This is a genomic window from Undibacterium sp. SXout20W (assembly GCF_049340285.1).
GTDB lineage: Bacteria > Pseudomonadota > Gammaproteobacteria > Burkholderiales > Burkholderiaceae_D > Undibacterium.
Genome location: NZ_JBMPPH010000025.1, coordinates 1 through 56,427, shown reverse-complemented (window position 1 = coordinate 56,427; position 56,427 = coordinate 1). Strand labels below are relative to the sequence as shown.

Annotated in this window: 60 protein-coding genes; 23 read left to right on the top strand and 37 right to left on the bottom strand. The window is 47.1% G+C overall.

Going from position 1 to position 56,427, the window contains the following annotated elements; genetic code table 11:
• Positions 1–12: 12 nt before the first annotated feature.
• Both coaD and rsmD read right to left on the bottom strand, forming a co-directional pair.
• Positions 13–507: a pantetheine-phosphate adenylyltransferase gene (gene coaD / locus ACO0K1_RS13410; protein ID WP_186913515.1), complete on the bottom strand. Its 495-nt coding sequence runs from the start codon at positions 505–507 to the stop codon at positions 13–15.
• Positions 508–592: 85 nt separating this feature from the next.
• Positions 593–1,222: a 16S rRNA (guanine(966)-N(2))-methyltransferase RsmD gene (gene rsmD / locus ACO0K1_RS13405; RefSeq protein WP_423026510.1), complete on the bottom strand. Its 630-nt coding sequence runs from the start codon at positions 1,220–1,222 to the stop codon at positions 593–595.
• 116 nt (positions 1,223–1,338) lie between these two features.
• Here rsmD and ftsY point away from each other — a divergent pair, with 116 nt between their 5' ends.
• The 5 genes from ftsY (at position 1,339) to ACO0K1_RS13380 (ending at position 6,300) form a co-directional block, all read left to right on the top strand.
• Positions 1,339–2,430 carry a signal recognition particle-docking protein FtsY gene (gene ftsY, locus ACO0K1_RS13400; protein WP_423026529.1) on the top strand — a complete coding sequence of 364 codons (1,092 nt, stop codon included), beginning with the start codon at positions 1,339–1,341 and terminating at the stop codon, positions 2,428–2,430.
• 29 nt (positions 2,431–2,459) lie between these two features.
• A complete protein-coding gene (locus ACO0K1_RS13395) occupies positions 2,460–3,137 on the top strand; it encodes a cell division ATP-binding protein FtsE (protein ID WP_423026508.1) in 678 nt (225 codons plus the stop codon).
• A gap of 23 nt (positions 3,138–3,160) precedes the next feature.
• Positions 3,161–4,075 (top strand): cell division protein FtsX, encoded by a 915-nt coding sequence (locus ACO0K1_RS13390; RefSeq protein ID WP_423026505.1) that lies wholly within the window; start codon positions 3,161–3,163, stop codon positions 4,073–4,075.
• Between the two features lie 329 nt (positions 4,076–4,404).
• Positions 4,405–5,295 (top strand): RNA polymerase sigma factor RpoH, encoded by an 891-nt coding sequence (rpoH, locus tag ACO0K1_RS13385; protein WP_423026503.1) that lies wholly within the window; start codon positions 4,405–4,407, stop codon positions 5,293–5,295.
• Between the two features lie 231 nt (positions 5,296–5,526).
• Complete coding sequence (locus tag ACO0K1_RS13380) at positions 5,527–6,300, top strand: substrate-binding periplasmic protein (protein WP_423026501.1); 774 nt, start codon at positions 5,527–5,529, stop codon at positions 6,298–6,300.
• Positions 6,301–6,338: 38 nt separating this feature from the next.
• Here ACO0K1_RS13380 and ACO0K1_RS13375 read toward each other — a convergent pair whose 3' ends face one another.
• The 5 genes from ACO0K1_RS13375 to ACO0K1_RS13355 are packed head-to-tail and all read right to left on the bottom strand — an operon-like array spanning position 6,339 to position 10,286.
• On the bottom strand, positions 6,339–6,926 hold the full coding sequence (locus ACO0K1_RS13375) for an SCO family protein (RefSeq protein ID WP_423026499.1): 588 nt from the start codon (positions 6,924–6,926) through the stop codon (positions 6,339–6,341).
• Between the two features lie 2 nt (positions 6,927–6,928).
• Positions 6,929–7,813 (bottom strand): heme o synthase, encoded by an 885-nt coding sequence (gene cyoE, locus ACO0K1_RS13370; RefSeq protein ID WP_423026497.1) that lies wholly within the window; start codon positions 7,811–7,813, stop codon positions 6,929–6,931.
• Between the two features lies 1 nt (position 7,814).
• A complete protein-coding gene (locus tag ACO0K1_RS13365) occupies positions 7,815–8,897 on the bottom strand; it encodes a COX15/CtaA family protein (protein WP_423026495.1) in 1,083 nt (360 codons plus the stop codon).
• Positions 8,898–8,899: 2 nt separating this feature from the next.
• The gene (locus tag ACO0K1_RS13360; protein WP_423026493.1) at positions 8,900–9,538 is read right to left on the bottom strand and encodes an SCO family protein; all 639 of its coding nucleotides are present in this window, start codon (positions 9,536–9,538) and stop codon (positions 8,900–8,902) included.
• Positions 9,522–10,286: an SURF1 family protein gene (locus ACO0K1_RS13355; protein ID WP_423026491.1), complete on the bottom strand. Its 765-nt coding sequence runs from the start codon at positions 10,284–10,286 to the stop codon at positions 9,522–9,524. The genes ACO0K1_RS13360 and ACO0K1_RS13355 overlap by 17 nt, the downstream gene beginning before the upstream one ends.
• A 69-nt stretch (positions 10,287–10,355) precedes the next feature.
• On the opposite strand from ACO0K1_RS13355, the gene ACO0K1_RS13350 reads away from it, so the two are divergent.
• Positions 10,356–10,556: a twin transmembrane helix small protein gene (locus ACO0K1_RS13350; protein ID WP_423026489.1), complete on the top strand. Its 201-nt coding sequence runs from the start codon at positions 10,356–10,358 to the stop codon at positions 10,554–10,556.
• Between the two features lie 108 nt (positions 10,557–10,664).
• Here ACO0K1_RS13350 and ACO0K1_RS13345 read toward each other — a convergent pair whose 3' ends face one another.
• Genes ACO0K1_RS13345 through coxB form a run of 6 tightly spaced genes read right to left on the bottom strand, consistent with a single transcriptional unit; the run spans position 10,665 to position 15,361 of the window.
• A complete protein-coding gene (locus ACO0K1_RS13345; protein WP_423026487.1) occupies positions 10,665–11,525 on the bottom strand; it encodes a cytochrome c oxidase subunit 3 in 861 nt (286 codons plus the stop codon).
• 40 nt (positions 11,526–11,565) lie between these two features.
• A complete protein-coding gene (locus ACO0K1_RS13340; protein ID WP_423026485.1) occupies positions 11,566–11,781 on the bottom strand; it encodes a DUF2970 domain-containing protein in 216 nt (71 codons plus the stop codon).
• A complete protein-coding gene (locus tag ACO0K1_RS13335) occupies positions 11,778–12,368 on the bottom strand; it encodes a cytochrome c oxidase assembly protein (RefSeq protein WP_423026483.1) in 591 nt (196 codons plus the stop codon). Before ACO0K1_RS13335 ends, ACO0K1_RS13340 begins: the two co-directional genes overlap by 4 nt.
• A gap of 12 nt (positions 12,369–12,380) precedes the next feature.
• Positions 12,381–12,491, bottom strand: a complete 111-nt coding sequence (locus tag ACO0K1_RS13330) for a cytochrome oxidase small assembly protein (RefSeq protein ID WP_423026481.1) — start codon at positions 12,489–12,491, stop codon at positions 12,381–12,383.
• Between the two features lie 57 nt (positions 12,492–12,548).
• Entirely contained in the window at positions 12,549–14,162 is a 1,614-nt protein-coding gene (gene ctaD, locus ACO0K1_RS13325; RefSeq protein ID WP_423026479.1) for a cytochrome c oxidase subunit I, read from the bottom strand.
• A 26-nt stretch (positions 14,163–14,188) separates the two neighbouring features.
• A complete protein-coding gene (gene coxB / locus ACO0K1_RS13320; RefSeq protein WP_423026477.1) occupies positions 14,189–15,361 on the bottom strand; it encodes a cytochrome c oxidase subunit II in 1,173 nt (390 codons plus the stop codon).
• A gap of 871 nt (positions 15,362–16,232) precedes the next feature.
• On the opposite strand from coxB, the gene ACO0K1_RS13315 reads away from it, so the two are divergent.
• Both ACO0K1_RS13315 and ACO0K1_RS13310 read left to right on the top strand, forming a co-directional pair.
• Positions 16,233–18,245, top strand: a complete 2,013-nt coding sequence (locus ACO0K1_RS13315; RefSeq protein ID WP_423026475.1) for an alpha/beta fold hydrolase — start codon at positions 16,233–16,235, stop codon at positions 18,243–18,245.
• A 554-nt stretch (positions 18,246–18,799) separates the two neighbouring features.
• Positions 18,800–19,135, top strand: coding sequence for a hypothetical protein (locus ACO0K1_RS13310; protein ID WP_423026473.1), 336 nt, complete (start codon positions 18,800–18,802; stop codon positions 19,133–19,135).
• Positions 19,136–19,310: 175 nt separating this feature from the next.
• Here ACO0K1_RS13310 and ACO0K1_RS13305 read toward each other — a convergent pair whose 3' ends face one another.
• Positions 19,311–20,225 (bottom strand): methyltransferase domain-containing protein, encoded by a 915-nt coding sequence (locus tag ACO0K1_RS13305; RefSeq protein ID WP_423026471.1) that lies wholly within the window; start codon positions 20,223–20,225, stop codon positions 19,311–19,313.
• Positions 20,226–20,339: 114 nt separating this feature from the next.
• Here ACO0K1_RS13305 and ACO0K1_RS13300 point away from each other — a divergent pair, with 114 nt between their 5' ends.
• Both ACO0K1_RS13300 and trmL read left to right on the top strand, forming a co-directional pair.
• Positions 20,340–21,086, top strand: a complete 747-nt coding sequence (locus tag ACO0K1_RS13300; protein WP_423026469.1) for a phosphoribosyltransferase family protein — start codon at positions 20,340–20,342, stop codon at positions 21,084–21,086.
• 9 nt (positions 21,087–21,095) lie between these two features.
• On the top strand, positions 21,096–21,566 hold the full coding sequence (trmL, locus tag ACO0K1_RS13295; RefSeq protein ID WP_423026467.1) for a tRNA (uridine(34)/cytosine(34)/5-carboxymethylaminomethyluridine(34)-2'-O)-methyltransferase TrmL: 471 nt from the start codon (positions 21,096–21,098) through the stop codon (positions 21,564–21,566).
• Positions 21,567–21,896: 330 nt separating this feature from the next.
• Here trmL and ACO0K1_RS13290 read toward each other — a convergent pair whose 3' ends face one another.
• The 15 genes from ACO0K1_RS13290 to ACO0K1_RS13220 form a co-directional block, all read right to left on the bottom strand.
• Positions 21,897–22,640, bottom strand: coding sequence for an LssY C-terminal domain-containing protein (locus ACO0K1_RS13290; RefSeq protein ID WP_423026465.1), 744 nt, complete (start codon positions 22,638–22,640; stop codon positions 21,897–21,899).
• 20 nt (positions 22,641–22,660) lie between these two features.
• Positions 22,661–23,143 (bottom strand): D-glycero-beta-D-manno-heptose 1-phosphate adenylyltransferase, encoded by a 483-nt coding sequence (gene rfaE2, locus ACO0K1_RS13285; protein ID WP_423026463.1) that lies wholly within the window; start codon positions 23,141–23,143, stop codon positions 22,661–22,663.
• 70 nt (positions 23,144–23,213) lie between these two features.
• The gene (locus tag ACO0K1_RS13280) at positions 23,214–24,059 is read right to left on the bottom strand and encodes a ferritin-like domain-containing protein (RefSeq protein WP_423026461.1); all 846 of its coding nucleotides are present in this window, start codon (positions 24,057–24,059) and stop codon (positions 23,214–23,216) included.
• Positions 24,060–24,207: 148 nt separating this feature from the next.
• Positions 24,208–25,140: a CysB family HTH-type transcriptional regulator gene (locus tag ACO0K1_RS13275; protein ID WP_423026459.1), complete on the bottom strand. Its 933-nt coding sequence runs from the start codon at positions 25,138–25,140 to the stop codon at positions 24,208–24,210.
• A gap of 48 nt (positions 25,141–25,188) precedes the next feature.
• Positions 25,189–26,253: a sulfate/molybdate ABC transporter ATP-binding protein gene (locus ACO0K1_RS13270; protein WP_423026457.1), complete on the bottom strand. Its 1,065-nt coding sequence runs from the start codon at positions 26,251–26,253 to the stop codon at positions 25,189–25,191.
• 18 nt (positions 26,254–26,271) lie between these two features.
• On the bottom strand, positions 26,272–27,174 hold the full coding sequence (gene cysW, locus ACO0K1_RS13265) for a sulfate ABC transporter permease subunit CysW (protein WP_423026455.1): 903 nt from the start codon (positions 27,172–27,174) through the stop codon (positions 26,272–26,274).
• On the bottom strand, positions 27,171–28,037 hold the full coding sequence (gene cysT, locus ACO0K1_RS13260) for a sulfate ABC transporter permease subunit CysT (RefSeq protein ID WP_423026453.1): 867 nt from the start codon (positions 28,035–28,037) through the stop codon (positions 27,171–27,173). The genes cysW and cysT overlap by 4 nt, the downstream gene beginning before the upstream one ends.
• A 242-nt stretch (positions 28,038–28,279) precedes the next feature.
• Positions 28,280–29,143, bottom strand: coding sequence for an EAL domain-containing protein (locus ACO0K1_RS13255; RefSeq protein ID WP_423026451.1), 864 nt, complete (start codon positions 29,141–29,143; stop codon positions 28,280–28,282).
• A gap of 108 nt (positions 29,144–29,251) precedes the next feature.
• On the bottom strand, positions 29,252–29,467 hold the full coding sequence (locus ACO0K1_RS13250) for a TOBE domain-containing protein (RefSeq protein ID WP_423026449.1): 216 nt from the start codon (positions 29,465–29,467) through the stop codon (positions 29,252–29,254).
• 128 nt (positions 29,468–29,595) lie between these two features.
• Positions 29,596–30,552 carry an ATP-binding cassette domain-containing protein gene (locus ACO0K1_RS13245; RefSeq protein ID WP_423026447.1) on the bottom strand — a complete coding sequence of 319 codons (957 nt, stop codon included), beginning with the start codon at positions 30,550–30,552 and terminating at the stop codon, positions 29,596–29,598.
• Positions 30,545–31,465, bottom strand: coding sequence for an aliphatic sulfonate ABC transporter permease SsuC (gene ssuC, locus ACO0K1_RS13240; protein ID WP_423026445.1), 921 nt, complete (start codon positions 31,463–31,465; stop codon positions 30,545–30,547). The genes ACO0K1_RS13245 and ssuC overlap by 8 nt, the downstream gene beginning before the upstream one ends.
• A gap of 97 nt (positions 31,466–31,562) precedes the next feature.
• Entirely contained in the window at positions 31,563–32,714 is a 1,152-nt protein-coding gene (ssuD, locus tag ACO0K1_RS13235; protein WP_423026443.1) for an FMNH2-dependent alkanesulfonate monooxygenase, read from the bottom strand.
• A 25-nt stretch (positions 32,715–32,739) separates the two neighbouring features.
• Entirely contained in the window at positions 32,740–33,723 is a 984-nt protein-coding gene (locus tag ACO0K1_RS13230; RefSeq protein ID WP_423026441.1) for a sulfonate ABC transporter substrate-binding protein, read from the bottom strand.
• A 134-nt stretch (positions 33,724–33,857) separates the two neighbouring features.
• Positions 33,858–34,451: an NADPH-dependent FMN reductase gene (gene ssuE / locus ACO0K1_RS13225; RefSeq protein ID WP_423026439.1), complete on the bottom strand. Its 594-nt coding sequence runs from the start codon at positions 34,449–34,451 to the stop codon at positions 33,858–33,860.
• Between the two features lie 71 nt (positions 34,452–34,522).
• The gene (locus tag ACO0K1_RS13220) at positions 34,523–35,560 is read right to left on the bottom strand and encodes a sulfate ABC transporter substrate-binding protein (RefSeq protein WP_423026437.1); all 1,038 of its coding nucleotides are present in this window, start codon (positions 35,558–35,560) and stop codon (positions 34,523–34,525) included.
• A gap of 191 nt (positions 35,561–35,751) precedes the next feature.
• Between ACO0K1_RS13220 and ACO0K1_RS13215 the strand changes: the two genes are divergently transcribed.
• Positions 35,752–36,288: a glutathione peroxidase gene (locus tag ACO0K1_RS13215; RefSeq protein ID WP_423026526.1), complete on the top strand. Its 537-nt coding sequence runs from the start codon at positions 35,752–35,754 to the stop codon at positions 36,286–36,288.
• Between the two features lie 83 nt (positions 36,289–36,371).
• Here ACO0K1_RS13215 and ACO0K1_RS13210 read toward each other — a convergent pair whose 3' ends face one another.
• Positions 36,372–36,998, bottom strand: coding sequence for a TetR/AcrR family transcriptional regulator (locus ACO0K1_RS13210; protein WP_423026435.1), 627 nt, complete (start codon positions 36,996–36,998; stop codon positions 36,372–36,374).
• A 208-nt stretch (positions 36,999–37,206) separates the two neighbouring features.
• Between ACO0K1_RS13210 and ACO0K1_RS13205 the strand changes: the two genes are divergently transcribed.
• From ACO0K1_RS13205 to ACO0K1_RS13175, 7 genes are read left to right on the top strand one after another with little or no spacing between them, the layout of a single operon-like run.
• Positions 37,207–38,499: an NAD(P)/FAD-dependent oxidoreductase gene (locus tag ACO0K1_RS13205; protein WP_423026524.1), complete on the top strand. Its 1,293-nt coding sequence runs from the start codon at positions 37,207–37,209 to the stop codon at positions 38,497–38,499.
• Position 38,500: 1 nt separating this feature from the next.
• Positions 38,501–39,316: a DUF1365 domain-containing protein gene (locus ACO0K1_RS13200; protein ID WP_423026433.1), complete on the top strand. Its 816-nt coding sequence runs from the start codon at positions 38,501–38,503 to the stop codon at positions 39,314–39,316.
• Positions 39,313–40,557 carry a class I SAM-dependent methyltransferase gene (locus ACO0K1_RS13195; RefSeq protein ID WP_423026431.1) on the top strand — a complete coding sequence of 415 codons (1,245 nt, stop codon included), beginning with the start codon at positions 39,313–39,315 and terminating at the stop codon, positions 40,555–40,557. Before ACO0K1_RS13200 ends, ACO0K1_RS13195 begins: the two co-directional genes overlap by 4 nt.
• On the top strand, positions 40,554–41,129 hold the full coding sequence (locus ACO0K1_RS13190; RefSeq protein ID WP_423026429.1) for a chalcone isomerase family protein: 576 nt from the start codon (positions 40,554–40,556) through the stop codon (positions 41,127–41,129). The genes ACO0K1_RS13195 and ACO0K1_RS13190 overlap by 4 nt, the downstream gene beginning before the upstream one ends.
• Positions 41,130–41,155: 26 nt before the next feature.
• Positions 41,156–41,713, top strand: coding sequence for a DUF3833 domain-containing protein (locus ACO0K1_RS13185; RefSeq protein ID WP_423026427.1), 558 nt, complete (start codon positions 41,156–41,158; stop codon positions 41,711–41,713).
• Positions 41,710–42,477, top strand: a complete 768-nt coding sequence (locus ACO0K1_RS13180) for an SDR family NAD(P)-dependent oxidoreductase (RefSeq protein ID WP_423026425.1) — start codon at positions 41,710–41,712, stop codon at positions 42,475–42,477. Before ACO0K1_RS13185 ends, ACO0K1_RS13180 begins: the two co-directional genes overlap by 4 nt.
• 13 nt (positions 42,478–42,490) lie before the next feature.
• Positions 42,491–42,922 carry a nuclear transport factor 2 family protein gene (locus tag ACO0K1_RS13175; protein WP_423026423.1) on the top strand — a complete coding sequence of 144 codons (432 nt, stop codon included), beginning with the start codon at positions 42,491–42,493 and terminating at the stop codon, positions 42,920–42,922.
• A gap of 143 nt (positions 42,923–43,065) precedes the next feature.
• Here ACO0K1_RS13175 and ACO0K1_RS13170 read toward each other — a convergent pair whose 3' ends face one another.
• The gene (locus ACO0K1_RS13170) at positions 43,066–43,491 is read right to left on the bottom strand and encodes a nuclear transport factor 2 family protein (RefSeq protein ID WP_423026421.1); all 426 of its coding nucleotides are present in this window, start codon (positions 43,489–43,491) and stop codon (positions 43,066–43,068) included.
• Positions 43,492–43,670: 179 nt separating this feature from the next.
• Entirely contained in the window at positions 43,671–45,686 is a 2,016-nt protein-coding gene (locus tag ACO0K1_RS13165; protein ID WP_423026419.1) for an FAD-dependent oxidoreductase, read from the bottom strand.
• Between the two features lie 162 nt (positions 45,687–45,848).
• On the opposite strand from ACO0K1_RS13165, the gene ACO0K1_RS13160 reads away from it, so the two are divergent.
• The gene (locus tag ACO0K1_RS13160) at positions 45,849–46,406 is read left to right on the top strand and encodes a PadR family transcriptional regulator (RefSeq protein ID WP_423026417.1); all 558 of its coding nucleotides are present in this window, start codon (positions 45,849–45,851) and stop codon (positions 46,404–46,406) included.
• 5 nt (positions 46,407–46,411) lie between these two features.
• Here the strand turns inward: ACO0K1_RS13160 and ACO0K1_RS13155 are convergent, their stop codons facing one another.
• The 3 genes from ACO0K1_RS13155 to ACO0K1_RS13145 all read right to left on the bottom strand — a co-directional run bounded on the left by ACO0K1_RS13155 (position 46,412) and on the right by ACO0K1_RS13145 (position 48,754).
• Positions 46,412–47,131 (bottom strand): hypothetical protein, encoded by a 720-nt coding sequence (locus tag ACO0K1_RS13155; protein ID WP_423026415.1) that lies wholly within the window; start codon positions 47,129–47,131, stop codon positions 46,412–46,414.
• 153 nt (positions 47,132–47,284) lie between these two features.
• Positions 47,285–47,533 carry a DUF3297 family protein gene (locus tag ACO0K1_RS13150; protein WP_423026413.1) on the bottom strand — a complete coding sequence of 83 codons (249 nt, stop codon included), beginning with the start codon at positions 47,531–47,533 and terminating at the stop codon, positions 47,285–47,287.
• A gap of 174 nt (positions 47,534–47,707) precedes the next feature.
• A complete protein-coding gene (locus ACO0K1_RS13145) occupies positions 47,708–48,754 on the bottom strand; it encodes a YeiH family protein (RefSeq protein WP_423026411.1) in 1,047 nt (348 codons plus the stop codon).
• Between the two features lie 150 nt (positions 48,755–48,904).
• Here ACO0K1_RS13145 and ACO0K1_RS13140 point away from each other — a divergent pair, with 150 nt between their 5' ends.
• Positions 48,905–49,804, top strand: coding sequence for a LysR family transcriptional regulator (locus ACO0K1_RS13140; protein WP_423026409.1), 900 nt, complete (start codon positions 48,905–48,907; stop codon positions 49,802–49,804).
• Between the two features lie 175 nt (positions 49,805–49,979).
• Here ACO0K1_RS13140 and ACO0K1_RS13135 read toward each other — a convergent pair whose 3' ends face one another.
• Positions 49,980–50,918 (bottom strand): PhaM family polyhydroxyalkanoate granule multifunctional regulatory protein, encoded by a 939-nt coding sequence (locus tag ACO0K1_RS13135; RefSeq protein ID WP_423026407.1) that lies wholly within the window; start codon positions 50,916–50,918, stop codon positions 49,980–49,982.
• A gap of 49 nt (positions 50,919–50,967) precedes the next feature.
• Complete coding sequence (locus tag ACO0K1_RS13130; RefSeq protein WP_423026522.1) at positions 50,968–52,269, bottom strand: branched-chain amino acid ABC transporter substrate-binding protein; 1,302 nt, start codon at positions 52,267–52,269, stop codon at positions 50,968–50,970.
• Positions 52,270–52,521: 252 nt separating this feature from the next.
• Here ACO0K1_RS13130 and ACO0K1_RS13125 point away from each other — a divergent pair, with 252 nt between their 5' ends.
• From ACO0K1_RS13125 to ACO0K1_RS13115, 3 genes are all read left to right on the top strand, one after another.
• Positions 52,522–53,727, top strand: a complete 1,206-nt coding sequence (locus ACO0K1_RS13125) for a DUF3108 domain-containing protein (protein WP_423026405.1) — start codon at positions 52,522–52,524, stop codon at positions 53,725–53,727.
• A gap of 1 nt (position 53,728) precedes the next feature.
• Positions 53,729–54,484, top strand: coding sequence for a DUF3108 domain-containing protein (locus ACO0K1_RS13120; RefSeq protein WP_423026403.1), 756 nt, complete (start codon positions 53,729–53,731; stop codon positions 54,482–54,484).
• A gap of 274 nt (positions 54,485–54,758) precedes the next feature.
• A complete protein-coding gene (locus ACO0K1_RS13115; protein ID WP_423026401.1) occupies positions 54,759–56,162 on the top strand; it encodes a hypothetical protein in 1,404 nt (467 codons plus the stop codon).
• Positions 56,163–56,427 lie beyond the last annotated feature (265 nt).

The following is a 56,427-nucleotide window of genomic DNA, read 5'->3' as shown; positions in this document are numbered from 1 at the left end:
CTTACGCAGTACTTATTTGTTTTCGTTGGCTGCAGCTACTTTTTGCTTTAACCAGCGATCAACTGACGGAAACACAAATTTGGACACGTCACCACCAAACATCGCAATTTCACGCACAATGGTGCCTGAAATAAATTGGTATTGGTCTGACGGCGTCAAAAATAAGGTTTCTACGTCGGGCAACAAATAACGATTCATGCCCGCCATTTGAAACTCATATTCAAAATCAGATACCGCACGCAAACCACGCACGATCACGCGCGCGTCGTTTTTACGAACAAAATCCTTCAGCAATCCCGAGAAACTTTCTACCCGTACATTTGGGTAATGGCCGAGCACTTCGTTGGCTATACTCAACCGTTCTTCTAGCGAAAAAAATGGCTTTTTGCTTTTGCTGTCTGCAACGCCTACCACCAAGGTATCAAACAAACCTGAAGCACGACGTACCAGATCTTCGTGACCACGTGTCAACGGATCAAATGTTCCCGGATATACGGCTGTGACCATCTTCACTCCCTATTTTCACTAATCGCATAATGATATGCACCAATTTGATCTGCCATTATGCCTGATTTTCGTGCACTTCATATTGTCAAATGCTGCGTTGCAAAATATGAAAATACACACTTCCTGCTTTATCAGCACGTATCAACTGCCAACCGCTGAGCAAAGATTGCATATTTTCATCGCCGTTTTCGGCGTCCAAAGCAAATTCTGACTCGACATACACGTAACTTTTGGAATGAATAATTTCAGTGCATAACGGCAATATTTTTTCTAACCAACTTTGCTCAAACGGGGGATCTAAAAAGATGACATCAAATTTTTGCCCCTGAGAAGCTGCATGAGTTACCACTTTGACCGCATCGCCACGCACTAGTTGACATTGGTTTGCCTGCAATTTGGCTTTGACCTGCTCTAACTGCTTGAAAGCCGGCGTGTGAGATTCAACCATCACTACCTGAGACGCACCACGGCTGGCAGCTTCAAAGCCCAACGCGCCGCTACCCGCAAACAAATCTAAACAAGTAATAGGTGCCCAATGCGCATCAACTAAGTGATTGAGCCAATTGAATGTGGTTTCTCTGACACGGTCGGGGGTTGGTCGTAAACCGTCGGCTTCGATCACGCTGAGCAAGCTGCGCTTCCACTGGCCGCCAATAATTCTGACCTGATGGGCGGCGCGTTGAGGAGATACAGGCTTTTTAGTCTTAGGTTTCATTGTTTGCTTGACACTGGTAAATCGAATTACTGTGCGTGGTCTGTTAGAATGGTGGCATTCTATAATACTTGGATGGGCAGTTGACAGCCATCCTTCTTCCGGCAAAATCATCCCAGATGTTTAGTTTTTTCAAAAGAAAACCCAAAGAAGAGCCAGTGCCAGCGGCGCAAAGCGTTGCCACACCTGCCTCTGAGAGCATTTCTCCCAATGCAGAAGCGACTCCGACAACGCCTGCGATCATTGACGTTGCCAACGCAACTGTTGCAGATCCGGTGCAGCGCAATGATCTTGCGCCAGCACCTGCAGAACAAAAACGCTCCTGGCTCACTCGATTAAAAGCGGGGCTGGCAAAAACCTCGTCCAATCTGACGACCTTATTTGTCGGTGCACGGATTGACGATCAGCTTTACGATGAATTAGAAGCTGCCTTGCTCACTTCGGACGCCGGTGTCGAGGCAACTTTATTCTTGCTGGATGCTTTGAAGAAGAAGGTCAAGGACGAAAAACTCACTGAAGCGGAACAAGTTAAATCTGCTCTCAAGTTTTTATTACTGGAATTGCTATCTCCCCTCCAAAAACCGCTTGAATTGGGTCGTCATCAACCATTGGTAATGATGATTGCAGGCGTTAATGGCGCAGGAAAAACCACAACGATTGGCAAACTTGCCAAGCATATGCAAGTGCATGGCCAGTCTGTGTTGCTGGCCGCTGGCGATACCTTCCGCGCTGCAGCCCGCGAGCAATTGACCGTGTGGGGCGCCCGTAATGACATAACCGTGATTTCTCAGGAATCCGGTGACCCGGCAGCAGTCGCCTTTGACGCAGTCGCATCTGCACGGGCGAAAGGTACCGATATTGTGATGGTTGATACGGCGGGCAGGCTGCCGACGCAATTACATCTGATGGAAGAACTGAAAAAAGTGAAGCGCGTGATTGCTAAGGGTATGGATGGCGCACCGCAAGAGGTATTGCTGATTATTGATGGCAATACCGGTCAAAATGCGCTGGCACAAGTCCGGGCATTTGACGACGCATTACAATTAACCGGTTTAGTCATTACCAAACTCGATGGTACTGCCAAGGGTGGTGTGTTGGCCGCAATTGCAAAAAATCGCCCAATACCCGTATATTTCATTGGTATTGGGGAACAAATTGACGATTTACAACCGTTTAACGCGCAAGAATTTGTCGACGCCTTATTTAACTAAAATAACTAAAGCACGTACATTAAACCGCTATGATCGAATTCGATAACGTCTCCAAACTATATGCTGGCGAGGCCTGCGCCTTGCGCAATATTTCTCTGACGATACCCGATGGTGAACTGATTTTTTTAGCGGGACCTTCTGGTGCCGGTAAATCTACGTTACTGAAAATGATTGCGGGCATCGAAAAACCGACCACTGGCCGTGTCATGGTCAACGGGCAAGATGTGAGCAAATTGAAGACGGGCAGCCTGCCTTATCTGCGGCGTAAATTGGGCTTGATTTTGCAAGATCAGAAATTATTAAATGACCGTAGTATCCTGGCAAATGTCATGCTGCCATTGATTGTCACCGGTGCGGCCGCCCAGGAAGCCGAATCGCGTGCACGGGTCGCGCTAGAAAAAGTAAATTTATTAGATAAAGCCAATGCACTGCCTCTGACTTTGTCTGGTGGCGAACAACAGCGGGTCGCCATTGCAAGAGCCATTGTCAATCGACCTAAGATCATTTTGGCCGACGAGCCTACCGCATTTCTGGATCGTGATAATGCGAATAAAGTGTTAAACGCCTTGAAAGCCTTTCAAAGTGCCGGCGTGACGTGTTTGATTTCGAGTCACGATGAACAATTTTTGGAGCAGGCGAGCCGTGTTATTTACCTGAGCCACGGGCAGATTACTGATGCCTGGAATTCCGCCAGTATCGCCGCCTGATCACGTACTTTCGAGGATATCTTATGACCATCTGGTTTCGTGAGCATCTATTTGCATTAAAAAGTGCCTACACGCATTTGCGTGCTGGTACGGGCAATTTCTTATTCAATGTCTTAGTCGTCGCCATCGCGCTGGCTTTACCGATCGCAGGTCTTACCCTAATTGAAAATATACGGCCGATTTCTTCGCAACTATCGATAGAACCAGAAATCAGTATTTTCGTCAGTCCAGATACGACACGCGAGAGTGCGACGGCTCTTTCCATACCAATCAAGCGCCTGCTCAAACAAGATTCGATTAGCGGCAAATTGGCATTTATTCCAAAAGAAAAAGCGCTGGCAACGATGCAAGATTCATCCAGTCTTGCTGAAGTGCTGTCCACCTTGGGTGGCAATCCATTACCGGACGCTTATGTGTTGTCGCTTTCTAACAACGATTCTGAAAAACTGGATAGCTTGGTTGAACAATTAAAGTCTTTGCAAGATGTTGATGTGGTGCAAGTCGATTCCGCCTGGGTAAAACGATTGGCCGCTTTAGTTCAAATATTGCAAATGGGTTTATTATTTTTGGCGATCACGTTGGGTGTGGTCGTAATTGTGGTTGTGTTTAATGCAACTCGCTTGCAAGTCATTTCCCATCAAGCAGAAATCTCTGTCACTCGTTTGCTAGGTGCTACAAATAGTTTCATTCACCGCCCTTACTACTATACGGGTGCCTTACTGGGTTTGTTAGCGGGTATTTTGGCTCTGGGCGGTATTGCAGCATCGCTACGACCACTTAATCAGGCGATTGCTGAGTTTGCCAAGCTGTATGCATCAGAGTTCCGTCTGACACCGTTGGGTATTGTTCCTAGCCTGGGTTTATTGGCCGTCAGCATGTTGCTGGGATTATGCGGGGCCTATTTATCTGTCCGCCGCCAACTCTCTCGTGCCAGCTAAGCGCGAATCTTCGAGAATTAATGCAACTTTTTATGGCTAAGTGACTCAAACAGTCATTATTTGGACATTTTTGTTACATTTTCACATCTTTATCTTGCGTGACTGTGGCCTTGTAGAGCGCAATTGATTTCTCGAAAATCAAGTTTCATGCACGATAAAATTGCTGTTAAAACATCTTTCCACGCGGCAAATTTTTCTTGCTGCAGAAAAATTTGAACATCAATTCCAACTATTAGCACTCTTCTTCAGAGAGTGCTAATATAAGGGCTTATATCGCTTGGTTTTAATATTTTTATTGAAGCTGGCAGCAATGAGGAGGAACCATCGCAATGACTTCGACACAACTTATCCCGGCAACAGACAGCACTGCGCTGGCATTGGGCTTTAGTGGCACGCTCGGAAATATTGACGCCTACATCTCAGCCGTTAATCGCCTACCGATGCTCAGCCATGAAGAAGAAATCAATCTGTCCACACGCTTAAGGGCGGAAAATGATCTCGGTGCCGCGCAACAGCTGGTTATGTCACATCTGCGTTTAGTCGTTTCTATCGCCCGCGGCTATCTGGGTTACGGTCTGCCGCATGCAGATCTGATTCAGGAAGGCAATATCGGTTTGATGAAAGCCGTCAAACGCTTCGATCCTGACCAAGGCGTACGCCTGGTGTCCTATGCGATGCATTGGATCAAAGCCGAAATGCACGAATACATCCTGAAAAACTGGCGTTTAGTCAAAGTGGCTACCACCAAGGCACAACGCAAACTGTTCTTCAATTTGCGCAGTCACAAAGAAGGTTTGGAGACCATGTCTCCGAAACAAATTGATGCACTGGCAAAAACACTTGATGTCAAACGCGAAGAAGTCATCGAGATGGAAATGCGTTTATCCGGTCACGATATTGCACTCGATGCGCCGACAGATGACGATGATGAAAAATTCGCGCCTATCGCCTATTTGAAAACGGAGTCCGATGAGCCAACCCGTGTTTTGGAAACTCGTCAATACGACCGTTTGCAAAGTGAAGGATTGGAAAGCGCGTTATCCAAACTTGACGCCCGTTCACGCCACATTATTGAATCACGCTGGTTAAAAAATGATGACGGTTCAGGCGCTACTCTACACGAGCTTGCCGATGAATATGGCGTTTCCGCAGAACGTATTCGTCAAATTGAAAGTGCTGCTTTGAAAAAAATGAAGGGCGCTTTAGCAAGCTACGCATAAAGCCACCTGCCTTCGAGCGGTTCAACAAAGCACTCTTCGGAGTGCTTTTTTATTTTTAAAAACAGAAGTAGCTTCAACGCCATTCAAGCCAGATGCCAATGCTGCACCAACGCACATTAAGATACCAACAGAGCATTTATTTGATTATCGAAAAACTTATTTGTCTCATTGACAAGCTAGATCACATTTCCTATTCTGGAAATTGCTTTCTTGAGCGGCACTCTGAGATAAATGCTGAATTTATCTTTCAGTCTAATAAATTTTAAGGATTTTATGGCTTTAGCCGCAATCGTTCGCCCACTGATACTAGTCTGTGGAATAACATTCTGCAGCTTGTTGTCTGCGCAAGAAGTCAGGCTCACGCGCGCGGAGGGTAACTGCGACCAGCTTATCGCCTCACTAATACTGACTGATATTTACAAGCGCGCCGGGCTAACACTGACAGTTCAACCTGTGCCAAACGCCAGAGCAACAATGATGGCAACCAGTGGCATGGTCGATGGCGAAGTCGCACGAATCGATACCTACGCAGAAAATAATCCTCCACTCCAAAGAGTAGACCCGCCCTATTACTATTTTACGGCTTCAGCCATAGCCAAATCGAATAGGGGTATCAAAATAAATAGTAAAGAAGATCTCAAAAAATACAGAGTCGGTATCGTCAGAGGAATCCTCTACTTAAAGCAGATGACAATGGGAGTAGAAAACCTGGAAATAGCCAATGGTCACGACAATTTATATAAAATGCTCGAGAAAGATCGAGTGGACGTCATTATCGATACTAGAATAAATAGCCGTTATTTCATTAAAAAATTCGATCTCAAAGAGATGGAACTGGTTGGTGATCTGGCACGTTTTGATAACTATAATATTTTGACGCCAGCGAATAAAAATTTGGCGCCGAAAATCTCCGCTACGATCAAATCACTTATCACTTCTGGTGACTTGGTAAAACTTCGAAAAAAATATGAAGAAGAATTTATGGCAAGTGGGATAGAACCGTAAATTACCTCTTCAACTTATCCTCAGATTAAATTTTTTAATTATTTGAGGAGCAATTTCAAGTCGTGCACAATCGGTTCTATGCCTTGACCATTTCGCAGGAACAAACGAATGTGGCCGTTGGTGTCAAACACATAACTGCCAGCGGTATGATCCATGGTGTAACTAGTCGCGGATTTACCAGGGACTTTTTGGTAATAGACTTTAAAATCTTTGGCGATTTTTTCCGTTGCGGCAGCGTCGCCGTACATCCCTAAAAAACGCGCATCGAAGTTTGGGACATAAGAAGCCAATAAAGCTTGCGTGTCACGCTCCGGGTCAATTGTCACGAAAACCACTTGCACCTTGTCAGCCTGGGAACCCAATTGTTTCATCACATTGGCCATTTCCAACATCGTCGTAGGACAAACATCTGGACATTGCGTGTAGCCAAAAAACATGACAACGACTTTGCCCTTAAAGTCTGCCAGCGTGCGTATTTTGCCAGTGTGATCGGTCAAGGAAAAGTCCTTGGCGTAATCAATCCCTGTGATATCGGTATTCTCAAATTTTTCGGCAGGCGCATTACATGCTGCCAGCAATGCCATCAGGCTTATAGTCAACAAGCGAACCAGAATTTTTTTTAACATGCTCAGAACTTCAGGTAATGATCAATCAACAAAGCAGCGAATAGCAAAGAAAGATAAATGATCGAGTAAGTAAACGTTTTACGAGCAAGAATGTCGGTGTAATTTCGATACATTTTCCAGGCATAGCTCAAGAAAATACCACCCAGCACCACCGCGCTGAATAAATAAATCAAGCCACTCATGTGTACAGCGTATGGCAACATGGTCGTGGCAAAAAGAGCGATCGTATAAAGAAAAATGTGCAGACGCGTGATTTCCATGCCATGTGTAATCGGCAACATCGGTAACCCAGAGCGGGCATAATCATCACGCCGATACATTGCCAACGCCCAAAAATGTGGCGGCGTCCATATGAAGATGATGAGTACCATTAACCAAGCCTGCATGGGCACATCATTGGCAACAGCGGCCCAGCCTAATGCGGGCGGCATGGCACCAGATAAGCCGCCAATGACGATATTTTGCGGAGTTGCTGGCTTCAAAATAATGGTATAAATCACTGCATAACCGACAAACGTCACAAAAGTCAGCCACATCGTCAGTGGATTGACCATTGCATACAGTATCCACATCCCTATACCGCCGATAACACCGGAAAACACCAAGGTCTGTAATGCGCTGATTTCTCCCTGCGCGGTAGCTCGGCGTGCAGTACGCGCCATACGTGAGTCAATCTCTCGTTCAACCAGGCAATTGACGGCAAACGCGGCCCCCGCCAACAACCAGATACCGATAGTCGCCGCAACAACAACACGCCAATCGGGTAGATCCGGGGTAGCGAGAAACATGCCAATAACGGCACAGAATACCGCCAATTGGGTAACGCGCGGTTTGGTCAAAGCCCAATATTGAGCAAGACGATTAGAAGGCAAACTGAGAGTTGTCATGTTAAATCACTAAACTTGCGGCACGGCTTGCATGCCTAACACGGTAGTTTAACATGGTCAGCAAAAGCACTAGCATTGCAGCGCCACCATTATGTAAAACCGCTAGTAATAAGGGCCATGAAAATAGCACCGTGGACACGCCAATCAGGCATTGCACAATAATCGCCATTAACAATTTCTTTCCTAACCCCTCAAAATTCGTTGTGTGTAAGGCACGCCATGCCACAAAGCTAACAACCGCTAATACGAGTAGCGCAAAATTTCTGTGCACCCAGTGTATTGCGACCAAAGCAGGAAACGGTAAATAGTCACCGCCAGCGGTCATCCCTAGCGGTCGCCAAAGACTAAATCCGTGTTCGAAATCCATATTTGGCAGGACCTGACCTTGGCACAAGGGATAATCTGGACAAGCAAGCGCCGCATAGTTAGTGCTAACCCACCCACCTAAGGCAATCTGTATGAAAAGTAGAATCAAAGCAAGCGTGGCGGGCCAGACCATTGGTTTGATATGGCTTTTTTTCATATGAACCGGGCTTGGATTGTGCTGCTCAAGCACCGCTGCTAGCAGCGCCAAAAGACTCATCCCTAGCAGTAGATGGGTTGTCACGATCACTGGCTGCAACTTGAGGGTGACAGTCCAGGCGCCGAATGCACCTTGAACACAGACACACAGCAATGTCGAGGTACTTAACCAAGGTGAAATCCGGGTAATTTTGCGGCGCGTCCACGCCAGTAAGACTTGCGCACAAATTAAAACACCAACGCTCATCGCCAAATAGCGGTGCACCATTTCTATCCAGGCTTTCTGGATCGTCACCGGCCCTTGCGGCAAGGCTATTTCAGCTGCTTTGATTTCCGCATGCGATAATAAGGGATTTGCCTCCCCATAGCACCCCGGCCAATCAGGGCAACCCAGTCCAGAATCGGTCAGTCTGGTGAAGGCACCAAACATGATGAGTTCAAATGTGAGTGCCAACGTGACCGCGACCAACTTGCGATGCTTATTCTTTTCTTTTGAAAAAAATACAATACATGCTGGAATCACCGCCACGCAGAGTGCAGTCAGAGCGAGTTGTAGCCACATAACTAGCCTATTGCCGAAGCACGTAAGAGCTTAGTCAAATCCTTTTTGATCAGGTTAGGATTTGCATCTTTAGGAAAACGCATCATCAGATTACCCAAAGGATCAATCAGATAAATATGGTCGGTAATTTGCGTCTCACCAGTCACCGGCAGCCAAGCCTTGAGGGCTTTTTCGTCGACATGCAAAACATGCATGCCATCATGTTCGCGCAATAAGGTAGTAGCGATTGGCTGCTCGTCTGTGAGGAGCCAGACGCGCTCTATCCTGTCCATATCTTTACCCTGCGTCAAACGAAGCTGCCGAACGTCAATTAATTTCTTTTGACAGGCATCAGCACAGGCAGCACTGTCAATACTCAGCATGATCCACTTGCCGCGATAGGCCTCTAACCCTGTTTTTTGCAGGGTAGTAGGTGTTGTATTTTCACCTAACAATTTCGCCTTCAGGTCAGGTGTAGGATATGCGCGTGGATCGAGAATCGTACCGTAATTAGTGCGTCCTGTTGGCTTGATGATGTAATACGAAATGTAGGATGCAATCATCGGTGCGGCACAGATCGCAATGATTAAAAATAATCTCCAGCGTCCTTTAACACGGTCAGGCATATTTGTAGAATGGGTGGCATTAACTGTTTGCTGCATTGTCGGTGTCTGCTTTGTTATTGATGGTTGATACTGTGTGTTTTCCACGACGAATTCCTGTCACTACAAAAAATAGGCATGCCATACCGGACAAGGCATACCACTGAAATGCGTAAGCTCTATGCTTTTCGGCACCCGCTGAAGGCAAAGGCCATTGACGCAAAAGACCATCAGGGGCATCCGAAGTTTGTTCGATAATCACAGACTCAAATGCTAAGCCTGTTTGCTTTGCCAGATTATTCAAATCAAGATTTTGCAAGATGGCAGCTGGCTTCAAAGGATCCGGCTGACCTAATTGCATCACGCGATCTAGTTTATCGTGAATCACGCCTTCAATCTCGAGAGACCCCTCAGGTGTTGTCAAAGCCGGCAATGCTTTTCTATCGTGTTGATTGCGTGCTTGCCAACCTCGGGCAACTAAAACATATCGCTGGGAGCCCTCGATATGAAACGGCATCAGCACATAGAAACCGGCATTTCCCTGCATCGGACGGTTATCCAGATACAAAGGCCATTGTGCAACAAATTCACCGCGTACGATAACTTTACTAAATATAGGTACTGATGATACGAGGCGATCGGCAGCAACTGGCAATGCGGATTGCCGTGCACGCTCGCTGATCTGTGCGGCTAGCTGCTCTTTCTCAAGTGCACGTCGCGTCTGCCACTGCGCCAGGCTAATACCTATGCTGACAACCACAACAGTCGCGACAAAGGGGAAAAATTTCAACCGAAAGGAAATAAACATGTCTACTTAACTAAAGTATTACAATGGAAAATTATTCACCCTAGTATGACGTCTTAGCAAAGTTTAAGCATGAAAATTCTCGTCGCTATCGCTTTTTTTCTGATTATATTCAGTATGGGCTCAGCCTTGGTTTTTTTAATGAAAGACAAGGGCAAAAGCAACCGCACTGTTAAAGCCCTGGCATTTCGTGTTGGCTTTTCAGTGACGTTGTTTTTACTGATCCTGATTGCGCATCACTTTGGGCTGATACAACCAACCGGTATCAGATAAGCCAACACTTTTTTTGACAACTATTTGATTTCAAACCTCACCGATGTCTCATGAAAAAGCCGCACTTAGTAAGTGCGGCTTTTGAGGTCCTGGCGCTTAATCAGTGATTTATAACCAATAAACGACGACGTACAGCGCCAACCAAACAACGTCAACAAAGTGCCAATACCAAGCTGCGCCTTCAAAGGCAAAATGCTGCTCAGGTGTGAAGTGTCCTTTCATAACGCGGTACAGCACCACTGACAACATAATTGCCCCCATAGTGACATGGAAGCCATGGAAACCTGTCAGCATAAAGAAAGTGGAACCATAAATACCTGATGTCAATTTCAGGTTCAGTTCGTGGTAAGCCTCAATATATTCATAGGCCTGGCAACCCATGAAAGTTGCACCTAACAAAATCGTTGCAAACAGCCAGAAAGCCGTTTTTGCGCGATGTCCCTCACGCAAAGCATGATGTGCAATCGTCAAAGTAACGCCTGAAGTCAGCAGCAATGCGGTATTGATTGTTGGGATAGGGAACGGCGTCATCGTTCTGAATGCGTCAATGGTTCCAGCCGGTCCGGTGTTACCCCATTGTCCGGAGAAGTCTGGCCACAATACCTTATGATCCAGATCAGCTAGCCAAGGCATAGAAATACTACGAGCATAAAACAAGGCACCGAAGAACGCGCCGAAGAACATGACTTCCGAGAAAATGAACCAACTCATACTCCAACGGAATGAAGTATCGATACGATCACTGTATTTTCCGCCTTCAGATTCAGCAATCGCGTCACCAAACCAGTTATACAACACCACTAATGTCAGGAAAATACCGACGCCATTAGCATATGGCCCCCAGTCTTGTCCATTGACCCAGGCCGATGCGCCAAACATGGTGAGCAATAATGAAAAACCCGCCAGCACTGGCCATTGTGATGGCCCTGGCACAAAATAATATGGCGCTTTCGCGTTTGAAGAACTCATTTCCATCTCCTGATGCAATTGAATATGCTTACTAGAATTGTTATTTTGCAACTACTTGTTTCACGATCAGTACCAGCGTCCCAATAAAAATCAGCGCGCCAATCAGACCTGCAATGACTACGTGAATCGGATTGAGCTTTGCGGCATCCTGTTCGTAATCAACTTTCTTCCGAATACCCAGAAACGACCAAAATACGGCTTTCATAGCCTTAAAAAACGAAGCTTCCGATTTTTGCGTTTCTTTTACATCACTCATGTCTTACCTTGATCTGTAGAGCTATTCACCTTCGGCGATCCCCCAACCTCAAAAAACGTATAAGACAAGGTGATGGTTTTTACGTCCTGCGGCAAAGCTGGGTCTATGTAAAAAACGACTGGCATTTGCCGCGCCTCATTGGGACCCAAGGTCTGCTGCTTAAAACAAAAGCATTCAATTTTTTTAAAAAAAGCACTCGCTTGTTGTGGTGCGTAGCTTGGAATAGCCTGCGCATCCATCTTGTACGATTGCTTATTAACGACTTCATAAACGATCTGCGACATCTCTCCCGGGTGCACCTTCATACTTGGTACGGTCGGACGAAAACGCCAGGGTCCCTGCGTGTTGGCATCAAATTCTATGGTGACTTCACGGCTACGATCAATCTGCGAATTCGTTAGCTCCTTCGCGGAAATATCCTTAGGCGTTAATACATTAATACCGGTAATTTCACAAATTTGCTTATAAATCGGCACCAACGCATAACCAAATCCAAACATCACCACTGCGACCACAATCAGTTTGCCCAACATCGTCGCATTTAATTTTTTACTGGAAGCCAACAACTTCGGGTCTTGCTCGGTCATGCAGGTTCCGTTTCAAAAACGCAAAGTCTGTTTCAAAATCACGCCAGCAAAAAAGATGATAGCGACTGAAAACAAGATCAATGCAGTCCTGAGATTATTCGGTTTTTTTTGATCGTTTTTCATAAAAACAAATGCTTTCCGTGACGCTGCGCTTGTTAGCACAGCGTCGGTTTCAATTCATTATTGAACGACTGGAGGTTCTTCAAACGTATGGAATGGCGCTGGACTTGGCACTGTCCATTCGAGACCTTCAGCACCTTCCCAAGGGCTTGCAGGTGCTGGCTTACCGCCTCTGATCGAAGGAATGACCACCGCCAGAATAAAGAACACCTGCGATAAACCAAAGCCAAATGCGCCTATCGTTGCGATCTGATTAAAATCAGTGAACTGTGCTGGATAATCAGCATAACGACGTGGCATACCGGCCAGACCCAAGAAGTGCATAGGGAAGAAAGTAACGTTAAACCAGAACAGAGAATTCCAGAAATGGATCTTGCCGCGTGTTTCGTTGTACATGAAACCGGTCCATTTTGGACTCCAGTAATAGTAACCAGCGAACAAAGCAAACAGAGAACCCGCCACCAACACATAGTGGAAATGCGCCACCACATAGTAAGTATCTTGTAACTGAATATCGATTGGCGTTACGGCCAGAATCAATCCGGTAAAACCACCCATCGTAAATACGAAGATGAAACCAACGGCAAACAACATTGGCGTCTCGAATGTCATCGAGCCTCTCCACATTGTCGCTACCCAGTTAAAGACTTTCACGCCTGTTGGTACGGCAATCAACATCGTCGCATACATGAAGAACAACTGCGCAGTCACTGGCATACCAGTGGTGAACATATGATGCGCCCAAACGATGAAGGACAGAATCGCAATAGAAGATGTTGCATAGACCATTGACGCGTAGCCAAACAAACGCTTGCGGGCAAACGTTGGGATGATGTGCGAGACAATGCCAAATGCCGGCAAAATCATAATATAGACTTCAGGATGACCGAAGAACCAGAAAATATGTTGGTACATCACAGGATCGCCACCACCAGCGGCATTGAAGAACGATGTACCGAAGTGTCGATCCGTCAGGGTCATCGTGATCGCGCCGGCCAACACTGGCATAACGGCAATCAGCAAGTAGGCAGTAATCAACCAGGTCCAGCAGAACATCGGCATTTTCATCAATGTCATGCCTGGGGCACGCATGTTCAGAATTGTTGTGATGATGTTGATCGAACCCATGATCGAAGAAGCACCCATGATATGCACAGCAAAAATCGCCATGTCCATACCTGGGCCCATTTGAGTGGACAATGGTGCGTACAAGGTCCAGCCAGCAGCAGTCGCACCGCCAGGTACCCAGAACGAAGTGATCAACAAAATCGCTGCCGGAGGCATCAACCAGAATGAAAAGTTATTCATTCGGGCAAACGCCATGTCAGACGCGCCGATTTGTAATGGAATCATCCAGTTCGCAAAACCAACGAAAGCCGGCATAATCGCGCCGAACACCATGATCAGACCATGCATGGTGGTTAATTGATTAAAGAATTCCGGTTGCACTAATTGCAAACCAGGCTGGAACAATTCTGCCCGAATAATTAACGCCAACACACCGCCAGACAACAGCATTGTGAAAGCGAACCAGAGGTAAAGCGTACCGATATCTTTATGGTTCGTCGCAAATAACCAGCGGCGCCAGCCATGTGGATGGTCATGCGCGTGGTCATGGTCGTGACCATGAGAATGATCGTGATCGTGTGCGTGATCAACGGTTGTTGTGCTCATCTTGTCTCCTGTGCTGTTCTGTGCAATTACTTACGCGCAGCCAAAACTTCGGCTGGCTGGACAATGTTTTCTGCGGACTTGTTCGACCAGTTATTACGCGTGTACGTAATGACTGCCGCAATTTCCGTATCAGATAAAGTTGCCTTCCACGATGGCATTACACCTTTACCGTTCAACAACAGATGAACCTGTGCATCTTTAGGTCCTGCGACAACCGCAGAACCATCTAATGCCGGGAACGCACCAGGAACGCCTTTACCAGTAGCTTGATGACAAGCAACGCAGTTCGACGCGTAGACTTTTTCACCACGTTGTTTCAACTCATCGATCGTCCAAACCTTGTTAGGATCGTCCGCTTTCGCCGCCATTTCTTTCTTCTTACCATCGACCCATAATTTGTAGTCTTCTTCAGAAACTACTTTGACGACGATAGGCATAAACGCATGTTCTTTACCGCACAACTCGACGCACTGACCACGATAGATACCGACTTTTTCGGCTTTAAACCACGTGTCGCGGACATATCCTGGAATCGCATCTTGCTTAACGCCGAATGCTGGTATGGTCCAAGAATGGATAACGTCGTTAGCGGTAGTAATCAAGCGAACTTTCTTATTCACCGGAACTACCACTTCATTATCAACTTCGAGCAAGTAGTTATCACCACGTGCTTCGGTAGGGGCTACGCCGGGCGCACCGACTTGGGTGCGAGGTGTGGCTAAAGTTGACAAGAAGGAAATACCCTCACCTTCACCTTTGAGGTAGTCGTAACCCCATTTCCACTGCATACCCGTGGCTTTGATCGTGATATCGGAATTCGATGTGTCTTTCATCGCCACCACCGTTTTGGTCGCAGGCAAGGCCATGCCAATAACGATGATAAATGGGACGATGGTCCAGGCGATCTCTACCGAAGTACTTTCATGGAAGGTCGCAGGCTTGTGTCCTAAGGATTTACGGTGCTTCAATATAGAGTAAAACATCACTCCAAAGACAGCAACAAAGATGACCAGACAAATGATCAACATCAAGTTGTGAATAGAGTAAATTTGTTCTGCTATTTGCGTCACTGGCGTTTGCAAATTGAGCTCACGTACTGCCGGGCCACCCTGGCTATCCACCACTGCCCATGTCGGCAAACTGGCCGCCAGCAGAGAGGCACCCAGCATAAACGACTTTAATCGCGTTGCTTGTTTCATGTTATCCCCAAAACCCCGATTAGAATTCTTTAGGTTTACACAAAAATGTTTCCAGCAAGACATGGCGAGAGAGCATCCATCTAATGCCAACAAGCCATACCACTACCGGGGCAGTTTTGCGTAGTCCTATTCTTTATGATTTGAGCACCAGGACTCATCACTTTGAAACAAATTACATTAAATACTAGAGCAAAAACATGACTGCAAGGCGCAAATGCATTCAAGGTCAGGGAAACAATCTGCGGCTTTTCACCGAAAATTGTTCATTTTGCCGGTCAGTACCGTGTTCAACAGTACCCATTCCGACTACACCATGTCGACGAAGGCATTGCAAATTGTACTAGTTTGAACCTTGAAGCTTTCATGCCACGAAAGGCATTTTTTGCATAAGACCTAACAAAGTGCGAACTGGCAACTTCTACAACGGCTTGAGTATAAGATGGAACGTGAATGGATATCAAGCAGAAAGCGTGACAGAAATCGTTGATCTGGCTCAAATGAAACAAACAGCAATAAATCGCTTTACAAGTTTTTAGATTAGTTTTTGATTTAGCTTAATCAGTTACGTCATACGACAACTGAAATAGACGTAATTTATAAAAAAGCAATCAAATTATTTAAGCTCGGTTATGTTGTGTATTTTTTATATTGCAGATTACAAATATTTCCAAAAAGAAAAATTTACCGCAGCAAAAATTACTAAAAAATAATTTTTAAATGTAATGAAATATCATATTAACAATTTTACATTTACTCTAATTCGGTGTTAAATGCTTAAAAGATAACGTAAAATTAATGTCGCATTTGCTTTCCAGTAGCGTTTAATTATTTTTTTTTAACGTCTTTATTCATCAACGCCTCAAATAAGACCATGCTAAAGCCATTTCGTAGACGCATCCTCACTTCTTGTCTGGCGATCAGTGCCAGTTTGATGTTCCTGCCAGCAACATCTGTTTCTGCTGCGGATAAGCCCAGCATAGAGTCTTTTTTTGCCAATGCGGAAATTCAAAAGCCTGGTCTGTCACCAGATGGAAAAACACTTGCCATATTAGCGCCGTCAAAACAAACCGGCTATTTGCAACTGATTGTCATCAATCTGGAAAACATGACGCCACGCGTGTTGGCAAATTTTTCCAATGCCGATGTCGATACCTACCACTGGGTAAATAATCAGCGCATCGTTTATAGCGCTGGCTTCCACGATGTCGCGCAGGGTGAAATGCGTTATTACCCTGGTTTATTTGCGATTAATCTTGATGGGTCAGAGCGCTTAGAACTCGCCTCTCCCGTTCCGCGTGATGCTGCGTCAGCCGGCAGTTCAATTATTTCACGGAAATTAACTGGCCCCACCTGGGTCGTTGCTACTGATCATAGTCATGAAAGCGACGACATTTATGTAGGTCAACCTGTGTATACCAGTTTAATGGATACCAAGGCAATTCGCTTACTCAAACTTAATACTAAAACTGGCGTTTCAACCGCTTATACACGCGCTGGGAATACGATCGAATGGCTCATCGACGCTGACGGTACACCGCGCATTAACGTTACGCTGGAGAAAGGGTTAGAAACTATTTATTACCTTGATCCAGCCAACGCTGAATGGCGTAAGTTGGCGGAGTTTTCTCAATTTGATACCAGTGGGTTTACGCCCATCGCCTTTGCGCCGGATGGCAATTTATACGTTACAAGCAATGCAGGAAAAGATACCAGCGCCATATACCACTATGATCTGAAAAAAAATGCGCTAGATGAAGCACCTCTTATTACCTTGGAAGGTTACGATTTTTCCGGCAACCTGATCATGGACAATGCCAAAAAGCGACTGGTAGGCATACGTTATTTAACCGATGCCAATGGCACATTCTGGTTAGATGCGGATCTTAAAGCCATACAGAAAAAAATTGATGATCTAATGCCAGGCACAATTAATTTACTGAGTTTTTCTCGCCAATATACTAATCCTTATATTGTGATTCGTTCATACTCAGACCGCCAACCAACAGCCTATTATCTGTATAACCAAGTCACGCAAAAAATATTAAATCTTGGGGAAACCCATCCGGCGATCAAGGCAAAGGAGATGGCGGCACAAGAGTTCGTGCATTATCAAGCCAAAGATGGCTTATCAATTCCGGCTTATCTGACCTTACCCAAAGGCAGCAACAAAAAGAATTTGCCCATGATTGTTTTGGTTCATGGTGGTCCGTATGTCCGGGGTGAAGAATGGCAATGGAATCCAGAAGTACAATTTCTGGCTTCACGAGGCTACGCCGTATTACAACCCGAGTTTAGAGGTAGTACGGGTTTTGGCACCAAACACCTGACCGCTGGTTTCAAACAATGGGGATTAGCGATGCAAGAAGATATCGCAGACGGTGCTCGCTGGGCTATTGCGCAAGGCTATGCCGATCCGAAACGAATTTGTATTGCAGGCGCCAGCTACGGCGGTTACGCAACCTTAATGGGACTAGCTAAGAATCCTGAATTATTCCGATGCGGGATTGAATGGGTAGGCGTGACGGATATTAATCTGATGTTTGAATCAAGCTGGCAAAACGATTCATCTGAAGAGTGGCAAAAATATGGTATGCCAGTCATGGTTGGCGACCCTGTCAAAGATGCGGCGCAATTGAAAGCAACCTCACCGGTTAACATTGCTGATCAGATCAAGCAGCCATTAATAATGGCCTACGGTGGATCTGATCGCAGAGTACCAATCAAACACGGTGAAAAATTCCGGGATGCTGTTGCCAAATCCAATAAGCAAGTTGAATGGATTGAGTATTTAGATGAAGGACATGGTTGGGCGCTCGTTAAAAATCGTATTGATTTTTGGCGTCGTGTGGAAAAATTCCTGGATAAAAACTTAGCCCCTCAATAAAAAGTCTTAGCACTCTCATGTTGCTATAGAGAAAAACGACATTTTCAAGATTGTTCTTGATTGACAAAAAATGAGAACGGCGAGGCATCAATTCATTCAATTGGCGCCTCGCCATTTCAAACAAATTTTTCGTCACATTGATATTCACTGATAGTCACAGCGCCAGCATTTCCATGCGTGATTTGCAACTCGTGCCGCCACCTATTCAACAATTTACTTTAGCTTGAATAGCTTAGTTAACGCAAGTTAGTGCAAATCGTGCGAATAGTGCAAATAGTGCAAATAATTAGATGCACGTAAAGCCAATCTGGCAGATGGTCTAATGCCTGTTTTGAAGTGCATCATATCTGCGCTGATATCTCCGCTGAGATCTCCGCTGAGATCTGCGCTGATCTCTGCAACATCGATTACATAGCTCAGCCTAACCCTAGGCTGATGTAAGCCAATTAACCAATTTGTAGTGATTATCGAAATGTCTATCGCATAATTAAAGCGATATTTTTAACAAAAGAAAATTCATACAATACCACCACAAACATCCACGTGGTCATTCAATGACGAATGACATTTTTGCCGCTGAGAATGTCACTTGTCACTCTCTGCTGATTTGTCTGCGAAGTAAAAAGCATATGCAAAATATTCACTTTAGCAACATTGAACAAAACAAATTCAACAACAATATCCTTTTTAAAAAAATCATCGAGCAATTAAATCTGCGCAGCAACTCAGCGCTATCAAAAGTGCTCATGCTGGACCGACAAACTGCCAGCGGCATTCGTCTGGGTAAAAAAAATATTGGTGCGACCCTGCTCATTCGTATTCATGAAACGACAGGAATGAGTATTACCGAGATCAAGGAAATTATGATCGGTTCTGACAATGTCAGTTAAGAATAAAGCTGGCACAACAAAAACTGATCGACGAATTATTCGATATCGTTCATTCAAATGAACTGCGCTTTATTAATTTAATTGATCGCAAATTCTTCGTGGGATCATGTGCAATCATTTGAGAAAGTTGAATCAATGAATTAATCAATGCATTAAAAAACACGCCATCGTCGCTTTAATCGCCCTTCTTCGGCAAGTCAAATCGGACTATTGATTCTCCGGCTGCCGTCTTACGACTGACGGGACGGAAGGCATGACCATATACAACTTCAAAGGTCAGCTTAATGAGGCCGTCCGCACCGCGCTGATGTTCTAACGCAGCCAACAAAGAACGGTAACTATTTTTACCGCTTAGACCGCGGCGGCGCGTAGCTAGAGGGTTGCCACCCAAAGCGCGTACATCAGCCAATAATTTGGACGTATCCTGATAGGTCAAGGTGATTTTTTCCATATCCATGACTGGTGTGGCAAATCCTGCATTGACCAACATATCACCAAAATCATGCATATCGACAAATGGTAATACATGCGGCATCGCATCGACTTCGGCAAAGGCCTGACGCAATTCAATTAACGTATCAGGACCAAAACAAGAAAACATCAATAAGCCTTCTGTGCGTAAAACGCGCCGCCATTCAGCAAAAATCAAATCAGGTTGCGGATGCCAATGCAATGCCAAATTCGACCAAATTAAGTCAACGCTCAGGGGAGCAAGTGGTAAATTCGCAAAGTCAGCGCATACCAGGGACGCACCCTGATCACCACGTAGTGCCGCAGGTGTCCATTTTGATAAAAGACGACCCACGGCACTCATCGCGGCATGCTGTTGCTGCTGGATATGCGTCAACATCGGCCAGGCGGCGTCAGCCCCAACCAGATGGGCATCTGGATAAAGTCTTTGCAGTTCCGGCAAATCTGCACCCGCACCACAACCTGCATCCAGCAAACGGGTAGGCTGGATCTTCACGAGTTCCAATTTTTCCCGCATGCGACCAGCGATTTCTCTTCGCAAAAAATCGGAGGGGGCAATCTTCTCTGGATGAGAAAAAAGCTGACGAACCAGTTGAAGATCGATAGGAGCGCTGAGCATAAAATAGAAACGGACGAACGTTGGCGTTGAATGTGGTAAGGTCGGAGTTTACACGTTTGTCATATCTATTGCTCATTTGCAGCGAAATTCGCGCGCACATGTGGAGTAAAGACCATGCTCTATCTACCTACCATCGCCAGAAAAACACTGAACGGGGTTTTAAACAGCATATTGCCGTGTTCTTGCGTACTTTGTTATACGCAACAGGCACAGCTGCTTTGTCGTCATTGTACCGATACCTATTTTAGCTATAAGGTAGTACGTTGCGTGCAATGTGCGCTTCCTATGCCCCAAGGTGCAGAAACCCTTCGTTGTGGCGACTGCCTGCAAAATCCTCCTGCCTTTGACCACAGTATTGTTGTTTGTGATTATGCCGCGCCTCAGGATCAAATGGTATTGGTATTGAAATTTGGTCATCAATTGGCATTGGCGGGTTTGTTTGCGGAGATGTTAAGGGATGCCGTATTAAAAAATGCAAGCGATAGCCTGCCACAGTTACTCTGCGCAGTGCCGCTGGGACAGAGTCGCTTACGTGAACGGGGATTTAATCAGGCGACGGAAATCGCGCGCCCTTTGTCCCGTCACCTTGGTATCCCTTTTGAAGTACAAGCCCTGCATAGAACAAGAGAGACCAGTCAGCAAAGCAGTCTGACACCAGATGCAAGGGTAAAAAATGTTAAGAATGCATTTATTTTAAATGAAACATGTCTGTATAAAGTTAAAGGGGCACACATTGCTATTGTCGATGATGTCATGACAACTGGCATGACCTTGCATGAAATCGCTACAATGCTAAAACGCTTCGGGGCGGCAAAAGTGACGAATTACGTCTTTGCGCGCACACCACCACATTTTTATTAAGGAAATACCTTGTTTCACGTCGTCTTAGTTGAGCCTGAAATTCCGCCGAATACTGGCAACATCATCCGCCTGTGTGCGAACACTGGCGTGCAATTACATCTGATCGAACCATTGGGTTTCCCATTGGACGATAGCAAAATGAAACGAGCGGGTCTGGATTACCACGATTATGCGACCATGAAAGTGCATAAAAACTGGGAAGCATTTATCGCTCTGGAACAACCTGATCAAAGTCGTATGTTTGCACTCACTACCCATGGCTCTGGCGTATTCTCTAAGGCGGAGTTTAAACCCGGTGATTATTTTGTGTTTGGCGCAGAAACCCGCGGCCTCGCACCAGACCTGCGCAATAGCTTTCCGGAAGCGCAACGTATTCGCTTACCGATGCGTCCCGATAATCGTAGTCTGAATTTGTCGAATACCGTAGCCGTAGTGGTGTACGAGGCCTGGCGTCAGAATGGGTTTGACGGCGGGGCTTAGGGTTTATTTATAGTGAGTTTGCGGGCAGTTTCTGCACTTGCACTTACAGTTGCAATTTCAAAAGCCCTCAACCCAGAGATACTGAGGAACTAAGGAACTAAGGAACTAATACGCGATGAAAGACAAGCAACAACAAGTTCCCGGCGCCTTACAACGATCTGTTTGAGGGGTTGTACAACCTACGCTTGAGCATCTGCATACACGGCAACATCGCTTTTTGACTTTCACCGCTTTAGATAAAGCAATTTATAGCTACAAGCAGCGCGGTAGGACGAGCGCAACCCGCGTTGTGTGTACCCAGTCTTTCTACCTCAATTAAGCAATAAATACTTATTTCACTTCAACCACGCCCAATTTTCCATCAGTGACAAAGCGATCACCACCGCCGTTGCGGCCTTCATGTATGGGCTGAAATGAATCAATCCACTGAATGATGAGCGAGCCGGTTTGTTGCAGATCTACGATCAATTTATCGCGTTCTTTGTCAACTTCCGCAGCGATATGATGCGTGATCTGACCTGTTGTATGACTCACCCCTACACCTGCATCATAGGTCGCAGCACCTATCCACAACGGGCGGCCAGCATCATCCTGGGTATCCGCCAGCCAAAACCGAACGTGATGACGCTTCGATGGATCGCCGCCTTCGGCCTGTTCGAAGGCTACATCTTGCCTACGACCATAGACAAATAAATCACTGACAGGCGCATCGGGATAAGGTTTATGCAAAACGCTGTCCTTAGCGATGCGCAAGGAACTACGTAAGGTAATTGGATCAGCAGGGAACCAGCCCGCCTTGAGCATTTTGTCGTGCAAAGCTTGTTCGCTTCCGACGAACGCAACATTGAGCGGATCGCCGGGAATACCAGCCGACGTCACCGTTCTGGTCGTGTTTCCCGAAATTCCGGGATGCCGATGTTCTGCCACGCGCCAAATAGAAGGTACAAATTCGTAGGCGGTGGCGACATAGAACGTACAGATCGCCATGACCACAACGAACGCTAACCGCGCGAGGTGGCGCCAAAATGGAAAAACCTGCTCCGCAGATTGATTAAGCTCAGTGCCTTCAGACATGTTGTTTATCTCTGAATAAATTACGAGCCAGCAGCACGGACTTTTTGCAACAAGCGTGTCGTCGATCGTTCGTGTTCGAAAGCGATCGCCTTCACTTCGCCGCCGTACGCTAACACCGCTTGACCCTCGGGAATACCATCCATCTGGTAATCGCCGCCTTTGACATAAATATCCGGACGAGCCTGCTGCACAACTTCGAGCGCGGTGTCTTCATCAAACGGCACGACCAGACTAACCGCCTCTAAGGCCGCAAGAACAGCCATGCGGTCTTCACACAAATTGATAGGCCGATCATCCCCTTTACCAAGGCGCTTGACTGAGGCATCGGTATTCACAGCAACCACCAGCGATGCACCCAGCGCACGTGCCTGTGCCAGGTAGGTGACGTGACCGCGATGCAAGATATCAAAGACACCATTGGTCAACACCACTGGCTTTGGCAAGCTGGCAACACGGGCTTGCAGATCAGCACGAGTCGCAATTTTTTGTTCAAAATCAGGCATAAAATAGGTCATAAAAAAGAAAAAGCCGCAAAGATGCGGCTATTGTACACGCCACGCGGACACGCGCAGATTAAAGCGGTGTCAGTACCAAACGTTGAGAAATCTCTTTGCGATACCGATTCAAATCCTGCACCGTTTCAAAGCTACGTTCAAAAAGTAGCGACATATTGTGCAAAATTCGGTCAACGACTTTCTTTTCCCAGACACCATCAAATTTGATTTGTCCGTCTAACCAACGCTCTAACCAGTCCGGGTCAGGCAAACGACTTTGTATCGTGTCTTGTGGAAACAATGCCTGATTAACGTGTAAATTTGTCGGGTGCAAGGGCTTTTCAGTACGGCGTGCCGAGGCCATTAAGACGCCAATTTTGGCAAATGCTGCACGTGCTACGTCACCCGCCTCTGCCAATGATTTTTTCATATAGCGCAAATAAGCCCCGCCGTGACGAGCTTCATCCTGGCTGATGATTTTGTAGATATGTTTAATAACTGGCTCCGTATGCCACTCAGAAGCGCAGCGATACCAGTGGTTTAAGCGGATTTCGCCGCAAAAATGCAGCATCAGAGTTTCAAGACGGGGGGCAGGGTCAAATTCGAAACGGACATTATCCAATTCTGCTTCGGTTGGCACCAATTCAGGATGAAAGCGACGGAGATACTCCATCAACACCAGAGAATGCTTTTGCTCTTCAAAAAACCAGATCGACATAAATGCTGAAAAATCACTATCGTCACGGTTATCACGCAAAAACATTTCTGTCGCCGGCAGCGCCGACCATTCCGTGATCGCATTCATTTTGATGGTTTGCGCCTGTTCTGGCGTGAGTTTCGCAGCGTCGTACTGATCCCAGGGAATATCGGTATCCATATTCCAACGCACTTGTTCTAAGGATTTGAACAACTCTGGATAAAGCATGATGAGCCTCGAAAGAATAGACAAAAAAGAAAATCGCCTAAAATTCTAACAGAGACCTGTGACAGCTGCACGACACCAAAAACTTTCAACAATAAGCACTCGCCGCCGCTACGAAAACATCCGTAACGGCAGATCTGTTCAGCTATTGTCAGCTATTGTCAGCTTCGCTGACGGCATTGATGATCTCTTCTTTACTCAATTCTGGCGCAAATTGGCGGATGAAATCATAGGTGTAAGTACGCAAATATGCACCACGTCTTACTGCCAGACGCGTGACATTAGGGGTAAATAAGTGATCCACGGCGATAGTACGGAGATTATTATTGCGATTCTCTTCGATTGCCATAGATGCCACTATACCAACACCTAAACCGAGTGATACATACTGTTGAATCACATCGGAATCCATCGCTGTCAGGACGATGTCCGTGCGAAGTTCAGCATGTTGAAACGCTGCATCAATATGTCCACGACCAGTAAAGCCGACGTCATAGGTAATCAATGGGTAGTTCGAGATATCTTCTAAAGAGACGTTCTCTTTTTTTAGTAAAGGATGATCTTCTGGCACCACCAATACGTGATTCCATTGGTAGCATGCAAACGACACCAAATCTTTAAATTGCGATAAACCTTCTGTTGCAATACCAATGTCTGCTTTGCCAGACAATACCCATTCGGCAATATGATCAGGCGAACTTTGTTGGAGCGCGATGCGGACATCTGGAAACGCCAGGCGGAACTGTTGAACGACTTTCGGCAATACGTAACGCGCTTGCGTATGTGTTGTCGCGATGGTCAGCGTGCCTTTAGTCTGATCGGAATATTCGTTACCTGCCTGTTGCAAATTCTCGGCTTCCAGCAATAAACGTTCGACGATAGGCAATATGCCTTTACCGGGCTCAGTCAATCCTGTCAGACGCTTGCCGTTACGTTCAAAAATATCGACCCCTAATTCTTCTTCCAATTCACGAATCTGACGACTGACGCCTGGCTGCGAAGTGAACAAGACATTAGCAACTTCGGTTAAATTAAAACCGCGGCGTGAGGCTTCGCGGATGGAACGTAATTGTTGAAAATTCATAATAAAGTCTCGATATTTTAATGAGAATCTGATGCAGTGAGATTGTGGCTAATGGGTATCGACGAAAACATGCAGGCGTTTCGGTTTGACCACCAACACTTCCCCGACTTTCAGTTTTAAATTCTGATAACGTTCACTGGAAATCATGACTTCCAACACATCGCCGTTATCTTCGCGTTCCAGTTCGAGCTGCGCCAACGGGCCTATGCTATGGATGCGGCGTAATTGTGCAATCAAGCCTTCGGCACCAGGAGAATAGCGATCCACTTCAAATTCATGTGGCCGCACGTAGCCGGTACCAAATGCGTCTTTGGTTTCGGCATGACCTGGCGCAGAAAAAGCGACCCCATCGGCATCTAATATTCCTTCATGTACGCGGCCACGGAACAAATTCACATTACCCAAAAATCCATACACAAATGGTGTCGCCGGATGCTGATATACCTCCGCTGGCGACCCAACCTGCTCGACCTTACCGTGATTCATCAACACAATCTTGTCGGCAACTTCGAGCGCCTCCTCCTGATCGTGCGTAACAAAAATACTGGTGACATGTAAGTCATCGTGCAAGCGGCGCAACCAGCGGCGTAATTCTTTACGTACCTTGGCATCTAACGCGCCAAACGGTTCGTCCAATAACAACACCCTGGGCTCAACAGCCAATGCCCTTGCCAACGCAATACGCTGACGCTGACCACCAGATAACTGCGGTGGATAGCGGTCGGCCAACCAATCGAGTTGCACTAGCTCCAGCAATTTAGTCACTTTTTCTTTAATCTGTGCTTCGCTTGGGCGTTGATTGCGCGGTTTCACGCGCAAACCGAACGCAATGTTTTCAAAAATCGTCATGTGTTTAAACAAAGCATAATGCTGAAACACAAAGCCAACCTGGCGTTCGCGTACATGCTGCTGCGATGCATCCTGACCGTCCAGCAAGATTTGTCCTTGATCAGCGTATTCCAGACCAGCGATAATGCGTAGCAAGGTTGTTTTGCCGCAACCAGATGGCCCTAATAAGGCCGTTAATTCACCATCTGGAAACTCCAGCGAAACGTCATCAAGCGCCGTAAATTGGCCAAAACGCTTATTCAAATTTTTAACAGCGATACTCATAAATTCTCCGGCAAATGCTTAACTAACTTGATCCAGGGGCGCTTGACTTTCATCGGTACGCCATTCGACCAAGGCTTTTAAAGCCAGAGTCAGCAAGGCCAATAAAGTCAACAAAGAAGCAACAGCAAAGGCCGCTGCAAAGTTGTATTCGTTATACAAAATTTCTACCTGCAAAGGCATCGTATTCGTCTCACCACGGATATGACCAGAGACCACCGACACCGCGCCAAACTCGCCCATTGCACGCGCATTACACAAGATCACACCGTACAACAAACCCCATTTAATATTCGGCAAAGTCACATGCCAGAAAGTTTGCCAGCCTGATGCGCCAAGTACCAATGCGGCCTCTTCTTCTTCGCTCCCTTGCGCTTGCATCAGCGGTATTAACTCTCGAGCAACAAACGGAAAGGTCACGAAAATTGTCGCTAAAACAATGCCGGGAATAGCAAATAAAATTTTAATATCGTGATCACGTAACCATTCACCAAACCACCCTTGCGCCCCAAACATGAGTACGTAAATCAAACCCGAAATCACTGGCGACACAGAAAAAGGTAAGTCAATTAAAGTCAGCAATACGCTCTTGCCACGGAATTCAAATTTAGCAATCGTCCACGCTGCTGCAACGCCAAAAATTAAATTTAATGGCACAGCAATACCAGCGGCAATCAAAGTCAAACGTATTGCCGACAAGGCGTCCGGTTCGGTGATCGATTCGAGATACACCTGCCACCCTTTTTTAAAGGCTTCCGCAAACACGGCGACTAAGGGCACAAACAGAAATAGTGTCAAAAAACCAAATGCAAGACTCAGCAAGAGATAACGTATCCAGCGAGGTTCTGTGGTTGCCGCCAGGCTCAATGGGGGTTCAATGCGACGTGGAGCAGGCGTTGCATGTTGAACTGAGATTGCGCTCATGCTCCCCTCCCGACAGACTGACGACGACGCATCCAGGCTTGCAGGCCATTGATCGCCAATAACAAACTAAACGATAGGACTAACATCACAACGGCAATCGCCGTCGCGCCAGCATAGTCATACTGCTCTAATTTAGTAATCATAAATAAAGGAGTGATTTCTGAAATCATGGGCATATTGCCAGCAATAAAAATCACCGAGCCGTATTCGCCAGTCGCACGCGCGAACGCTAGCGCAAAGCCCGTCATCAACGCCGGCAAGATAGTTGGTAAAGTAACGCGAGTAAATGTTTGCCAATGGCTAGCGCCAAGACTCAATGCCGCTTCTTCTAATTCTTTCTCCGCTTCTTCCAGTACCGGTTGAACGGTTCGTACCACAAATGGCAAACCGATGAAAGTGAGTGCCACCAGGACGCCCAACGGCGTAAATGCAACCTTGATGCCGAGAGGTGCCAGCAACTGACCAAGCCAGCCATTCGGTGCATACAATGTCGCTAAAGTGATGCCTGCCACGGCGGTGGGCAAGGCGAATGGTAAGTCGACCATTGCATCAATAAATCGCTTCCCCGGAAACTCATAACGCACCAGTACCCACGAGACAATGCCACCAAACAGGACGTTGATCAGCGCCGCCAGAAAAGAAGCGCCGAAGGTCAGACGATAAGACGCCAACACGCGTTCGGAACTAATCGTGTCCCAAAACGCAGACCATGTCATCGTGAATGTTTTCAGAAACACTGCAGAAAGTGGAATAAGTACAATCAAGCCGAGGTAAAACAGCGTAAATCCCAGCGCCAAATGAAAGCCGGGAATCACACGCTTACGCGTTGCAGCCGGTGATGAGGACGTTACAGCCAATGCCATGTCTAGCCTTTAAGATGGAACGGACAACAAGCCGTCCCAGCGGCATCATGGCGATAGAATTTACTATGAGGTACGAGTGAGTTACGCTTGAATTTGACAGCGTTGCCATACCTTGCCGGGACGATCTTAGATAAGTCCTAATTACGAAATCAACTAAAGAGCGATCATATTGGCAGGTTTTACATATATGAAAAACGAATTTTTCGTTATGTCCTTAGACGTTTAATGCATATCACATCAAATTACTGATAACTATTTTCAAGCTGTTGGTGCGATTCTAAGGGCAAATCTGCCGATCTTTCAGGGACAACTTCCATTGTCAAACTTGCTCTTGGAACATCAAACAAAAAACCTTGTACTGCGTAGGGACTGACCGTGTTGTTGGCAGTTTGCAAGTGCTGCAATTGCCGTTCAGTTTCAATTTTTCTGAAAATGACCTGGCATTGGCTACGATCGGCTTGCTCCAGCAAAGCAATTTGCGTTGCAGGGTTATTGGCAACACTCACATCAATCTTCATCGTAGCGGGTCGCACTCTGGCTAACAAATCACTCGCTTGTTCCAGATTAGCGGCATTAACACCAATGCGGAAACCATTACGCCGGTAATTTTCAGCGACATGCGTTAATACCCAACGCTGACTTGGTGTAATTTGAGGTAATTGCAAGACGATTTGCTGATGCGGTAACTCCAGCACATCCAGAATACGTCGAAAAGCCGCACCGTGATTGCCTTCTACCGCCGCCAACAAACGACTATGCACACTGAGAAATAAATCCAATTCCTGGGTCGTTTGCTGCCGATAAAAACTAATGGTGTGTAGCAAACGGCATAGACGATCAAGTTCGACGGATTCTTCATCATTCGCAACGTAGTCAAGCAAACGCCAGATATTCAAGCCTTGGTCGTTGGGATCATAACTACGTGCATACCCTTCATAAGCCAAAACCCGCAAATCATCGCCGGAACGGATCGCCTGAAAAGCACTCGTCAGGCTGGCATTAAAGTAGCGCCCACGCGCACGCCCTTGTTCATCCAGCCACAGATTGCTGGAAGCCAGTGAGCTCTGCAAACGACTCAAGTAGTTTTGTAGGGTCACATGTTGCATATGATTTGTCCTTTTGGTTCACCTTGTCCAGCACGACACTGCAGAAGCCGTGCCGTCCAAATCAAGTTGCATTTACTATTGCATTTACTATTGCATTTACTTTTGCATTTACAATTTTGCAATCGAGACTTCAGTCGCCTTCACCAGCGCCACGACCTCGCTTCCGATAACCAGATTTAAATCTTTGATCGAGCGTGTCGTAATTACCGAGGTAACGATGCCTGCAGGCGTTTCCACATCTACTTCAGAAACCACGGAGCCTTCAATAATGGCTTTAATTTTGCCGCGGAACTGATTACGTACGTTAATTGCCTGGATAGTCATGTTGGTCTTTCTTTAAAATAAAGAGCAAGTTGCTCGTGTGTTAAATACGGTGTTAAGAACATTGCGGCGCCAATAGATGTGCGCAATTTCAGATATAAAAAAGTGGAATCTGCGCTCGTGATGTTGCGTTATACTGCCCAAGCCAGAGGGTTAAAAGTTGCCAGTGGCGATACATCGGTATCTGTCGTCGTTTCATCCACAGGCGAAGGCCGGCGTAAAACGCGTTTCAACACATGATCTTCTAGTTCAGCAAATAAGGCATCGCCGCGGGCACGAGGACGTGGCAAATTGATTTTCAGATCCAGACTCACTTGTCCGTCTTCAATCAAAATCACTCTATCCGCCAAAGCGATTGCCTCTTGCACATCGTGTGTGACCAACAACGCCGTAAAGCCTTGTTCCAACCACAATTGTTCTATCAGACTTTGCATTTCAATACGGGTTAACGCATCCAGAGCACCCAAAGGTTCATCCAAGAGCAATAACGACGGCTGATGAACTAAAGCGCGTGCCAGTGCAACGCGTTGGCGTTGGCCACCAGATAACACTGCTGGCCATTCGGTTGCCCGATCCGCTAAATCAACTTTTTTCAAAGCAGCTTCAGCGACCTTCCTGGTATGATTTCTATCACCTGGCAAGCCTAGACGTACGTTATCCAATACGCTCTTCCAAGGTAACAAACGGGCGTCTTGAAACATGACACGAGTGCCACCGTCTTGCCTCGCTGTGGTTTTGATCTGAGCAACGGGCGTTGCTTGAGTACCTCGTTTAAGTTCCCCCGCATCGGCATCTTCAAGGCCTGCCAACAGACGCAACAAAGTACTTTTTCCACAACCACTTCGGCCAATTACCGCAACAAATTCACCGGGGGCGATATCCAGATTTAAAGATTTAATAACGCCACGCCCTGCGTATGACTTATGTAAGCCGCGTAACGAAATACTTGTTCCTACAAGTGGATGCGCTTTCGGCGTCTGATCAGAGGTACGTTCTGGTACAGAGATGCCCCAGTCATCATCGAGTTCATGTCGCAATGCAGCGATACGAGCAACGGTATTGGAGGGGTATGCGAATAATTCAGGCATGACGATTTTTCCTTTGATAACCCGGGTGCCAGCGTAAGCTGCGATATTCCACTGCGCGCGACAAACTATCGGCTAATTTACCCAGCAAGGCGTACAGCAAAATACCAACCAAAACCACATCGGTCTGCAAAAATTCACGGGCATTCATGGTCATATAACCGATTCCCGCTTGCGCTGAAATAGTTTCTGCCACAATTAATAGCACCCAAACCAGACCAAGAACAAAGCGCACGCCGACTAAGATCGACGGCAATGCACCAGGCAAAATCACATCACGGTACAAAGACCACCCAGAGAGGCCGTAACTACGTGCCATTTCAATGAGCCCTTTATCCACCGAACGGATGCCATGAAAGGTGTTCAGATAAACCGGAAAAAAAACGCCAACCGATACTAAAAATAATTTTGCACTTTCATCGATGCCAAACCACAAAATCACTAAAGGCATTAAGGCCAGGGCCGGAATATTACGAATCATCTGCAGAGTGGTATCCAGCAAGGTTTCAGCAATCCGGAAGGTGCCGGTCAATAATCCGAGTAAGAGACCTAAACCACTGCCAACCAAAAAGCCAGAAACAGCACGCCACAAACTGGTCTTCACATGGAGAAAAATTTCACCAGAGATCGTCAGACTCCACAACGCTTTCAACACCGCCAATGGTTCCGGTAAAATCCGGCTCGACAGATAGCCAAACTGGGCAGCCAACTGCCATGTAATGATCAAGATCAGCGGCACGGTCCAAGGCACCAGCCACGGTGCCAAATGCCGTAGAAATCGCGCGCCGTTGAGCAAAATAGCACGCAGATCGTCACCCAGTGACGTCTCTGCTTGCGCGCTAACGGCAGGATGCGAGTGCTTTGCAATGCCAGCATCAGGTGCGATATCATTGACCTCGGTGATAAATGGTCCCATGGCTTAATCCCTAAATCCCTAAATCCCTATTTTGCTGCCGATCGTGGTACCGCTATTGATACCGATCTTGCAGCTACCTTTCTACATGTTTCAGTACTTAACTCTGCGATACTTTCGGCGCAATGCCATTTGCCATAATCTCGCCAAATGGTCCGGTTAAACTACTGCTGACGTTTGGCAACGCTTTACCGATCAAAGGAAATACCAATTCGGAGAAGCGATAAGATTCTTCCAGATGTGGGTAACCCGAAAAGATGAAAGTATCGATACCCAAATCCGCATATTCTTTAATCCTCGCAGCAACTGTTTCAGGGTCACCAACCAAGGCAGTTCCGGCACCACCACGAACCAAGCCGACACCGGCCCATAAATTCGGTGACACTTCTAATTTGTCGCGCTTGCCGCCATGCAATGCCACCATTCTTTGCTGTCCCACCGAATCCATTTTGGCAAACGCTTTTTGTGCGCGAGCGATTACATCATCATCGACATAACGAATCAAATCATCGGCGGCAGCCCATGCTTCCTCATTCGTTTCACGGACGATGACGTGCAGGCGTATGCCAAAACGTAAAGTGCGTCCGTGTTTAGCTGCGCGGGCACGCATATCAGCAATTTTTTCGGCAACAGCCGCTGGTGGTTCACCCCAAGTAAGGTAAACATCGACTTGCTCAGCAGCCAACTCATGGGCTGGTTCCGACGAACCTCCGAAGTACAACGGCGGATGTGGTGTTTGTACTGGTGGATAAAGTGTTTTGGCACCCTTGACCGTCAAATGCTTTCCTTCAAAGTCATAGCCTGCGTCGCCGCCCTCTCCTGCTAAAGAGGCACGCCAGATTCGCAAAAACTCGTCGGTAATTTCATAACGCTTTGCATGATCAGCGTATAAACCATCCGCTTCCAACTCGCCTTGATCACCACCGGTGACGATATTGATTAGCAGGCGGCCATTCGATAAGCGATCAAAGGTCGATGTCATTCGTACCGCAAGACCCGGTGTTGTCAGGCCTGGTCTTAGCGCGACCAAAAATTTCAATTTCTTTGTTGCACTGATCAAACTGGAAGCTACGACCCACGCGTCCTCACAAGAACGTCCGGTTGGCAACAACACACCATCAAATCCTTGCGTATCTGCTGCCACCGCAATCTGGCGTAAATAGTCGTAATTGATTTCACGCGCACCTTTAGTCGTACCTAAATAACGGCTATCACCATGGGTAGGAATGAACCAGAATATATTGAAACTCATGCTATCTTCCTTCAGTTTTTCGGTGTTATTTACTGTTTGCTTTGAAGTCGAATACAACATCTTTTATTTGTATCTTTTTCGGGATTAGCTTGAGCTCAGTAAAGGTATCAGCAATACTTTGCTGCTCGCGGATAACTTGCTCGCTAATCGGTTGAACATGAAAGCTAAAACGCCCATTTGATTGTTCAACAACGTCTGCGGGTAAGCCCGTTTGTGCGGCAAAAATAGTGGTCGTTTGCTTGACGTTTTGCAGCACCCAGTCATCCGTACGCGCCAGTTCCTCGATCAGTAACTTCAAGACTTCAGGGTGTTTTTGCGCATAAGGGCGGGCGGCAAGGTAGAACTGATGGTTACTTACAGCGCCTTTTCCATCAACAATAATACGTGCACCTAACTGCTTTTCTGCAGCGGCTAAGTAAGGATCCCAAATAACCCAAGCATCAACACTGCCACGTTCAAAAGCCGCACGAGCCTCCGCCGGTGGCAAAAAGATGGTCTCAACATCACGGTATGCAATTCCTGCTTTTTCCAGCACCTTTACCAACAGGTAATGCACATTCGAGCCTTTGTTCAGAACAATTTTTTTGCCCTTCAAATCGGCGACGGATTTCAGTGCTGAATTTTTCGGTACTACAATAGCTTCGCCACCTGGTGCCGCCGGTTCGTTAGCGACATACACTAAATCCGCACCGGCAGCTTGGGCGAAAATCGGTGGCGCTTCGCCAGTGGTGCCAAAATCGATGCTACCGACATTTAAGCCTTCGAGTAATTGGGGACCCGCCGTGAATTCTGTCCATTTGACGTCAATACCCAAAGGAGCCAGGCGTTTCTCAAGTGCACCAGTACCTTTCAAAATTGTCAACGGGCCATATTTTTGGTAACCGATTCGTAAGGTCGATGTCACTTTGTTTTCAGCAAAAACTGGCGCTGCAACGGTCGCCAATCCGCTTACCAACAGGGCAGAAATCATGGCAATGGTGTGACCTCGATATTGTTGGCGTTGATCCATAATAGGGTTCCTAATGTCTTTATTTTTCGTTTTTAGGGATGGTTGAAAGAATCTTATGCAGCGTAATTTCTATGCATTGCTATTTTTAAGCAGGTACGATTTTTTTCAGTCAATTTGTGTCAGTTGCCATTTGCTCAGGCATCGACAAGTGCTTGTGCAGAGTTGGTGTTTGCGATCACTTGATGGCTTATTTTTGCGTAGTGACATTGGAGGCTATCAAGTAAAGCTTCTATACCCGACTCGACACGTTTTTCAATGTCTGACGCGATCTGTAAACCGCTGACATCGTTCCACACGACTTGCGGTTCTGTGGCATAAATGCTTTGCAAAACATGATCGGCGCCTAAGGCTTGCAAGATAGGTCGCAAACCATAATCGAGTGCCAACATGTGTGATTGACCACCGCCAACTGCCAAAGGTAATATGATTTTTCCTGCTAATCCTTCTTGCGGCAAAATATCTAAAAATGTTTTCAGCAATCCGCTGTAAGCCGCTTTGTATATCGGTGTCGCAATCACCACTGCATCTGCTTGCTTCAGTAATTGTTGTGCTGCTTGTAGTTCAGGATCACCAAAATCCGCATGCAGTAAGGCTTGCGCTGGCAGATCGCGGACATGAATACTGACTGTCGCTTGACCGCGCGCGTTGAGACGTTCACCGATATGGTGCAATAACCGGCTCGAACGAGATGGTGTTGACGGGCTACCTGATAGCAGAAGGATAGACATGAAGTTTCTTTCTCTTTACTTAACGATAAACCCCGCACCTGCTGGCGAAACCTGACGGTGCGGGTAGTCGTTTATTTTTTGCCGTTGAGATAAATTTGATCAAAGACGCCACCGTCAGCGAAGTGATCTTTTTGTGCTTTAGTCCAGCCACCGAAAGTGTCATCAACGGTAAATAATTTGATGTTCGGAAATTTGCTGGAAAATTTCTTTGCCGCGTGTTCTTCGCCTGGACGATAGAAGTTATTGCCAATAATGTCTTGCGCTTCATCCGTGTACAAGAAGTTCAGATAAGCTTCAGCAACTTTGCGGGTGCCATGCTTGTCGACGACCTTATCGACCACAGCGACAGACGGTTCTGCCAATACGCTAATGGACGGCGTGACGATTTCGTACTTATCGGCACCAAATTCTTTGAGTGCCAGATGCGCTTCATTTTCCCAAGACAACAGCACATCGCCGATGCCGCGTTCGGTAAAAGTAACAGTCGAGCCGCGGGCGCCGGAGTCAAGAACCGGTACGTTTTTGTAGAGCTTAGAAACATAGTCTTTGGCGATCGCCAGCGTACCGCCCGGTGCTTTTTGTGCATAGCCCCACGCAGCTAAATAGGCCCAACGTGCGCCACCGGACGTTTTTGGATTAGCCGTAATAACGGAGACACCTGGCTTGACCAGATCCGACCAATCTTTAATGGCTTTTGGATTGCCTTTACGAACCAAAAAGACGATCGTCGAAGTATACGGCGTGGCACGATGTGGCAATCGTTGTTGCCAATTTTTGGCGAGCAATCCACGTTCCGCAATGGCGTCGGTGTCATAAGCTAACGCCAAGGTCACCACGTCTGCATCCAAACCATCGATTACCGAACGTGCTTGTTTGCCCGAACCGCCATGGGATTGTTTGATAGTGACTTTATCGCCAGTCTTCGCCAACCATTGTTTAGCAAATGCCTGATTGACGTCGAGAAATAATTCTCGGGTAGGATCATAAGAAACGTTGAGCAGGGTGATGTCCGCACTCTGTGCAGCAATAGGGAGAAGCGCGGCAGCGCCCAAAACGAAGGTACTCAACAAACGTGAAACGCTGGCCTTATTTTTTTTTACGATGCGCATTGGAAATCCGATGTCAGTGGTTAAATTCGGATTTCAGGATAAATCGGCGCTTTATATTTTAAAACGAAGTTTTTCGTCAATCTATATACAAATTTCATATAAAGACGGTATTCAGCAGAATTTTTCCGTCTCGGCTACTATGGCAGTCTCTCAATCTGGAGTCCGACATGAACAGCAAATTAATTTTTAGCATGGCTTCTTTACTAGTCAGTTTTTCGGGAACCGCTTTCGCCGATACCACCGAAGCGTGCCCGGCGATCTTGCAACACACATTTAATCGCCTGCAAGACGATAGCCCACAAAATTTATGTCAATACAAAGGTAAAGTGGCATTGGTAGTGAATACGGCAAGTTATTGCGGTTTTACCAACCAGTATGAAGGCCTGGAAAAGATGTACGCTAAATATGCGGACAAGGGCTTGGTGGTGTTAGGCTTCCCATCCAATGATTTCGGCAAGCAAGAGCCGGGGAATAGCAAAGAAATTGCAGACTTTTGCTTTAATACTTATGGCGTGAAATTTCCTATGTTTGCCAAGTCATCGGTCAAAGGCGACCAGGTGAATCCTTTGCATGCAGAACTGATCAAAGCCACTGGTACGACACCGAAATGGAATTTCTATAAATACCTGATCGACCGCAAAGGCAATGTTGTTCAGTCCTATTCAAGTATCACGACACCAGACGATAAAAAATTGGTGGCGGATATCGAAAAAGCCTTGGCGCAATAATCTGGCAGTTTGACTTTGCCTCCCCTCAGCATGGTGAAAGGGGAGGTAGGGGTGGCGCCGAGTGAAGTGGTCAGCGCAATTAACTACAGCTCGGTAATCCGCGCCTGGTCTGACAAAAAGCCACCAATCGTCGCATGTACCATCGCATCCACAATTTGTTCGTGGCTGAGTTTTTTATCCCGCAGCAAAAATTCCATCGTCGGGTCACAGGCTCTTGAGTACAGGGCATAGACGAGCACATCGTCCGGCACCTGCGGTGTCAGCGCTCCTTGAACACGCGCAGCCGCGACCATTGCATGAAAACGCTTATGCACCTTCAAGGCTACCATGACATAATCCAGATTCAGCATCAGGCTTCGCTGCAAGGTCAGACTCGTCGAGGGCAGATGTGGCACGCCACCTTGTAAGCGCAAGCGCAAGGACCAGGCAAGAATGTGTTTAATTTTATGAATGGCAGGCTGCTCATCCGACAAACCCTCCAATTCTTCCAGCGTCGCTTTCAACAAGCGGGTTAACGCAGCGGCGGCCAGACGTTCTTTCGATGAAAAATGTTTGTAAAGGCTACCTTTGGCAATACCGACGGCGTCAGCGACATCATCCATCGTCATCAGGTCATAACCTTTTTCGGACAATAGACGATTGACCGCATCAATGATGGCTTCTTCACGTGCATCAAACTGCTGTTTTTTAAAAGGAATTTTTATTTGCATGATTTTTCTGCACAAAAGAAGACTTTGTAGTATATTTTGTGACTAATGAGTCACGAAATGAAATTAGTGGTCACATTTTATCCTAACAGATAAATTTGCGTGGTAAATCTTCTTGCTATTTGTGTTAATTATTTATTAAATTGACTCTAAATAGTCTTATTTTTGTAATTCCAGCATTTAAATCACCTCAAATTGAGACGGCGTCATGATGAATATTGCAGTGATCGGTTCCGGCATCTCCGGTCTATCCAGTGCCTACGAGCTTAGCAAGGCCGGACATGAAGTGAGCTTGTTTGAGGCAAACGGCTATTTCGGCGGTCATACGCATACGGTCGACGTTACGCTCGATCAGCAGACTTATGGCGTTGATACGGGTTTTTTGGTGTTTAACCATAAAACCTACCCCAATCTGGTGCGCTTATTTGAAGAACTAGAAATTGAAACCGCTGCGACCGACATGTCGTTCTCAGTCAAAATGCCACTCGGCAAGAGAACCCTGGAATGGGGCGGCGCAGATCTGAGCACGGTATTTGCACAAAAACGCAATCTAGTCAGCCCGGGTTTTCTGCGCATGCTGCGCGATATCGTGCGCTTTAACCGCCAAACTACCGCTTTGGCTTTGCGTAAAGATGCGCAAGAATTTCAAACGCCATTAGGTCACTTTCTCGATCAACATCACTACAGCAAAGAATTTCGTCATTGGTATCTGTTACCAATGGCGGCGTGCATCTGGTCTTGTCCTACCTCGACGATGATGGCGTTTCCGGTGGCCTCGTTTGTGAATTTTTGCCATAACCACGGCTTGCTACAAATTACCAACCGACCACAGTGGTACACGGTACGCGGCGGTGCGCGACATTACGTTGAAAAGATGTTGCCACACATCGCCCACCGTTACCTGAATACCGCTGTAAAAGCGGTCTACGCCAGCGCTCAGGGCAATATGGTCGTACATTCAACAAAAGGCTTGCAAGAGTTTGATGAAGTCGTGATGGCGGCGCATAGTGATCAAAGTTTACAATTACTCACCGATGCCAACGAAAGAGAAAAACAAATCCTTTCTGCCGTTCAATACCAGGCAAATCGTGCTGTCTTGCATACGGATAGCCGCTTTCTCCCTGAGAACAAAAAAACCTGGTCGGCATGGAATTATGAAAGCAAATCAGGGGACGAAAGCCGGGTTTGTGTCCACTATTTGCTTAATCATTTACAGCCATTGCCATTCACGACACCAGTGATTGTGACACTGAATCCAATTGAAGAACCGCGTACTGACAACGTGATCGCCAGTTTCGATTATGCACATCCGGTTTTCGATAAAGCTGCGATCCGCGCACAGCAACAGTTAGCAGATATTCAAGGTAAGCGGGGAGTCTGGTTTGCCGGTGCATGGACCAATTATGGCTTTCATGAAGATGGTCTGACATCAGGCTTAAACGTCGCTAGAGCACTTATTGAACGTGCGGAAGCAGCAAAAAAATCGCAAGGCAGAGCCGCCTAAAATGACATTACCTCACGTGCTCACAAGCTTGCCTGCTATACGTCTCTGTGAAGGCGAAGTAGCGCACATGCGCCTGCGGCCGGCGAAAAATGCATTCAGGTATGGCGTCTATTTCCTACGGCTACCCATGCGGGCAATGGCAACCTCCATCGAGGTAAGTCATAGTCGTTGGTTCTCACACAATCGCTTCAATCTGTTGTCATTTTTTGATAAGGATCATGGTGATGGGAAGAAGAGTCCAACCGTCTGGATCGATCAATTGCTGGAGTCTGAACATATACACGATGCCAAAGGCGAAATCTGGTTGCAATGTTTTCCTCGGGTACTAGGTTATGTGTTTAATCCGGTCTCATTCTGGTTTTGCCACCGCACTGACGGTAGCTTGCGTGCGATTGTATGTGAAGTGCGCAACACCTTCGGCGAGAAACATGTGTATTTGTTGGAGCATGGCGACAAGATGAGAAATGGTGAAGAACTGAAAGCAAAGAAGATTTTTCATGTATCACCATTTTGTGCTGTCGAGGGTCAATATCGCTTTCGCTTCTTGCAAAAAGCAAGCACAGACGACGGCTTGACCAGCCATCGGCACATTGCAAAAATTGATTACGATGATGCGACCGGACCCTTATTACTGACGAGCATTGTCGGCACCGAATGTACGCTAAACGACAGAAAAATTCTGAGTCTGATGGTTAGCTACCCATTGATGACCGTTGGCGTTGTTCTGAGAATTCACATTCAGGCACTCAGGCTATTCATCAAACGAGTCCCTTTCTTTTCTAAACCAAAACCACCATCCGAAGAGGTGAGCCGATGAGCACACTACACCCTACTGTCACGACAACCAACGCCCGTGAGAACCAACTAGACATGGGACATTTTCCCGCGGAAGCGCGTTTTGTAGTTGGCTTACTTCATCGATTAGAACACGGAACTTTAACGGTCCATTTCCCTGATGGCCAGATTGCCCATTTCGGTCGTGCTGACGACGGTAACCGGCATGTCTCTTTGAATCTGAAGAACTGGCAAATCTACCGTGCCGTTCTTAAATCCGGCGACATTGGTTTCGCTGAAAGTTATATCGCCGGTCACTGGACGAGCAGTAATCTGGCGGGCTTAATTGAACTTATTACCCGTAACCGCGCTCAGTTAGAGTCTGTCATTTATGGTACTTGGTGGGGAAATCTTCTGTATCGTATTAAACATTTTTTGAACCGCAATTCCAAGGCGGGCAGTAAAAAAAATATTCATGCTCATTACGATATCGGTAATGATTTTTACCGCCTGTGGCTCGATCCGTCGATGACCTATTCGAGTGCCTTATTTTCTGGCGATCAGGTTGATAATTTACATGATGCGCAGCAAACAAAATACCGACGCATCTTAGAACAGCTGGCGTTACCATCCGATGCAAAGGTATTAGAAATCGGTTGTGGCTGGGGTGGTTTCGCAGAAATGGCAACACGTGACGCCAATGCGCATGTCACAGGGCTGACGCTCTCAACAGAGCAATTACATTTCGCCCGTGAACGCTTACAGCGCGCTGGCCTGCGTGCGCGAAGTGACTTACAGATTCAGGATTATCGTGATGCCCACGGCGATTATGATGCGATTGCTTCAATTGAAATGTTTGAAGCAGTTGGTGAAGATTATTGGCCAGGCTATTTCTCCTGCTTGCAGCGGAATCTGAAATCTGGCGGTCGTGCTTGTATTCAAAGTATTGTGATCGCCGATGAACTATTTGAACGCTATCGCAAAGGTACGGATTTCATTCAACAGTATATATTTCCGGGTGGCATGTTGCCATCAATAGAAATATTCCAACAACTCGCCGAAGAGCATGGGCTGGAAGTGATTGATACATTCACTTTTGGTCTGGACTATGCGCGGACTTTATTGGAATGGCGTAAAACCTTCATGGAAAAAATCAATGAGGTGAAAGCGCAAGGATTTGATGATGAGTTTATCCGTACGTGGGAATTTTATCTGGCGTATTGCGAAGCGGGATTCCGCGCTGACAATATCGATGTAGCGCAATTCACGTTAGTAAAAAAATGATGCCGCGAGCTTGGATTCATGCAACATGCGCTGTAGCCTGCTGGTTAGGTGTTGCGACGACCTCCTACGCTGAGCCAGTACAGGTTACACAAAATGCACCCGCCTATATCCTGACGGAAGTGCCACAAGCGGTGATTCAGGGCCAAGGCACATATCGCTGGTTTGGCCTGAGCATCTATGACGCAACGCTGTGGACGGACCCGGGCAGCTGGAGTGATCAACTCAAGCAAAAAATCGCTCTGGATTTGCGTTACAGCAGAAACTTGCTCGGCCGAAAAATCGCCGAAGCCAGTCTGCAAGAAATAGAAAAGCTGCAGCGAGGCAGCGTCAGCCAGCGTCAAATCTGGTTGCAACAAATGATTGCACTGTTCCCTGATGTCAAAGAAGGTTCGCATATTACCGGCATTTTGGTACCCAATGAATCGGCACGATTTTATCTGGACGGTAAGTGGTTGGGAGAAATTCGTGATGCCGATTTCGCGAATGCATTTTTTGCGATATGGCTCGACCCACACACCTCAGCACCTGACTTAAGAAAAAAATTGCTCGCGCTTCACCCTCCCTCTCATTGAATTGCAGCACCGACCAAGGATGCACTATGAAACCCTTATTCCACTTGCGCTGTCTGGCTGTACTCAGCATGCTCTTCCTACTAGCCTCTTGCGCTAGCAGCACCGACCCCGCCATCTATCGTCAAGAAAAGCCCGCCCTGGATTTAAGGACTTATTTCAATGGTACGGTGGATGCCTGGGGCATGTTTCAGGATCGGTCAGGAAAAATCGTCAAACGCTTTACGGTCGTGATGCAATGTCATTGGGAAGGTGACACAGGCACTTTAGACGAAGCTTTCCAATACGCCGATGGCACGAAACAACGCCGCGTCTGGACTTTAAAACAAACGGCGCCGGATCACTTTGTGGGCACTGCTGCCGATGTGATTGGTAACGCTGAAGGTATCGTCTCAGGTAACACTCTGCATTGGAATTATGTGCTAGCACTGCCTGTCGATGGCAGCATCTATCATGTCGACTTCGATGATTTGATGGTGTTGATGGACGATAAAGTCATGCTCAATCGTGCCATCATGCGCAAATTTGGCTTTGAATTGGGGAGCGTCACTTTATCTTTCACTAAGCGTGATGGCGTACCAAAATGAACCCGCCTATCCAAGATTGGAAAAGCAAGCGGGTTTGGGTTATTGGTGCCTCGACAGGAATCGGCGCCGAAACAGCACGCTTATTGCTTAGCCAAGGCGCTGATGTCGCCTTGTCAGCCCGCCACCTTGGCAGCTTGCAAGAAACAGCCGCAGGCTGTCCGCACGCTGTCATCGAACCCTTAGACATCACCGATCTGGCTAGCTTACACGCGGCAAGTGAACGTCTTTTAGAGCGTTGGACAAGGATTGATCTTGTGTTAGTGGTGGCAGGCACTTATAACGAAATGCGTGCTGATAGCTTTGATATGGCTGCCGCTGATCGCTTACTCGATATCAATGTTCGCGGCGTCTATCATTGCCTGGATGTGGTTTTACCCACCCTGTTAAAACAAGGTGGTGGCGGTCTCGGTATCGTCGCTTCCGTTGCAGGCCTATCGGGTCTGCCGAAAGCCTTGGTCTATGGCCCCAGCAAAGCGGCAATCATTAATTTATGCGAGTCTCTTTATATCGACTTACATCCTCGTAATATTGCGGTATACCTGATCAATCCAGGATTTGTCGCAACGCCGCTGACAGAGAAAAACGACTTTGATATGCCAGCACTAATGACCGCGCCTGATGCAGCCGCCGCTTTAATCAAAGGCATAGAGAAAGGGGATTTTCATATTCACTTTCCCAAGCGTTTTACCAACTGGTTACGATTGGCACGCTTGTTACCGTATCGCAGTTATTTTTATTTGGTTCACAAGGTCACTGGTTTATAAGGAGTTATGAACGATGGATCACCAACCCAGCGTACAGCATCTGGTAGATTTTTTTGAAACGCTGACGGTAGAACGAACGCAAGATCTTTCTGCGGTCTACACCAACGATGCTTACTTTAAAGATCCATTTAATGAAGTCCGGGGCTTACCGGCTGTTACGCGGATTTTTCAACATATGTTTGTGCAAGTTGAGAAGCCACGTTTCCGAATTACCTCGACGGTATTGGAAGGAAATACCGCATTTTTATGTTGGGAGTTTTATTTTTATATGAAAAAATTCAACCCCAATGAGCAATGCATACGCGGTGCAACACATATTCGCTTTGCGGCCGATGGCAAAGTAGAAATGCACAGAGATTATTGGGATGCCGCCGAAGAGTTATACGAAAAACTACCTTTTCTGGGTGGCCTGATGCGATGGTTGAAACGGACTGCGAATAAGTGATAGCGTCATCATTGGGTATGATACTTTGGTCGATGTGATGGGTTCCACCCACCCTACAAAAATATCTCGCATGCGATTTTTACGTAGGGTGGGGAGACGTTGCCATCAACACCAAATCCCGATAATACCTCTTTGCGTTCGTGCTACAAGGCTTTGTAGGCCGGTAGAAATGCCGCCAGTTTGCTTGCCATTTCCTGACCCAGCGCTTGTAACGCACTCATAGGACGAACCATCACTTCAAACTCGACGATCTTACCTTCATCGTCAAAACGAATCATATCCACGCCCTTGAGTTGCTTGTCCTGCACATTGGCGCTAAATTCCAGAATCACGCTGAGACCATCATCGGTAGCGAATTCACGGTGGTATTGAAATTCACTAAAAACATTGGATACGGTCGTCAAAATCAAATTGACGGCAATCGCACTCGCGTAGGGCTTGTGCGCCATGGGTGAGCGGAAGACTGCATCTGGATGAAGAATATTGATCAAACCTGACAAATCATTGATGGCGATCATCTGATGCCATTGTGCAAGGCTTGCCGCGACCTTTGGTTGTAGTGTTTGCATTCTTGTCTCCAAATTCGTAGGTTTTATTTTTAGCTGTACAAACGATAGTGCATCGACACTGAAACGACAACATTCTAAGGAAACATTCCCCTCTCCCGCGAACGGGAGAGTAGGAAAGGGGGACGGTGAGAGGTCGAGGCACTGCGCGGGGAAGTGAGGACAGTCGTAAAATGTTTTTCTCAAATCGACGCGCCTAAACGTGTGCCTTGATTGATCGCGCGTTTAGCATCGAGTTCTGCTGCAACGTCAGCACCACCGATGAGATGAACGACTTTGCCAGCCGCTTCCAATGCTGCTTGCAGGTCACGGCGTGGTTCCTGTCCAGCACACAGAATCACATTATCGACTGGGAGTGTTTTTTGTTGGCCATCAAATGTGACGTGCAAACCAGCATCGTCGATTTTGTTGTACGTCACGCCGGCAAACATATGTACGCCGTGATTTTTCAGACCGGTGCGGTGAATCCAGCCGGTCGTTTTACCAAGACCATCCCCTACTTTGGAGGTCTTACGTTGCAACAAATAGATATTCCTCGGCGATGCTTCTATATGCGCTTCTGTCAGACCACCGACATTTTTGTAGTCGGTATCAACGCCCCACTCTGCAAAAAACTTTTTAGGATCGAGGCTTGCGCTGGTGCCGCTGTGGCTCAGATATTCGGCAACGTCAAATCCTATACCGCCAGCGCCAATAATCGCAACCGTTTTTCCAACATGCGCTTTCTCTTTAATGACGTCGATATAATTCAATACTTTGGCATGGTTGATGCCGTCAATATCTGGCGTGCGTGGCGTGATGCCAGTCGCTAAGATGACTTCATCAAAGTCAGCAAGATCAGCAGACGTCACAAAGGTATTCAAACGTAATTCAACACCCGTCAATTGAATTTGCTTCGCAAAATAGCGCAAGGTTTCATAGAACTCTTCTTTGCCAGGCACTTGCTTGGCAATATTAAATTGCCCGCCAATTTCAGGGGCGGCATCGAACAAGGTAACGTGATGGCCTCGCTTTGCAGCGGTGGTCGCAAAACTCAAACCAGCCGGACCAGCGCCAACAACGGCAATTTTCTTTGCGGTGGTTACTGGTGCATCGATGATTTCAGTTTCGTGACAGGCACGTGGATTCACCAGACAAGAAGTCAATTTGCCACCGAAGGTATGATCCAGACACGCCTGATTACATCCGATGCAGGTGTTAATTTCATCGGCTTTGCCTTGTTCTGCTTTACGGAAAAACAGAGGGTCTGCCAGTAGCGGACGGGCCATTGAAACCATATCGCAGAAATTGTCTGCCAATAATTGTTCAGCGATTTCCGGTGTGTTGATACGATTCGTCGCCACCAAAGGAATGTTGACATGCCCTTTGAGTTTTTGTGTGACCCAGGCGTAAGCAGCTCGTGGAACTTTCGTCGCGATCGTCGGGATACGTGCCTCATGCCAACCGATACCAGTATTAATGATCGTTGCGCCTGCCGCTTCAATGGCTTGCGCGAGTTGGATGACTTCTTCCAGAGTCGATCCGCCTTCCACCAGATCAAGCATGGACAAGCGATAAATAATAATGAAGTTAGTACCGACTTTTTCACGTATACGGCGTACGATTTCTATCGGAAAACGAATCCGATTTTCATAGGCACCGCCCCATTCATCATCGCGTTGATTCGTGCGAGCAGCAATAAATTCATTGATCAGATAGCCTTCTGATCCCATGACCTCGACACCATCATAACCAGCGTACTGTGCCAGTCCTGCGCAACGTACAAAGTCAGAGATCGTTTCCTCAACTTCTGAGGTTGTTAATGCGTGCGGTGTAAAGGGGTTGATTGGCGCTTTTAATGCACTTGGCGCGACCAACGTTGGCTGATAAGAATAGCGGCCAAAATGTAAAATCTGCATGGCGATTTTGCCACCAGCTTCATGCACGGCATGGGTCACGATTTTGTGATGTTCTGCTTCAGCCTCGGTCGTCAACATAGCGCCACCATGCATAGGACGCGCACGTTCATTAGGTGCAATACCGCCTGTGACCATCAACGCCACACCACCGCGGGCACGCTCTGAGTAGAATGCCGCCATGCGCTCAAAGCCATTGTCAACCTCTTCCAGCCCAACGTGCATTGAACCCATCAATAGGCGATTGGGTAACGTCGTAAATCCAAGATCTAATGGCTTTGTCAGGTGCGGATAAAAAGACATGGCGTTTCCTTCGTGAGTTCGTAAATTCGTAAATTGAGTTTGAGATGCAATTAAGCAACTTAAAATTGAACATTAATGCGATGAGAATAGCGAAACAAGTTTGTTTATGCAACCAGTTGCATATAAAATTGATGCAAATCCGATTGAGTATGCCCTCTAACTATGTCTTTACAACACGCTTTATTAACTTCTATTGTCGAAAAGCCCTGTTCTGGCTATGAGCTGGCGCGGCGTTTTGATAAATCAATAGGTTATTTCTGGCATGCAACGCACCAGCAGATTTATCGCGAACTTGCTCGAATGGAAGAACAAGGCTGGGTCAGTTCGGTTGAGGTGGAAGGGGGGCGTGCCGGTAAACGAAAATTTGAAGTTCTAGCCGCTGGCAAAAAGGAATTGCGTAGCTGGGCGAGCGAGCACAGCGAACCGTTCCGTTTGCGCGATGAAATGATGGTTAAGCTGCGCGCCGATGCGGCGGTAGGGCCGCTGGGTTTGGCGGAAGAATTTGAACGCCGCCTGCGTTTACACGAGCAAGAATTGCAAACCTATCGAGAAATCGAAAAACGCGATTTTAGTGCTGCCGATTTGTCACGTGAAGCGCAAGTTCACTATCTGATCCTCAAAGCGGGGATTGCCTTTGAAGAAAGTCGGATTGAATGGACCAAGGAAGCCATTTTGATTTTGCGCCAGGACATCAACTCATTGCCCGCTACAAGTTTGTAAACGTCTCAATGGTCGAGCAAGTGTAACGTTTTCTGCCACTCCGCTTCCCAGCTATCCAGAAAATCGTGTGACTGAAAAACTTTCGTCAGCCGTGACATGGGTACCCTATACAAGTCATTCAGACCGAGCGCTAAGGTCACCGGATTCCAAAGAAATTTGTTTTTTGCTTTTTTGGTACTGCTTTTAATTCTTGCCCCATCGTCGCCAAACAATGCCAGTCCGCCCTCCACTGCCTGCTCCAGATTAATTTTTGCCAAGCCTGAAAAAGCGAGTAATACCTGGGTTTTGTTAATGCCATCTTGTGATTCGGTCGCACTTAATGCCACAGCTACCGGAGCGGCGTCCGCGTTAGCCTGTTGTTGCATTTTTTTTAGTAACTTTTGCAGGTCTTTTTTCAAGAAGCGTAATTCGTGCAAGCTCTTGCGGATACCGGGCGCAGGCAAGCGACTGACGATGTTATCGACGTCTTTGGTGATCGTCATGAGAACATCCTCACTACCGTCAATTAAACGCTGTGTATCGTCTTTAAAAAAAATTGGTGCGGCATATCCACCATTCGCGTCGCCAAACAGCTCTGGCATTGCGACGTCGTAATCAAGCCAGACATAAGGGGTGAGGCCATTCTCCAACAAGCGCGCCAAATTCCAGGCGGCGTCAGTTTGGTGTGCTAGCCAGTTGCATGCTTGCTCGCAGGTCGCGCGGTAAGGCAGTTCGGTGATCGTCATATTGGCTTTCGTCTGCCGTTCGAATGGTTAGCTGCTAAGCAGAAGAAAAATGGCTAGCTGGATTTACCTGGCTAGCCATGTTTGTTTTGTCATTACTTGTCAGTGCGTCATTATTCTTTGTTTTCACCATACGGAAAACAAATCAGGAAAATCTTAACGGTAAAACGCTTCGACTTTACCTTTTAATTTGATCAACATCGGCTTGCCCTTGCGGTCCAGGGTTTTACCAGCAGAAACTTTGATCCAACCTTCGCTCAGGCAGTATTCATCAACGTCGAGGCGCTCTTTGTCGTTGAATTTAATACCGACATCATGCTGGAACACGTCACGGTTGAAGTAAGGACTGCTTGGATCAATCGACAAGCGGTCTGGTATTGGGGGGAGTTGAGAGATATCGTTCATGGCCGCAATTATCTACCAGAATCTGTGACAGGACAACTTCGGGGAGTGAATTACTATTTTAACAATCGATTTCATCTTAACCGAGAGCTTATTTCTGTCCGTAGCAAAGACTCACGCAATATCATCCCAGCAAGGATCTACCATGCAGCTTGGGCAATGGGTCGAGTACCCTGATTAAAACATAGCGCGAATGATGTGGTTAATGGCTGCGCCGCCAAAAATTAAGTACGCAAACATCACGCCAGCCAGCAATAAAGGCTTCATACCAGCCTGACGTATTGCTTTGACATGTGTTGCCAGACCCAGACCAGCGGTTGCCATTGCCAAAACCCAAGTGTCAAGAGTGAGGCCAAATTGGCTGACGGCTGTTGGCAATATGTTCAGAGAATTCACACCTGCAACCGCGATGAATAACAGAGCAAACCAAGGAATCGTGATAGGCGCTTTTACCGGTGCTTGTCCACCTTGTATAGCGTGGGCACGCGCTTTTTTGCTATCCCACCACATCGACAAACAAACCAAAAATGGTGCCAACATCATGACGCGTAACATTTTTGTGATGACCGCTGACGCAGCAGTGTTTTCATCCATTTGCATACCTGCAGCAACGACCTGACCGACATCATGCATGGTTGAACCAGTGAACATGCCAAAGCTTTGTGCATCGACTAAGTAACCCAGATGGTGATTCAATTGAAACAGCATAGGATAGATAAACATCGCCAATGTGCCAAAGATGACCACCGTTGAAACCGCGACAGCGACTTTTGCGGCGTCGGCTTTGACTACGGTTTCGGTCGCCAGAATCGCCGATGAGCCGCAAATAGCGCTACCGGCACCGATCAAAATGGAGGTTTTGCTATCAAGCTTAAAAAAACGCGTACCAATGTAATAGGCCAGAAAGAAAGTTGAGCATAAAACGGTGGCATCAATCAACATGCCTGCCCAGCCAACCTGACCGATTTGTTGGAACGTGATCTTAAAACCGTAAAGAATAATCCCAAGCTGTAACAGGGTTTTTTTAGAGAAAACCACGCCATCGGCTGTATGTGCCGCAATACGTGGATAAATCGTGTTGCCAACCAACATGCCGATCAATAAAGCGATGGTCAACGCAGACGCATGTGTGTGATGTGCCAATTGACTACTACTTAGTCCTATAGCGATGGCGGCGATCGCTGCGGTTAAACCCAGACCCGCTACTTTATTGAGCTTATTCATGATGCGTATATGCTTATGCAAAAAACGTTTAAGTGAAGCCAGTGTAGTTTGCTTGCATAAATAGGTAAAACAGATTGTTTTTATATTCAATATCGGAAATACCGATATAATGAATGTGACCATTTTCCCTGCCAAAGAGAGTCATTCCTAATGCATATCACGCTACGTCAACTAGAAGTCTTTGTGGCTGTCGCCCGTGCTGGTACTGGCACTGCGGCGGCAAGTCAGCTGGCCCTATCACAATCGGCAGCGAGCAGCGCTTTGAGTGATCTGGAATACCAATTAGGCGAACCATTGTTCAATCGCGTCGGCAAGCGCTTGCAATTGAATGAAAACGGCCGATATTTGCTGCCCAAGGCGGAAGCCCTGTTAGAAGGCGCCAGCGAGATCGAGCAGAGCTTTAAAACGGGCGTTCCTGTTCGTTTGCGTCTATATGCGAGTATGACGATAGGCAATGACGTATTGCCGGGACTGGCGGCGCAGTTCTTACGTCAGGAACCAGACAGCCGTCTAGAAATCGCTATCGGTAATTCCCAAGATGTTGTTGAAGCGATCTTAAGTTTTAGGGCGGACTTTGGTCTGATCGAAGCGCCATGCCACGACAGCCGTCTGGTGGCAGAGCCATGGCTGCATGATCAGATGCAATTGTTTTGCCATGCCAGTCATCCTTTGGCGCATACAACACCAGCGTTAGTGCAATTGAAGCAAGCGGCATGGGTACTACGTGAACCGGGCTCTGGCTCACGCGAGGTCACTGAGGCCGCATTTGCGCCGCATTTAGGTGTTCTCAACAGCGTATTGGAATTAGGTAGCGCAGAAGCAATCTCACGTGCTGTGGGTACCGGACTGGGAATCGCTTGCGTGTCATCGCGGGCAATCAGCGACAAACTTGCCTCTGGTGACTTTGCGCCCATCCATACGCCATGGGCACAGCTTAATCGCCGCTTTTATCTGGTTTATCACCAGGAAAAAATCCTCTCTGGCGGTTTACAGCGTTTTCGGGAATTATGTAGATTGAAGTTCATCGAGGAAGTGGCGCAAGGCGCATGATGGATTCATAATGACCTGTTGCATTGCGCAGATACGCTGATTCAAAGCAAACTTGTCATTCGAGCTAAAAGCACGCAGGAATGACAAAATTGCGCATCTATAGGACGGGAACAACCCGCGCTGATTTATTGAGTAAATTCGAATGGCGGGTTGCACCTCCCGCGCCTTACGACAGTTATTTTTTTACAGGTTTTCCGGCCGTCTTCTTAGGGGCTGATGGCGGCTTGACGCTTGCTTTTATGACTGTGCTAGCTGCTGCTTTGCTGACAGGCTTCGCTTTGGCTGGAGCGGTTTTGGTGACTGCTTTGGCGACTGTTTTTGTAGTGGCTTTGGGCTTTGATTTGGTTGCAGTAGCTGGTTTATCACTGGCTTTCTTTGACGCTGCTGGTTTTTTATTGTTATCGGCGTTGTTGGTCGCAGTGGCAACACTTTGGGCGATGCCTGGTTCGCTTTCTAAGGCCTTGCTTACGGCTTGTTTAAACTGATCTTGTAACAAGCCCCACCACGCTGCAGGTGTCGCAAAGGGTGCGCTGGCATCAGCAGACTGTGTAGCAGCCTCAGCGTGTGTTTTGGCGCTATTTTCTGTCGCCTTGGCTACTTCAGGCGCTGCGCTACTTGCCGGGTCGATATGTTCTGGCGGCATGTCGATATCTTCGTCTTCGTCTTCGTCTTCTTCGTCTTCTACCGCGGGCTCGGGAATCTTGTGACTACCAGCGGGCATGGGCCAATCCGCATTACTGCTTTGGTTCGTTGCCTCCGTAGAAGAAGACGAAGGCGATGGCGACGGACTTGCATAAGCGCTTGCAGGGGCAGCGCTTGCGGTGGCCTGTTGGGCGTGTTGAGCGAAACTTTCTCCCAGGGATTGCAGCGCAGCGATCGTCGCGCGTTGCACTTCTAGCGCCTGAATCGTACCCCGCAACATATTCATGTTGACGGTCAACCAGGATTCTACCGTCTTCAAATCCTTGATTTTCTTATCTAACTCATCGAGCGACATTGGGGGCGCGACCATGCCGGGAATATTCATACTACCCCAAAGATTTTTAATAAAGCCGAGCGGATCAGACATCGAATTCGCACCGGAAAAATCAGAACCAGAAAACGGATTACTCATCAAAATACTCCTGTGTTTGGGGCGTTGTGACTTGTTACGCAAGTCTTACTTATCTGTCCATCTTGCATGAGCTTGGCAATGCCGTCAATCTCGATTCAAAAAAAGCTTCTGTTCTAAAACCATAGCCACTGCCTTCGTTGTCAAAGCGGGTGCCAGCTTCGCCTTGCTTTTGCATCACTGAGACATATAAAGGCTGTAGCAACTGATGATCTTGTGCACGCATTTGCGCCTGGTGAAAGCCATTAACGAATTGGGCACCTTCCAGTGCTTTGGCGACCGCCGCGGCTTCCGTCGTCTGCGCTTTTTCTATGGCGCGGCTCAGCATCTCTAGCATGACGTGCATCCGCAAATGGACGTAATCCTCTTGTGGTTCTGCGTAGCGTACGCGAAAAGCTTGATAAAACTCATCACTCGCTTTACCGCCTACGTTTGGATGCCATTCAGCAACGGCACGCACACGTCCAACACCAGCATCCCCGATGGCGGCAGGAGCGCCGAGGGCATTGCCATAAAACGTATAAAATTTCAGGTTCATGCCAGATTCTCTGACGGCTTTGATTAACAAGGTCAGATCATTTCCCCAATTACCAGTAATGACAGTATCAGCACCACTGGCTTTGATTTTGGCCGCATATGGCGCAAAATCTTTGATTTTCCCGATTGGATGCAAATCTTCGCCAACAATATGCATATCAGGTCGTTTGCTCGCCAGCATAGCGCGCGCAATTTTATTCACGCCCCGTCCAAAACTATAATCCTGTCCAATCAAATAAACATTTTTCGCATGCGTATCGTTTTTTATCACTTCGGTGAGTACTTGCATACGCATATCTGCATTTGCATCAAAGCGAAAATGCCAATAGCTGCATTTTTCGTTCGTCAACGCGGGATCAACGGCAGAATAATTAAGAAATAAAACGCGATTTTCAGGAAAGCGTTGATTATGCTTATTGATCGCATCAACTAACGCCAAAGCTACCGCGGAACTATTTCCCTGGACAACAAAAGGAATGTGCTGATCAGCCACTTGTTTAAAGGCATTCAGTGATTCTTCGACACCTTGTTTATTGTCAATAATACTCAGTGTCAAGCGATGTGCGCCGTCAGGCAATTTAACGCCACCCCGGGCATTAATATTATCTATCGCGAGTTGTAGATTACGTTGCACCGCCAACCCAGCGTTGGTAAAGGCGCCACTCATTCCCTCTATCATCGCAATCCTGATCGGCGCGAGGTTTTTTGATGCCGCTTTGAGCTGATTGCCCTGGTGTGTTGCGGTGGTCTCAAACGCGGCTGACGCTGTAATTGAAGATGCTGATGCTGATGTCATTAACATCAGAAAAAGTAACATCAAGGAGTAAATAAAAAACTCACTAATGCGTTTAATGAACGACAAAGCTAAAGAAAAACGCATGGTATTATTTTCGAATAAATTTAAAAGGGTCTCACAAGTCGACGCAAGCTTTCAGATGTCAACACATCACTATACGAGGACTCATTTCTTAATCAGGTCATTGATTATGCGGTCTATTTTAACCGCATCGACTCACTTTCCGACATTGGTGAATTGCGCACACGGCGCGCGAACGATTACACTGGCAATATGAAATTGCTCAACCCAACAATCTTTCACACTCGATTTCCACTCCGGCTTCTGGCCTTTGCAAGTATCGCTTTGCTATTACATTATCTTGCCTGGGATACCTTGTCTGACATCGCCGCGCCGAGTACCGAAAAAACACAAACTGAAAAATTGGTTGCTGTTCAATTGACGCCTGCCTCTGAAGCAACCACTGAAGCAACCACTGAAGCAACCACGGTAGCAACCACAGTAACAACTAAAGTAGCAACGACAGTAGAAACAAATTCGGAACCACACCCGACCCAAAAAGCGACCGTTCAATTAACTGATAAACCTCACACAAATAATGTGATAGCACCACCTTCAAATCTTGAACGAGACACTCCACAAAACTTGCCAGCGCCAATAGAAATCCCAGCCGCGCATGCATCAACCGGCAATGCGGGAGAGAAAGACATTGATGCAACGGTGTCTGGCACTGAGAATAATCAAACTGACGCAAACAAAAAATCTGCCGATGATGACGTTGTAGATTTGTCTAGTCTGCGCGTGTTGCCCCCACCTTCGGGCAAAATGCATATGAAGGTCATGTATGTCGCAAAAAACATGAATCCGGTTTATGGCATCGGTGACATCCAATGGGTGACCAGGGACAACACGTATCAAATGCAAATTGAAGCATCGCTCGATTTACTACTAACGACGCTTCGCCTCTACAAATTACAAAGCGAAGGGACCATTGGGCAATATGGTATCGCGCCACAACAGATGACTGAAAGCCGCCGTGGCCGGGCAGAAACAGCGACGCATTTTCATTACGACACAAAAATAATAAGTTTCTCTGCGACAACCGCCGTGACGCCATTGAGCGCTGGCGCACAAGATAAAGCCACCATCATGATGCAGCTGAGCGGTCTGGGAATTGCCGCGCCGGAACAATTCGTCACAGGTAGAAGAATAGCGATACAAGTAGCTGAAAACCGCGAGGCAGAGAAATTTATTTTTGTCATTTCGGGACAAGAAGAAATTCAAACGTCAATCGGTAACATTCAGACCTGGCATATCATTCGACCGCCGCGTACAGGTTTATACAATTCAACATTAGAACTCTGGTTCGCGCCCGCGTACCATTGGTTTCCGCTACAACTACGTAACACGGAACCAAACGGTGCAGTTACTACTCAAACCGTCGATAAGATTCAATTCAATGCTTCCCCGGAAAACTAATATGCGCGTTCCATCTATCGCCTCATCTCTCTTTTATAGCGCTCTTTTGATCATTGGTGCAACCAGCACCGTCTTGGCCAATAGCGCAGATGTGCCGAACAAAGTTGCTTTTCAACTACCACCCGCAGCCGAATTGCAATACAGCATCAAAGCCAGGCAAAGCGGTATTTCTCTTGGCGGTTCGGCAAATGTTAAGTGGATGACGACCAACCACAGCTATCAGATTTTGACCGAAACACGCGCCATGCTTTTTGGGAAAATTCTCGAAGCAAGCAGTGTAGGAAACATCGATGAGTTCGGTCTTGCACCGGACAAATTTATCGAAAAACGTTTCGGCAAACCTGCCACCACCAGTAACTTTGACCGTGACAGTAAAACGATACGCTTCACAGCCTCCGCCGATACGTATCCAATTAAAGGCGGCGAACAAGATCGCACCAGCGCCACCTGGCAATTAGTCGCACAAGCACGTGCGGCAGGTGAAAAATTCCAAGCCGGCAGCGAGTGGAAAATGTTTGTTGCCGGGCGTCGGGATGCAGAAGTATGGACATTCAAAGTGATCGGCAGTGAAAAAATCAGCACGGCCATGGGTGAACAAAATACCATTCATATTAGCAAAGCCCCGCCGCCAGATTCCAGAGATCAGACGCTTGATATATGGCTCGCACCTGATCTGGAGTGGTATCCAATTCGATTGAAATTCAGCGATGCCAATGGCGAATTTATCGATCAGATGTTGGAAAGTATCAAAAAATGATATGCATGAGTTTTGGTTCTTATGCAAGATGATGAGATAGAGGATGCCGAAATAAGCAAGTCTGAGTTGCAGATGAAGAATTTACTTATCCCGTTCTAACGATGTAGGAAGCAAGCGAATTGCCCTACATTCCGTTACACGTCAACCTCTCATGCCGTCATCCAAATTCAATTGAGTGACGTTTGTACCACATGACAATAGGCAAGCTTGCGTAGCGCTTTTGTACGCGTTCAGGCAACACGCGATTTAGTCGTCCTAATACTATGGAACAAATATGAAAAAATTAGCGTTACTAGCGGTTGCCGGACTTGGCGGCTGCGTTGTTCAAGCTCCACCGGAACGAATTTATGTGCACACACCTCCGCGTGTTGTGTACCAACAGCCACCGTCACCCCCTACATACTATCCAGAAAATGGCCAGCAACAGGGGTCAGAGCAAGTCGTCAGTGTCTATGTCGAACCGCCTTTAGTACAACCTGAACCAATTATGGTGGAGTGGGCACCGCCGCCAATGCTGGTGGAAATACCACCACCGCAACCGTATGATGCGGCAATATGGACGGGCGGCTATTGGGTCTGGCAAGGGAATTGGATCTGGGCACATGGACGTTGGGCAGCACCACCGCGATTCGGTTATTGCTGGGTTCATCCATACTATGAAAATCGCGGTGGCGCCGTCGTGTTTGTCAATGGATTCTGGGCAGCTCCTGGGGTGCATTTCATCCAACCTTCACTGCAAATCCATTTGACTTTTGCGACGGTAAATCCCGGAGTTATACGTGGACCACGTCCAATTGGTCCTGATGGCGTATTCATTCCTGCGCCACCAGGCTCTGTAAGGGGCTTAATCGTGCCAGCACCGATCGGCACGTCGCCAGCAGTTGTCACTGGTGCGCCACCGATTGTGCGCGAAGGCATGCGCGTGCACATTGAGAACAACAGCAATAATACGGTGGCCAATCACAATACGACGATTGTCAACAACGTGACCATTATCGCGCCACCGGGAAGTACGGCAAATGGCCAGGCTGTGAATAGGTCAATTCCAGCGCAATCACACCTGGCGGCACAAATGCCACCGGTGGTAAGAGCGATGGCACCCGAACCAGCGTCAACCCGTCCTATTCCTAGTTATTCGCCGGGGCATGGGCAGGTCAATTTACCAGCGCCACAACCAGTACATTTCAACAATCAGGCGACGCCATCGCCGATGCCTGCACCAATGCCTACCTCGGCACCGCAATATGGTCAAGTGCCACAACATGGTCAACCACCATCGCTTCCAACGCCCGGAACGATGCCCGCGCAGCCACATCCAGCAGCGGCAAGTGGAATATCAGTACAACAACATCCGGCAACGCCTTTAGCGCCTGAACACTATCAGCCTCAGCAACAGCAACAGCAACAGCAACAGCAACAGCAACAGCAACAGCAACAGCAAAACTATAATCCGCCGCCACAATACCGTCCAAACGAAGGAACACCCACACCCGCTCCACAAAGACCGGTCAGCATGCCTGCATATCCAGAAATCAAGCCTGTACAGAACGTTCCGGTAAATGAAATGAGGATGCGTCAGGAACCAGAAAGAAAAGCCAATCCGGTGCAAATACCTGCCGCAAAAGGGCCAGCAAGAGAAGACAAAGAAAAGCTAAAGGAGCGCGAGCATGAACGCTAAGCGACAACAAAGTAACAAAGGTCGTACGTTTAAAAAGTACGCCCTCTTGAAACTTCAATAAGTTCGTTCAGTAATATCGTCAGCTATCATTCGACTGTCGAAAAAAATGGCGCTTTAACTTTAAGCGCCATTTTTATATGGCGAATTCTAGGATGAAGTGCAATTTATGAACGGTACCGGTTAATGAGGGCAAGATGCGATAGCATTTGTGCCTTTTTGACCGGCCAGTCGAAATTGCATAATGAACTACACACATCTCACCCAA

Coding starts and splice junctions, on each gene's coding strand:
- coaD (WP_186913515.1), bottom strand. CDS start 507: ATGGTCACAGCCGTATATCCGGGAACATTTGATCCGTTGACACGTGGT.
- rsmD (WP_423026510.1), bottom strand. CDS start 1,222: ATGAAACCTAAGACTAAAAAGCCTGTATCTCCTCAACGCGCCGCCCAT.
- ftsY (WP_423026529.1), top strand. CDS start 1,339: ATGTTTAGTTTTTTCAAAAGAAAACCCAAAGAAGAGCCAGTGCCAGCG.
- ACO0K1_RS13395 (WP_423026508.1), top strand. CDS start 2,460: ATGATCGAATTCGATAACGTCTCCAAACTATATGCTGGCGAGGCCTGC.
- ACO0K1_RS13390 (WP_423026505.1), top strand. CDS start 3,161: ATGACCATCTGGTTTCGTGAGCATCTATTTGCATTAAAAAGTGCCTAC.
- rpoH (WP_423026503.1), top strand. CDS start 4,405: ATGACTTCGACACAACTTATCCCGGCAACAGACAGCACTGCGCTGGCA.
- ACO0K1_RS13380 (WP_423026501.1), top strand. CDS start 5,527: ATGCTGAATTTATCTTTCAGTCTAATAAATTTTAAGGATTTTATGGCT.
- ACO0K1_RS13375 (WP_423026499.1), bottom strand. CDS start 6,926: ATGTTAAAAAAAATTCTGGTTCGCTTGTTGACTATAAGCCTGATGGCA.
- cyoE (WP_423026497.1), bottom strand. CDS start 7,813: ATGACAACTCTCAGTTTGCCTTCTAATCGTCTTGCTCAATATTGGGCT.
- ACO0K1_RS13365 (WP_423026495.1), bottom strand. CDS start 8,897: ATGTGGCTACAACTCGCTCTGACTGCACTCTGCGTGGCGGTGATTCCA.
- ACO0K1_RS13360 (WP_423026493.1), bottom strand. CDS start 9,538: ATGCAGCAAACAGTTAATGCCACCCATTCTACAAATATGCCTGACCGT.
- ACO0K1_RS13355 (WP_423026491.1), bottom strand. CDS start 10,286: ATGTTTATTTCCTTTCGGTTGAAATTTTTCCCCTTTGTCGCGACTGTT.
- ACO0K1_RS13350 (WP_423026489.1), top strand. CDS start 10,356: ATGAAAATTCTCGTCGCTATCGCTTTTTTTCTGATTATATTCAGTATG.
- ACO0K1_RS13345 (WP_423026487.1), bottom strand. CDS start 11,525: ATGAGTTCTTCAAACGCGAAAGCGCCATATTATTTTGTGCCAGGGCCA.
- ACO0K1_RS13340 (WP_423026485.1), bottom strand. CDS start 11,781: ATGAGTGATGTAAAAGAAACGCAAAAATCGGAAGCTTCGTTTTTTAAG.
- ACO0K1_RS13335 (WP_423026483.1), bottom strand. CDS start 12,368: ATGACCGAGCAAGACCCGAAGTTGTTGGCTTCCAGTAAAAAATTAAAT.
- ACO0K1_RS13330 (WP_423026481.1), bottom strand. CDS start 12,491: ATGAAAAACGATCAAAAAAAACCGAATAATCTCAGGACTGCATTGATC.
- ctaD (WP_423026479.1), bottom strand. CDS start 14,162: ATGAGCACAACAACCGTTGATCACGCACACGATCACGATCATTCTCAT.
- coxB (WP_423026477.1), bottom strand. CDS start 15,361: ATGAAACAAGCAACGCGATTAAAGTCGTTTATGCTGGGTGCCTCTCTG.
- ACO0K1_RS13315 (WP_423026475.1), top strand. CDS start 16,233: ATGCTAAAGCCATTTCGTAGACGCATCCTCACTTCTTGTCTGGCGATC.
- ACO0K1_RS13310 (WP_423026473.1), top strand. CDS start 18,800: ATGACGAATGACATTTTTGCCGCTGAGAATGTCACTTGTCACTCTCTG.
- ACO0K1_RS13305 (WP_423026471.1), bottom strand. CDS start 20,225: ATGCTCAGCGCTCCTATCGATCTTCAACTGGTTCGTCAGCTTTTTTCT.
- ACO0K1_RS13300 (WP_423026469.1), top strand. CDS start 20,340: ATGCTCTATCTACCTACCATCGCCAGAAAAACACTGAACGGGGTTTTA.
- ACO0K1_RS13290 (WP_423026465.1), bottom strand. CDS start 22,640: ATGTCTGAAGGCACTGAGCTTAATCAATCTGCGGAGCAGGTTTTTCCA.
- rfaE2 (WP_423026463.1), bottom strand. CDS start 23,143: ATGCCTGATTTTGAACAAAAAATTGCGACTCGTGCTGATCTGCAAGCC.
- ACO0K1_RS13280 (WP_423026461.1), bottom strand. CDS start 24,059: ATGCTTTATCCAGAGTTGTTCAAATCCTTAGAACAAGTGCGTTGGAAT.
- ACO0K1_RS13275 (WP_423026459.1), bottom strand. CDS start 25,140: ATGAATTTTCAACAATTACGTTCCATCCGCGAAGCCTCACGCCGCGGT.
- ACO0K1_RS13270 (WP_423026457.1), bottom strand. CDS start 26,253: ATGAGTATCGCTGTTAAAAATTTGAATAAGCGTTTTGGCCAATTTACG.
- cysW (WP_423026455.1), bottom strand. CDS start 27,174: ATGAGCGCAATCTCAGTTCAACATGCAACGCCTGCTCCACGTCGCATT.
- cysT (WP_423026453.1), bottom strand. CDS start 28,037: ATGGCATTGGCTGTAACGTCCTCATCACCGGCTGCAACGCGTAAGCGT.
- ACO0K1_RS13255 (WP_423026451.1), bottom strand. CDS start 29,143: ATGCAACATGTGACCCTACAAAACTACTTGAGTCGTTTGCAGAGCTCA.
- ACO0K1_RS13250 (WP_423026449.1), bottom strand. CDS start 29,467: ATGACTATCCAGGCAATTAACGTACGTAATCAGTTCCGCGGCAAAATT.
- ACO0K1_RS13245 (WP_423026447.1), bottom strand. CDS start 30,552: ATGCCTGAATTATTCGCATACCCCTCCAATACCGTTGCTCGTATCGCT.
- ssuC (WP_423026445.1), bottom strand. CDS start 31,465: ATGGGACCATTTATCACCGAGGTCAATGATATCGCACCTGATGCTGGC.
- ssuD (WP_423026443.1), bottom strand. CDS start 32,714: ATGAGTTTCAATATATTCTGGTTCATTCCTACCCATGGTGATAGCCGT.
- ACO0K1_RS13230 (WP_423026441.1), bottom strand. CDS start 33,723: ATGGATCAACGCCAACAATATCGAGGTCACACCATTGCCATGATTTCT.
- ssuE (WP_423026439.1), bottom strand. CDS start 34,451: ATGTCTATCCTTCTGCTATCAGGTAGCCCGTCAACACCATCTCGTTCG.
- ACO0K1_RS13220 (WP_423026437.1), bottom strand. CDS start 35,560: ATGCGCATCGTAAAAAAAAATAAGGCCAGCGTTTCACGTTTGTTGAGT.
- ACO0K1_RS13215 (WP_423026526.1), top strand. CDS start 35,752: ATGGCTTCTTTACTAGTCAGTTTTTCGGGAACCGCTTTCGCCGATACC.
- ACO0K1_RS13210 (WP_423026435.1), bottom strand. CDS start 36,998: ATGCAAATAAAAATTCCTTTTAAAAAACAGCAGTTTGATGCACGTGAA.
- ACO0K1_RS13205 (WP_423026524.1), top strand. CDS start 37,207: ATGAATATTGCAGTGATCGGTTCCGGCATCTCCGGTCTATCCAGTGCC.
- ACO0K1_RS13200 (WP_423026433.1), top strand. CDS start 38,501: ATGACATTACCTCACGTGCTCACAAGCTTGCCTGCTATACGTCTCTGT.
- ACO0K1_RS13195 (WP_423026431.1), top strand. CDS start 39,313: ATGAGCACACTACACCCTACTGTCACGACAACCAACGCCCGTGAGAAC.
- ACO0K1_RS13190 (WP_423026429.1), top strand. CDS start 40,554: ATGATGCCGCGAGCTTGGATTCATGCAACATGCGCTGTAGCCTGCTGG.
- ACO0K1_RS13185 (WP_423026427.1), top strand. CDS start 41,156: ATGAAACCCTTATTCCACTTGCGCTGTCTGGCTGTACTCAGCATGCTC.
- ACO0K1_RS13180 (WP_423026425.1), top strand. CDS start 41,710: ATGAACCCGCCTATCCAAGATTGGAAAAGCAAGCGGGTTTGGGTTATT.
- ACO0K1_RS13175 (WP_423026423.1), top strand. CDS start 42,491: ATGGATCACCAACCCAGCGTACAGCATCTGGTAGATTTTTTTGAAACG.
- ACO0K1_RS13170 (WP_423026421.1), bottom strand. CDS start 43,491: ATGCAAACACTACAACCAAAGGTCGCGGCAAGCCTTGCACAATGGCAT.
- ACO0K1_RS13165 (WP_423026419.1), bottom strand. CDS start 45,686: ATGTCTTTTTATCCGCACCTGACAAAGCCATTAGATCTTGGATTTACG.
- ACO0K1_RS13160 (WP_423026417.1), top strand. CDS start 45,849: ATGTCTTTACAACACGCTTTATTAACTTCTATTGTCGAAAAGCCCTGT.
- ACO0K1_RS13155 (WP_423026415.1), bottom strand. CDS start 47,131: ATGACGATCACCGAACTGCCTTACCGCGCGACCTGCGAGCAAGCATGC.
- ACO0K1_RS13150 (WP_423026413.1), bottom strand. CDS start 47,533: ATGAACGATATCTCTCAACTCCCCCCAATACCAGACCGCTTGTCGATT.
- ACO0K1_RS13145 (WP_423026411.1), bottom strand. CDS start 48,754: ATGAATAAGCTCAATAAAGTAGCGGGTCTGGGTTTAACCGCAGCGATC.
- ACO0K1_RS13140 (WP_423026409.1), top strand. CDS start 48,905: ATGCATATCACGCTACGTCAACTAGAAGTCTTTGTGGCTGTCGCCCGT.
- ACO0K1_RS13135 (WP_423026407.1), bottom strand. CDS start 50,918: ATGAGTAATCCGTTTTCTGGTTCTGATTTTTCCGGTGCGAATTCGATG.
- ACO0K1_RS13130 (WP_423026522.1), bottom strand. CDS start 52,269: ATGTTACTTTTTCTGATGTTAATGACATCAGCATCAGCATCTTCAATT.
- ACO0K1_RS13125 (WP_423026405.1), top strand. CDS start 52,522: ATGAAATTGCTCAACCCAACAATCTTTCACACTCGATTTCCACTCCGG.
- ACO0K1_RS13120 (WP_423026403.1), top strand. CDS start 53,729: ATGCGCGTTCCATCTATCGCCTCATCTCTCTTTTATAGCGCTCTTTTG.
- ACO0K1_RS13115 (WP_423026401.1), top strand. CDS start 54,759: ATGAAAAAATTAGCGTTACTAGCGGTTGCCGGACTTGGCGGCTGCGTT.